Genomic DNA, 57,671 nt, shown 5'->3' on the forward strand with positions numbered 1-57,671 from the left:
CGAGCAAGAGCTTCTGGTGCGACCTGCTGGGCTTTCGGATCGCCTATCAGCGTCCCGAAGACCGCTTCATGTATATCGAGTTGCAGGGCGCACAGGTGATGCTGATGCAGCACAACGGCAACTGGGAGACCGCCCCCCTCGAACGGCCGTTCGGACGGGGGATCAATTTCCAGATCATCATTGATGACATCACGCCGTTGCTGGCCGCGCTTGAACAAGGGAACTGGCCGCTATTCGAAGAATGTCGCGAAGCCTGGTATCGGGTGGGCGAGCGGGCACGCGGCCAACGCCAGTTTCTGGTGCAGGATCCCGACGGCTACCTGCTGCGCTTCGCGCAGGAGCTGGAATTGAAATAGGCGGCCCGCGCGCGGTCTAGTCTCTCGCCATGAACGCCCACCCGAAAGCCCACTCCGTGCAGCTCATCATCTTCGATTTCGACGGCACGCTGGTCGACAGCCGGGCCCTGATCCTCGAATGCCATCGCATCGTGTTCGCGGACTTCGGGCTGCCGGTGCCTAGCGCGCAGGACAGCTTGGCGCTGATCGGCCGCTCCCTGGAGCTCGTGCTCGCCGAGCTCGCCGGCGACGGCGCTCCAATCATGAGCATGGTGCAGGCCTATGGCCGGGTGCTGCCGCAACTACGCGGCGATGCCGCCTTTGCCGAGCGGCCGTTCGATGGAATCGGCGAGTTGCTGGGCGCCCTGAGCTGCAGGCCCGGCACCGTGCTTGCGATAGCGACCGGACATACCTCAAAGGCCGTCGTGCCGGCGCTCGAAATGCTCGGCTGGCGCGATCGGTTCAGCACCATTCAGGCGGCAGACAAGGCACCGTCGAAGCCGCATCCCGGCATGTTGCTGCAGGCGCTGGCTGAGACCGGCGTCGCGGCTGATGATGCCGTCTTCATCGGCGACACCAGCTTCGACATGCTGATGGCAAAGGCTGCAGGCGTCCCCGGCATCGGCGTCACCTGGGGCTATCACACCGCGGAGCAACTCGCCGCGGCCGGTGCAAGCCGTGTCGTGACCACGGTCGCCGAACTACGGCGCTGCCTCGACGACGCACTGTAGCACCAGCCTCCAGCGCCCAGTCTCCTCAATCAGGCAGGTTGGTAAACTTCGGCCGCCAGACGCCCAGGATGACGTTCACGGTGGCGACGCCGAGCGTGACCCAGATGGCGCCCTGCTCGGTGCCGAAGTTGGGCGCAAGCGTCGCCGGATCGATCTGGCCGGCGACGGCGCGCGCGGCCTCCTCGGCGGCTTCCTGCATCGGTCCCTGCACGGCGGCAAAGCCCCATTCGAAGACGAGGATGCCGGAAGCGAGCTTGGCGAGCGCCCAGCCGGCGCTGTGCAGCGCGCGGTTGATCGCGATCGCCAGCAGGCCGGCGACCAGGGTCAGGCCGAGCGAGGGGAAGAACACGTAGCGCACGATGGCGCCCATCGCCGCGCGCATCTCGGCATAGTGCGCAAGCGACACCGACGGCTGCGGGATGAGGCCGAGCAGCACGACGAGGCAGGCCATCGCGCCCATCATGCCGATCGCGCCCATCGTGTGCAGAAACTTCATCAACCGTCGCATGGCATTCCCCCGGCGTCGTGAAGATGAGATCTGGTCCGGCAGGGATTGCGGCCCCAGCCAAGTCAGGCCGCGCTGCATGCGCAGGCTGCCGTCACCATTCATCCCTACGATCAGGATCGGCGACCGGATCATGCATCGGGACGGGAGCCTGTCTACCAGTGCCGCGTACCCGGCCCGCCCTTGAACGGTCCGACGACACGAGAGGTGATCCAGCCGCCGTAGAAATCGCCCTGTTGCGCGGCAACGCGCTCGTCGCCGACGAAGCAGGCCTCGACCCGCGAGGCATAGAACGCCAGATGGCCCGCGATCGGTGCGAATGGCGCCGTCGGCTGCTCGTAGCTCCAGGCGGCCTGCTCGGACACGCGGCCGCCGACCTCCAGCGTCCAGTAGCCGGCGACGCCCTTGAACTCGCAGAACGACCGGCCGGGCGCGCGCCGCAGCCACTGCATCGCGACATGCTGCGGCGGGATGTAGTAGACCGGAGGATGGCTGGTCTCGAGCACGCGATGGCCATCCTGCGTGTCGGCGATGGTGACGCCGGCAAATGCGACGCGCAGCCGCGCCGTGCAGCGCTCCAGCCGCGGCGGCCGTGGATAGTCCCACACCGATTCCTGGCCCGGCCCCGGCACGATGCGTTGCATGTCGCTTCTCCGTTGTGGCGCCACCGACCGCGCCTAGCGCCCGGCCAGCGCAAGGCAACGGCCGAACGGCGACAAGGGATCACCGGAGACGGATGGGGAGCGGCGGCCGTCGTTCCGGCTTCACGAAGGTGAGGCCGCCGGCGGAGCGGGCTGAGGCTCCTGCACAGCGGTGGTGCCGGTGCCCTGCCCGATGCGGAACAGTTGGATGTAGCTGCCGAGATAGAGCGGCGTGAGTCCGGCGACCGGCTGCTCAGGGACTGGCGGGTCGAGCAGCAGGACAGCATCGAAGTTCGACCGCCAGCCGGCCAGATAGCGCGCGAGCGGCAACACGTCGGCGGGCGGCGTGTCAGGTTGCAGCCAGCGCCACGCGGCGGGCTCGGCCAGCGGCTGCGCAAGACGAGCGAAAGAGGGACGGACCGTGATGGGCTGCTGGTTCGGATGGGCGAACATCAGCGGCCAGAACGCCCGCCGCTCGATCACGAGCAGCGCCGCCATATGGGAATCGACGTAGCGGAATCCGGGCAGGATCCGCTCGCGCCGGCTGGAGACGGGCTGCTCGTGGCCATGCGCGGCGATGACGCGCGCGCCGGGCTGCACATGCGCGATCGCCGCGCGCAGTTCGGCGAGGTCCACCCTGTGATCGATCCATGCCGATGCGATATCCGCGGTCCGAATCAACATCAGCCCCGAGAGGACGATGCCGACGAGCACCGCCTTCCTGCCGGACACGACCGGCTGCAAGCCGGCGAACAGCAGCAGGCCGCACATCGCGGCAAAGCGCATGTCGATCAACGTTCCTCCCAGCGCCGTCCACGGCGCGGCGACGAAGGCGACGAACAGCGCCGCCAGCGCCAGCGGAACGCCCGGCGCGACGACGAGCTGGCGCCGGACGAGGACCAACACAGACATCACCACGACCGTCGTGATGATCGTCAGCTCGGCGCTGGTTGTCAGGAACGGCGTCATGATGCGCCACAGCTTCGGCGGTCCGTCCCAGTCGCCGAGTTGCAATCCACCCTCGCCCAGCGGACAGAGCCCATAGAGCAGCACGGCCGGGCTGAGCGTGACTCCGAGCGCACAGGCAGCGACAGCGAACTCCCGCGCCAGGACCGGCGACCGGCGCAGCCGCCACAGCCGGTCGGCCTCTCCGGCGCCGATCAGGACCGCGAAGAACAGCAGGCCGAAGATGTGGCAGAGGAAGGCGGCCGCCGCGGCGATGGCGCCCCAGGCGATCGCGGGCAGCCAGCCGCCCCGACGGCGCAGCGCCACCCAGCCGGCGGCGCCGCCGAGGGCCAGGCCGAGCGAGAGCTGGAAATTCATGAAGCCGAGCAGGAAGACGCCGTCATAGGCGACGATGCCGGCCGCCAGCGGCCACAACGACAGCCGGCCGAACACCGCGCGGTGATAGGTGATGACGCCGACGAGCGGCGCGAACAGGCTGAGCGCGAGCAGGATGCGGCCGCCGACATGAACGTCGGTGACGCGCAGCAGCGCGACGCCGATCACGTCCATGCCGAGATTGGGCAGGATGCGCCAATTCGGCGCGTATATCTGCGACAGCACGGGATCGTCGGGATGCGCCAGCACGAACAGCCGCGCGAGGTGGTTGGGATAGTCGAGCACCGGCGGGACATCGACCAGCAGGAACGGCACCGCGAGCACGATGGCGAGCACCAGCGCCAACAGAATCCAGCGCCAGGACAGGTCGCCGGCGCTGGAGGCGGACACCGGATGATGGGGAGCTGATCGGAGGTCTGAATGCACGAGGAGCCCGGCCGGCACGATGGCGCCGGTCGCCGACGAGCACGATGGCAAATGCATTGAGGTACCCCATTCCGCCCGGGATACTTCGATACCATCCGACCAAAGACTGCAAGATGCCCTGAAACAACCTTCTGGTTGTGCCTAATGCCCCGTTACTTTACGGGGATTCCGCAAAGCTGGCGGCTCAAGCGATCGCCTGAAGATAACGCCGCACCGAGCGATCGAACGCCGCCTTCGCATCGTCGGCGATATTCTTCTGCCACCAGGCGCCGTAGATGCGATCGAAGGCCAGCGGCGCGACCGCATCGGCGATGCGGCGCACGGCGGCCGCGCCGAGCGGGATGTAGTTCGGATAGGAGTACATGAAGCTGACGTGGCGGCGATCCATCGCCACCATCGCGATGTCACCGGTCAACAGCGCGCCCTTGCCACCGGCACCTTTGCGCCAATGCAGGATGGTGGCGCCGGCAAAATGCCCGCCGGTCCGCAGCAGCACGACGTCATCCGAGATGGCGAGGCGATCGCCCGTCCATGGCACGATCGCCGGATGCGGCCGGGTGACGAAGGCGCGGTCGTCGCCATGGAGATAGACCGGCGCGTTGCCGAACGCGGCGCTCCAATCGGCGACCGCGCCATAGTAGTGCGGATGCGACACCGCGATGGCCTTCAGGCCGCCCAATGAGCGGACGCGGGAGATGGCCGCATCGGTCGCCAAGGGAATGCAGTCCCACATCACGCAGCCGTCCGGCTCGGGAACGAGCAGCGCGCGCTGGCCGATCGCAAAGCTCGGGTCCAGAGCGAGGCCGGTCAGCCCGTCATCCTCGCGCCAGATGACCTGATGCCGGCCAGCAAGGTCGTCGCGGCTGAGGAAGCTCTGTCCCTTCCAATTCACATATTGCCGCTCGTCCTCGCAGACGACGCAATGGCCGGGCGGCGCCTTCGTATCGGGAAACTGCGCGCCGCATTGAAAGCAGGTCCAGAGAGGCATGGATCACCGGTCGTCGAGATGGGATTGCGGAGGATAGCACGCGGACCATCCCGGAACACCGTCGCGCGCGGCTTCGTGATTGCCTAGTGTCGCCGGACGCCCGACAGGAGTTCTCGACATGCCGACCACGCTGCGCCGCGCCTACGTGGAGCCCGGACGATGTCGGCGCGCTCGAGACCGGAATCGCGCAAGGCGCGATCGATCCCGCCGGCATCGTCGCCATTCTCGGCAAGACCGAGGGCAATGGCTGCGTCAACGACTTCACCCGCGCCTTCGCCGTGCGCTCGCTGGAGACGCTGCTCGGCCGCTATCTCGCAGCCGACGCCGTGCGGCAGATCGCGATGGTGATGTCGGGCGGCACCGAGGGCGCGCTGTCGCCGCACATGATCGTGTTCGAGGCACGCGACGGGGATGACGCCGCGGCGCCGCGCGCTTTCCCGGCATCGCTGGCGCTGGGGCGCGCGCGCACGCCGGCGCTGCCGGGCGAGCATCTCGGCCGCATGCCGCAGGTCGAGCTCGTGGCCGCCGGCGTGCGCGCGGCAATGACCGACGCCGGTATCAGCGATCCTTCCGACGTCCATTATGTGCAGGTGAAATGCCCGCTGCTGACGATGGAGCGCATCGAGGCGGTCGAGGCCCGGGGACAGCGCACCGCCGTGCGCGATACGCTGAAATCGATGGGCTTCTCGCGCGGCGCCTCGGCGCTGGGTGTCGCGATCGCGCTCGGCGAGCTCGCCGCCGCCGATGTCTCCGACGCGACGATCTGCGCCGACGTCTCGCGCTACAGCGCGCGCGCGGCCACCTCGGGCGGCGTCGAGCTGCTCGACCACGAGATCATGGTGGCCGGCATGTCGGCCACGTGGAGCGGGCCGCTCGCGATCGATCATGCCGTCATGGGCGATGCCATCGACATCGAGCCGGCCCGGCAGGCGCTCGCCCGGCTCGGCCTGAACGTGCCGGGCCAGGTGGCGGCGGCCGATCGCAGCCGCATCGCCGCGGTGCTCGCGAAGGCGGAGGCGGCGCAGAGCGGCCGGCTGCGCGGCCAGCGGCATACCATGCTGGATGACAGCGACGTCTCCTCGACCCGCCATGCCCGCGCCTTCGTCGGCGGCGCGCTGGCCGGGCTGTTCGGCTTCACCGACCTGTTCGTCTCAGGCGGCGCCGAGCATCAGGGTCCCGACGGCGGCGGGCCGGTCGCGATCATCGCCGAGCGCCGCTGATCTCACGGTCGAGACCGCTGCAGATGCCGGCCCCCGCATGAAGGTCTACGCTCGGAACCTCACCAACCGCTCCATTCCGACACCTGCCACCGCGGCAACGTCCCGTTCACCCAGATCGCTCCGGGCGCCGCGTTCTACCTGATCACCACGGCGAAGTTCCGAGCCGCACACGCGCCCCGATCAGGCAACAGATTTGCCAGATTCCCGCCGCATCTCGCGACGCGGCGGGGAGCAGCTCGAACCGAAGATCGACCGAAGTGATCGTCAAGCGAACGATCCACCTCGCGAGACGACGTGAAAGACCACCAATTCTCTCATCAGCAATTGAATGACGGAGATCGGTTCAACCAGGAGGTTTCAACTGTTGCTACGGGGCGACAGTCTGCAAACAACTCTTATTCTCAGAAATGGATGGAAACTTTTCGCATTCCGGCCACCGGCGGAACCAGCTTTGGGCCGCTTTCCCCCGCTTCTTGACTTGCATTCGCAACAAGCGCGCGCCGGTTGCGGGCGTTGAAACGAACCCAAGTCAAAGTTTTGCGTAACGAATGGGGTGGTCGAGTATGGGTAAGGCAGTCTTTCCAAGGAGCTTGCGAGGGGCAAGCGGACACGAGTGGGATCCATCTCCCGAGATTTCCGGTGTGAAAGTCTCGGCAGTCGCGAGCCTGATCGCGGTTGCCTCGTTCTCCGGTGCCGAAGCCCAACAGGCGCCGCTGCCGTCCGTCACCGTCGAAGCCCCGGTGGCGCGCCCCAAGCCGGCCGCCTCGCGCCCGACCGCGGACCAGGTCCGCGCCCGCGACGCGATGCGCCGCGCCGCCCGCCAGCAACAACAGCAACAGGCCGCGGCGCCGAAGAGCAATCTGCCGCCCGACCGCAACCCCTATTCCAGCCCCGCCTCCGACTACAAGGGCGAGCGGCTGCAGGCCTCCGGCAAGTTTCCGGAGAAGCTGCTCAACACGCCGAAGACCGTCACCGTCCTGAGCAAGGAGATCCTGGCGGACAAGAACTCCACCAGCCTCAAATCCGCGGTGCTCTCCACCGCCGGCGTGACGCTCGGCACCGGCGAAGGCGGCAACGCGTTCGGCGACCGCTTCTTCATCCGCGGCTTCGACGCCCGCAACGACGTCTTCATCGACGGCGTGCGTGACGCCGGCGTCTCCGTGCGTGAGAACTTCTTCACCGAGCAGGTCGAGATCCTGCGCGGCCCGGCGTCGTCCTTCGCCGGCCGCGGCACCACCGGCGGCGCGATCAACATCGTGACCAAGCAGGCCACGACCGAGAACAGCTTCTACAACATGGACACCACGCTCGGCACCGACAGGACCAAGCGCGTGGTGATCGACGTCAACCAGAAGATCACGCCGACCTTCGCTGCCCGCGTCGGCGGCCTGTTCCAGGATGCCGGCGTGGCCGGCCGCGACTACGTCACCGACAACCGCAACGGCGGCTTCGTCGCCACCAAGTGGACGCCGCTGGACACCGTGACCCTGTCCGCCAACTACATCCACAACGAGGTGACCGGCCGTCCGGACTTCGGCGTGCCCTACTATCGGCCGAGCACGCTCACCGCCGGCGCGCCATTCCCCGAGGTCGGCTCGCCGCGCAACGCCTGGTATGGCTTCGTCAACCGCGACTTCTCGCGTGTCGGACAGGACATCGGTACGTTCAATGCCGAGGTGAAGGTCACTCCAGACCTGACTATCTCCGACAAGATCCGGGTGTCGCGCTCGACCCTGAACTACATCGGCACGCTGCCGGAAGGCCCGACGCTCACCAACCCGCTGTCGAATTCGACGATCCGGGCCAATCCGCAGAGCCGCTTCCAGCAGACCGACGTGCTCGCCAACCAGCTCGAGGCGACCTACAAGTTCGATACCGGCAACTTCAGGCACACCGTGCTCGCGGGGCTCGAAGTCTCGCAGGAAAAGGCGCGCATCAACAGCTACACCGGGTTGACATCCGAGCAGCAGGGCCTGGCGTTCGCGGGCAGCGGCTCGCTCTCGGGCGTGAGCGTGTTCAACCCGCAGTTCACCAACCTACCGTTCGGCATTCCGTCGCTGGGACAATTCCCGACGAACGTGAAGATCGACTCGGCGAGCGTCTACGCGCTCGACAGCGTCAACTACCGCGATCTCGTCATCCTCAACGGCGGCGTGCGCTACGACAAATACGACGTCCGGGTCGACGGCTTCGGCACCGTCAACGGCGTCGCCAACACGCCGGGTTCGACGGCGGCCTCCAGCGGCATGCCGAACTTCAACGTCGGCATGACCTTGAAGCCGGTGCCCTACGCCAGCTTCTATGCGGCCTACGCCACCTCGTCGAATCCGGTCGGCGCGGAGTTCGACGGCCTCAGCCCGCAATATGGCGGCCTGTCGGCGGTCACCAATGGCGGCGCCAACCAGATCTTCGGGCCCGAGAAGAACACCTCGATCGAGATCGGCACCAAGTGGGAGCTGCTCGACGGTCGCCTGCTGGTCACCGGAGCGCTGTTCCAGACCGAGAAGGAGAACGCCCGCGAGTCACGCAACATCACCAGCGCCGCGCAGGCCACCGCGGACTGCCCGTATCCGGCAGGCACCATCGGCTCCGTGCCGTGTCTCTCGGCCGGTGCCGCCTACCGCATCCGCGGCATCGACCTGCAGGCGGGCGGCAAGCTGACCGACAAATGGAGCATCTTCGGCGGCATCGTGCTGATGCAGTCCGAGGTGACGAAGTCGAACATCCCGCCAGCCAACACCGCGCTGTTCACCAGCAATGTCGGCCTGCAGCTCGCCAACACCGCGCACCAGTCGTTCAGCCTGCTGACGAAGTACCAGATCAACGACACCTGGGAGATCGGCGGCCAGGCGGTGTACCGCTCGAAGATCTTCGGCGGCACCTGGCTGGCGGCGAACCAGGGCACGGAGCTGCCGAGCTACTGGCGCTTCGATGCGTTCGCGGAAGCCAAGCTCGACAAGAACTGGACGGCGAAGCTGTTTGTTGCCAACATCTTCGACAAGCTCTACTATGACGCTCTCTATCAGAGTGCCACCCCGTTCGTGCTCGTCGGTCCGGGACGAAGCGCGTCGATCGTCCTGTCCGGGCGTTTCTGATCGCACACCCAAACCTGGGCATACATCAAGTGATGAGTTCATGCTGATCTGTGTCCCCGGAGTTCTGAGCAAAGACGATGTGGCGGACTTCCGCCACATCATGGACGACAGCGACTGGGAGGACGGTCGCTCGACGGCCGGCGCCCAGTCGGCCATGGTCAAGCGCAACGAGCAGTTGCCGCCCGACAGCGAGGTGGCGCGCAAGCTCGGCCACCGCATCATTTCGGCGATGACCGCCAATCCGCGCTTTCTCGCCGCAGCCATCCCGCAGCAGATCTTCCCGCCGCTGTTCAACCGCTACAGCGCGGAGTCGGGCCACCATTTCGGCATCCACGTCGACAACGCGGTCCGCGGCGACAAGCTCACCGGCCTGCGCATTCGCACCGACCTTTCGGTCACGCTGTTTCTGTCCGAGCCGGAGGATTACGACGGCGGCGAGCTGGTGATCGAGGATCTGTACGGCTCGCACGAGGTCAAGCTGCCGGCCGGCGACCTCGTGCTGTATCCCGCCTCGAGCCTGCATATGGTCACCCCGGTGACGCGCGGCGTCCGCGTCGCCTCGTTCTTCTGGCTGCAGAGCATGATCCGCGATCCCCTCGCGCGCAGCATGATCTTCGATCTCGACACGACGATCCAGGGATTGTCGCAGCGGATGGGACGCGACGATCCGGAGATGGTGCGGCTGACCGGCCTCTATCACAACCTGATCCGCTACTGGGCCGAGAACTAGACGACCGTTTTCAACGTTCCAGCCCTATTGATGCAGATATGTAGACCCTCACTGTCATCGTCCGCGAACGCGGACGATCTGGTACGCCGTGACATCTCGGTTCATCATCTTCGCGGATTGCTGGATGCACCGCCTTCGCGGAGCATGACAGCGGTCGAGATGGCAAGCGATAGACCCGGCATCGACCGCTGCTTCCAAGGAAACGCGCGTCTCAATATCCGCCTTCGGTCGCCATGCTCACGTTGTTTTCGATCGTCTACGAGCCGGGTTGCACACATGCAGCCCGGCTCATTCGTTCGGACGATGACCACATCGCTGCGGAGCCGTTCTCAGCCTTCGCGATGGACCACCGTCCAATCTCACAAGCGGCCGCCTGTCTCTTCCTTGAGCTGTCACACGTCCTTGACTGCCGGCAGACCGCCGCTTGCGAGCAGCACGATCTTGCTACGCCGGCAAGCGTGTGCGATTCGCGAACTTCAGCCACCGCTCGCGGCTTGACCAGATCGCGCGGGGCCCGTTTTTTCAAACAAACCTGATTCCACCGCACCCTGATTCGGATCTCGACGCCTTCGAGCCCTTTCCGGCGGCATCACGTCTCGAAGAACGCGCGTGATGCCCTCGCGCCCACCGAACGGGACCATCACGCCGGCGCCGACTAATTAGAATTGATGGAAGACCGAACGGCGGCATTTGCGTGACAGGCAGCCGCGTTGGCGGAACCGTGCACGGCTCGTCGCGCCCCAGGTCAGGACTTTCAGGGAGTTATGACGCGATGGGCAGCATCGCGAGCTCTTACGCAGATCACACGATTCGATTTTTCATCTGGCATCGCACTTACCGGAGTGACTGCCGACATTGATGTTCCCGCTTTGAGTCAACGCGCCGTCTCAAAACAGCCGGGTTACGACTAGAAGCATTACAGAGAAGATAACTACCAAGGGGTACGCAGCAACATGTTCAGGATCGTTCTTCATGTAGGAGCGGTGATCGCAGCCGTTTCGGCCGGCGCCATGGCGCATGCCGAGCAGCCGGCCACGTCGCCGAGACCTGGCCAGGCTGCCACCGCCCCGCAGACCACAGCACCGAGTCCGACGACTCCGACCGGCGCGAAATCCGTTCAGGCTCCGACGACGGCGGCCGCCACGCAGGCGCCTGCAGCTGCGCTCGCCAACGCCGCCAGTGCGCCGGCTCCCGTCGCGCACGCAGCTCAAGCTCAGGGCGGGGCTCCGAAGCCGATGACCGTCGGACAGGCGCAGACAGCCCCCGCCGTTGCCCAGCCCGCGCCCACGGCGCAGGCGGCCGCGCCTTCGCCGGCTCCGGCCGCGACCACGCCGCAAGCTGGTGCAACGAACCAGGCACCGGCCGCCGCAACGAACGACACCCAACCGTCGACCGCGACCGAAGCCGTCACGGACACGGCAGCGGGCGACAAGGCGAAGGACCAGGCAGAGAAGCCGGCCCAGGGCGCGGCACAAGGCGGTGCGCAAGCGGCATCACACGTGCCGCATGATCTGTCGCCATGGTCGATGTTCCTAGCCGCCGACATTCTCGTGAAGTCGGTCATGATGGGGCTCGCGCTCGCCTCGCTTGCGACCTGGACCGTCTTCATCGCCAAGACCATCGAGTTCTCCATCCTGCGCCGGAAGCTGAGCGGCGCGCTGCGCAAGGTCGACGACGTACGCTGGCTGTCGGAAGCCAAGCTCGCGCTGGGATCACGCCAGAACGTGCTGACGGCTCTGATCGACGCCGCCATGCACGAGATCAGAATGTCGTCCGAACTGCCGTCTCACGGCGTCAACGAGCGCGCCGCGTCGAGCTTCTCCGAGATCGTACGTGCCGAGGGCCGGCGTTGCCGGACCGGCATGGGCCTGCTCGCCACGATCGGCTCGATCTCGCCCTTCGTCGGCCTGTTCGGCACGGTCTGGGGCATCATGAACAGCTTCATCGGCATCTCGAAGTCGCAGACCACGAACCTCGCCGTCGTCGCGCCCGGCATCGCCGAAGCGCTTCTCGCAACCGCCATCGGCCTCGTCGCCGCGATCCCGGCCGTGATCATCTACAATCACTTCACACGGGTGACGAAGGGCTACATGGAGCTCGTGAACCGGTCCTCCGGCGCCACCGCCCGGATGTTGTCGCGCGATCTGGATCGCGGCCAGAGCCACCACAGCAGCCATCACGGCGAGCGCTTCGAGCCGATCCACGTCCACTCTGCGCCTCCGATGGCGCTGGCGGCGGAGTAGCTCCATGGCCGTCTCTCTCTCGGAAGGCGATGGCGACGATGATCTCGGCGAGACGAGCGACATCAACGTCACGCCCTTCATCGACGTGATCCTGGTGCTGCTGATCATCTTCATGGTGGCGGCGCCGCTGTCGACGGTCGACGTGCCGGTCGATCTCCCGACATCGACGGCCACGCCGCAGAAGAAGCCGGACAAGCCGATCTATGTCAGCATCAAGCCGGATCTGACGCTGTTCGTCGGCGAGGAGCCGGTGAAACGGGCGAGCCTGGTGAGCACGCTCGAGCACATCCCCGAGGCGGCGAAGGACAAGTTCATCTTCCTGCGCGCCGACCGGGGCGTGGCGTATGGAGATCTGATGGACGTGATGGAGCTGCTGCGGACCGGCGGCTATCCGAAGATCAAGCTCGTGACTGTCGAAGGCGTCTCACAGGCCGCCGCCCAGGCTGCACATTGAAACCAGTGAAACGACGGAACTGAAGAATGGTCGAACACAAGTATCAGGGAGCGTCGCGCCGCTTGTGGATCTCAGCCGCGATCGGCGCCCTCATGCTGCACGGTGGCGGCGCCGCGCTCGCGGTCGTCCATCTCAGCGGCAATGACGCGGACGGCGGTCTCGGCGCGGCCGGCGCCGAATTCGCGCTCGAGATCGCCTCGCCCCAGGTCGAGGACAACGATCTTCCGCCGGGTCCCGACAGCGACGCGGCCGAAGCTGCGCCGGAGCAGATGCAGCAGACCGCCGAAGTCAAGGAGTCCGACGCCGTCAAGGACAAGCCGACCGAGACAGAGGAGGAGGCCGATCGGGTCGTCACGCAGAACGATCCCAAGAAGCCGGAGAAGGAGGAACAGCAGCAGGCAACCCAGCAGGCCGAGGCGTCGGTCGCATCTGCTGCGCAGGAAGAATCGGCCCGCAAGGCGCTGGACGAGGCCGCGCCGCCGGCCGAGACAGCCAAGGCCCCCAATCCGGGAATGGGCAAGGACAAGCAGAAGCTGACCAACGATTGGGGCCGAAAGATCAGCGCCTATTTCGAGCTGCACAAGCGCTATCCGGAAGGCAAGAAGCACAATGGCACGGTCAAGGTGGCGCTGGTGCTGAGCCGGGCCGGCAAGGTGGTGTCTGCGTCCGTCATGCAGTCGTCCGGCGACTCGATGTTCGACGATGCCGCGCTGGCGATGATCCGCCGCTCCGACCCTGTGCCTGCGCCGCCGTCCGGACTGACGGACGATCAGTTCAGCTTCAGCCTCGACGTGAACTTCAACCAGAAGAAGTAGACCGTGCGTCGTTCGACGCGTGTATCTTGAAGACTTGGCAGCGTTCGCAATGGCGCGAGCGCTGCTTTTTGCGTCTGCTGGGCCTAGGTCGCGCGGACGAAGGAACGCGAGACCTTTCCGTATCCGGCCGGAATTCCCGCGAGACGACCTTTTCCAAAGTCTCCTCTCATATTCGGAGATGGGTATCCTCGCTGTCATCGTCCGAGGCGGACGATCCAGTACGCCGTGACGTTTCGGTTCGGCATCTGCCGCCACGGAAGTACTGGATGCCCCGCTTTCGCGAGGCACGACAGCGTTGGAGACTGCGGGGGGCTCAGCCCACCACGCGTGCCGATTGGATGGAAACGTTCGTCTAGTACTGTACCCGCGCGCCGACCTGCACCACGGTCGCCGACAGATTGTTTTCGCGGAAGTTGGAGCGCGTCTCCTCGCGCCGGACGCTGGCCCTGAGCTGCAGCAGGCGTGAGAACTTGTAGAGCATGCCGAGCTCGACCAGATAGCGGTTGTCGACCCGCGTCGTACCGGTGAACGCGTCCTCGCCATAGCCGGCGAGGAACGTGCCGACGAGCCAGGGCTCGAACTGATGCTCGATGCCGACGGTGACGTCGCGCTTGAGCACGCCGGAAATGCCGGGCTCGGTGATCTCCACCACCTGCGACTTGGCCCCCAGCGCGATCGCCGTCTCCTTGGCGAACTGCCATGTCAGATTGGCGTCGGCAATGAGACCGTTGACCGGCTTGAGCATCGGATCCTGATAGCGGCGCGTCAGATAGCCGACGGCGACGTCGCCTGTCAGCTTGTCGGCGTAGTTGAAGGTCACGCCGGCCTCGACCGCCGTCCCGGTGGAGTCGCGGCGGAAGCCTTCGGCATCGACCGCGATGTCGTGAACGCGGCGATCGACGGCGACGTCGACGAAGGGACGGATCTCCGGCGTCAGATTGTAGGTGATGCGGCTCTGCGAGCCGTATTGGACGAAGTTGCGATCGGCATTGCTGACGATCTGGCCGTCGACGAGCGGCGCGTTCTGGAACGCGACGCGGTCGATGGCGGCCTTGGTCGAGACCTCGACCTCCTCGAACCGCTTGGTGACGCCCGCCGAGCCGCCGACGGTGGAGGCGAGCGGAATCCTGGCGAACCGGCCGGCGAAGCGCGGCGTGCCGGGATCATCGGCATCGACGGCAACGTGGCCCTCGCCGTTGAGCGCAAACGTATCGGTGATGTCGTAGCGCCCATTCACCTTGGCGTCGACGGTAGGCCTGCTGAGCTGCCGGAGCTTCGCATAGTCGATGTAGCCGACGCGCACATCGGCGTTGAGCAGATGCCGCTCGAACTGAGAGCGCACGAGCAGGACCGGCGCAACGCTGACGAAGGCCGAGCCCTTGCCTTGCGGCACACGGCCGGGATTGCTGTCGAAGCCTGAGGACATTTCGAACGCAGGCTTCAGGATGAAGTTTCCCACCGTGATGCCCTTGGGCTCATAGGGGTCTTCCGCCATCATCGGCGGCTGCGGCTGCTCCTGCGGCTTCTGCCCCTTGTTCACCGGCGGCAGCCGCATCTTGGGCTTGTCCGCCAGAACGGGCGGAATCGGCTGCGCATCCTGTCGCGGAATCGGCGGCAGGTTGCGCGGCAGCACGCCACGCGTGGCCGGCGGCGGACTGACGGCGAACGCCAGCGCGTCCAGGCAGCGATTGGGCACGTTCGTGACCGACAGCCGGCCCGGCGTCGACAGGCAGCCGCCGACCAGGAGGCCGGCGGACGGTGCACCGAAAAAGCCGTTTCGAACCGGAGCCAGACGCGGCGCCGGCTCGCGGCGCGCGGCCTGCGGGAGCGCGCCCGCGCCCGCATCGATCGGAGACCGCGGCCGCGGCGGTGGAGCCTCGTCCACCTGCGTGGCCGCCTTCGGCTCCGGCTCGACCCCGCCCGGCGAAACGATCACCTGCGGAATGACCAGCGGTCCATTGCTGTTCGCCGGCCTCACCGGCTGGCGGCGGCGATTGGGTACGACCACCACCGGTCCGGCGTCGGTGGTCCCCGGATCTGCATAGGCCCTGACCTGGCTCCCCGGCGTGACGGTCTGACCGTAGGACGGCGCGACTCCGAACAGCGTCACGAGCAGCACGGTGATCGCAACCGTCTCCTCCTGGCACCGTGAGACGTCGCGACCGATGCCACGTCTGGAAGCGACCGTCTCTCGTGCTGCCCGTTCCAAAGAGCCTCGTCTCCGTCGAGTTCGGCAACCTGCGAAGCGCGGCGCCCGCGGCGTGACGCATCCCGGCATCACGGCGTCGAAGGTCGGATCACTCGATGATCAGCGCGCCCTTGTTGCCCTGATGGAAGTCGTCGAAGAATTCGTAGCGTCCCGGCTTCTGCGCCTTGACCTTCACGACGCCTTCCATGTTGGGCTTGATCACCGTCTCGAACTCCAGGGGCTCGCTCTCGAACTCGACCGGCGCGCCATCCAGATTCTTGACCTTGAACACGATCGGCGTGTTGGCCGGCGCCTTCATCTCCGCCGGCTGAAACTTGTTGTCCTTGACCGATATCTCGATGGTCGTCTCAGCCGCCCCTGCCGGCAGCGCGAACGCCGCGATCAACAGCACGGCGGCTCCTGCTGCCTGTACCTTCCCAAAGAGATTCATGCTGTATGTCCCTGTCCCGAATTCACCCGAATGTGCCGAACGTCTTCCAGCGCTCGCCTGTTTCGACGAGTCTTCGACACTTCATAGAACGACTATAAAGTCCCGAATGCGGCAATTTGCCGTGTCGAAATTTGACAACATCTGTGTGTGCGACAAAGCGCGCGAATTTATTAGTTGTACGGCGTCAAGTCGCCGCGCAAACGCGCGGGCTCGAGCATCGCCGATGCACAGCGCCGAATGACAACGACGAAAATCAGCGGTCACTGCGGTCGGTAGCAGCACAATCGCCTTAGTTCGCATCTGTGCTGATATGAGACACGACAGGTCATGCAGCGCCGTCGCGCGCCGCGAACCACACGAGACTCACGATCGACCGCCTACGCTGCGCACAGCACATGCATGATCCTCATGCGCCCGCTCATCGAGACGAGTGCGAGCGAGATGCACGAAGGGACACGCTCGTGCTGGTCTCACGCGGCATGGACCGCAATATGCGTGTGCGCCCATCCAGCTCGAGCCGTGCGCGGACAAGCCTTGCGCGCACTAGAAATGAAATCAGGCGCGGGCCTGCACGCACATATCGCCGGCGAGCGCACACGACCGATGCCCGCCGTCTCACCTGCCGACCCCCAGCCGCCTGTCGTGAATGCTGAGGGATCGCGGCATACGCGCAGGCTTCGCGGTGCCGGGGGCCGGATTCACGCGCAGGGGCGGCAGATCGGGTACAACGGATACGTGCTCCTCGTCCGCCATCGGCTCGGGCTCCGGGCTCTGGCGTGCGACGCTGCGCGCCACCGCAGGCGCGGCGCGCATGATGCCAGGCACGCGCTTGCGTCCCGTCACCATCGCGCGCATCAAATTCTCCCGCTGCAGCACGCTCATCCACACCGTGCCGAGCACATGCACGGCGATCAGGGCGATGATGGCATTGGACGACAGCGCATGCGCCTGCTCGATCCAGCCGACGCCGAAGAACCGGATCGAGACCTGCATGACGCCGCTGATGGTCGAGACGATCAGAAGCGCAAGCATCACGACCAGCATCGCGGCCCCTGCCGGGTTCAGGCCCAGATAGCGTCCCGTCTCTCCGCGCAACATGCCCACGATGTACTGAGGCGCCGCCCGCAGCTTGAGGCTGATCCGCGCAAACAGCGAATGACGGCTGCCGATCAGTCCCCAGATCAGCCTGAAGGCGAGAAGACCGATGACGGCATAGCCCGCCAGGCGATGCAGGCGATCGAACGTGTTGGGCGTGACGCAGGCGACGAGCACGAAGGCCGCGAGCGACCAGTGCCAGACGCGCAGCGGAAAATCCCAGACCACTACGGTCCCCGAACCCGAGTTCGCCGGCGTCTCGGAGAAGACGCTCCGCTGTGCCTGGCCTGCGTCACGCATGACCATCAGATCACTTCGCCTTGGTGTGCTTCAGCGCGAGGTCTTCGGGGCTGTAGAACAGCTCATAGAGCTTACCGCCCTTAACGCCGTAGACCTCGTAGCAGGTGCCCTCGATCTTGGTCTGTCGAACCTCGTAGCCCGCGGCCTTCGCCTTTGCCTCGGCCTCGGCGGTGGTCTTCCACGACGCCTTGTCGAGCTTGGTGCAATCCTTGTAGCCGTCGGCGAGCGCTGCGGAGCCCGACGCCAGACCCGCCGCCAAGACCACGCCCATCAGCTTGATGACCTTCATAATCAAATCCCTCCTCGAAGACTGCGCCATCGGCGCCAACAGCGCTCGATGCGCAGGCTACAAAGGGGAGGAGATTTCAACGAAACTTGGACATCATCAGCCGCGGCGGATGGCCTCGATCACGCAGGCGCGGCTCGAAACGTTCCGCATCCGGCCGCAATGTCGCTGAGATGCGAACTCACATGCGGTCCCGTCAGGATTGAACCGTGTCGGCAGGCTGCTGATCTTTTCAGGACTCGACAACGCGCGCGGTTCCCCGCGCATTGCAACTGATATTGATTCGCAGGGATGTAGCAGCATCATCGCGAGGCGCATGCGCTTTGCTCCCGCACAAGGCGTGGCCGGCGCTGTGTGCGGGACCACACTCCTGCCCGATTGCCGCTGTGACCATGGTGAGGCGAGAAAGGAACCGACAGCTACAAGGCTGCGACCTTAAGCCTCAGAATTTTTTTTTGAGCGTCGCCATCGTTCGCACGACCGGATCGAGATCGATGGTGGATGATGACGATGCGGCTGCTTGCGCACGCATCGTCCGGCCGTCAAACGCACATCCGTGCGGACAACGGCGCAGCCATCCTGATCCTGGGCGCGGGCGATGCCCTTGCCGACACGGACTGCCGACCAGGATGGCGAGTCGCTGCAGGAAAACGACGTGTCAGATGCCTCGGCAACGACGTCCCCTTTTGCGTCGGGATCTGCCATGGACGCGCGCCAGGACGAGCGGCCATTTGCCGGGTGAGGTGCGCTTGCGCCGCCCAGTGCGGCGCATGCCTCGCGAGCCCTGGCGCGGATTTCGACATGCGTCATTCCATCGCTGCGGCAGGGGCAGGATGATGATGGATCGTCCTTGCCGCCATCGCGCGACAAGCGCCGCCCTCAGCGATGGATCCTCGAGGAGCGAGCGAGCTTGCGTCCCACGGTCGCGCGCAAGGCGACGCGCATCACGCGCCCGGCCGTCGGGAATGGAAGGCTCGTCACTTCGTTCCGGAGAAGACGCGGCTGATGAAGTCGGAGCTCTCGGGCGACTTCGTCATCTCCGGCGACGGCTCGGGCTGGGCCGGCGGCTCGGTTGGTACGGATCGGATCTGCGGTCGGCTTCGGACGGTGACGCTGCGCGTCGCGCGCGCCTCCTGCTCGCCTCCGTTCGGCTTGCTCACCGTGATCATGATCTTCTCGGAGATCACGGGCGGATCGAAGTTGAGATGCCTGGTGTCGCCCAGCACGAGCTGCAGCGTGTGCTTGCCGGGCGACAATTCGATCCGCGCCTCCGTCTCCCCCGCTGCGTAATGAACGTGTTTCTTGTCGCGCGGAATCTCCTCGCCGGCCTGCATCGTCTCGTCGACGTCGACCAGAAGATGATGATGGCCACTGCCGGCGAAATCGTCGCCCGCATGGGTAACGCCCATGTTGCGCAGTCCGAAGCGAGCGATGAAGGGCCCGGTCACCGTCTCCCCGTCCGCAGGAGAGATGAAATAGACGCGGGCATCCTTCGCAGCCTTCGTCCCCTTGGCCGGCGCCAATGACGGCGCGAGCACGAGCGATGCGGTCAGGATGAGGCAGAGTCGCGCAGACCTCGGCAGCATGCAAATCCCCTATGGTGAGAGCGCGATGCGGAAACCCAGGGTCGGATGCCGGATGCGGCCGTCATAGCGGTCGCGGCTGCCGGCCCGCGCATCGGCGGCGCCGTTCTTCCACGATCCCGAGCGGATGACACGGGCATAGCTACCTTCCTCGAGCCAGGCCGATCCATCCGCCGGCGCGCCCTTGTAGTTCTTGTGCCAGCTGTCGGCGACCCACTGGCCGACGCCGCCGCCCATGTCGAACAGGCCGTAAGGATTGGCCTGGACGCTGCCGATCTTCGGCGGCTGGTCGGTCTCGGCGTCGCCCGTGCCGTTGCAGCCCTTGCAACTGGCCATGCCGGGGCGCATGCGATCGCCCCACCAATAGCGGGTGCGCTGGCCGCCGCGCGCGGCATATTCCCACTCGGCCTCGGTCGGCAGCCGGAACGACTTGCCGGTCGCCTTCGACAGCCAGGCGAGATAGGCCTGCGTGTCGTCGTAGCTCAGGTTGGTGACCGGACGATCATCCGCACCGGCCGCGATGTCGGCGCAGCTTGCCGCGGCGACACACTGCTTCCACTCGCCGATCGTCACGGGATGCTTGCCGAGCGAGAACGGTCGCACGCTGACCTGATGCGCCGGCTGCTCGGACTCGTCGTCGCCGCCCATCGCAAAACTGCCACCGGCGATCGCAACCAGCTCAGGCAAGCGTAGCTTCGGCCCGGCTTCCGGCGCCGGCGCGGGCCGCGGAATGGCTGCCGCGTCGGATGATCGCGCCAGCGTCGCCTCGAGTGCCGGAGCATCCTGGCGCGGCGCGATGAAGGCGCTGGACGGCGATCGCGCGGCGTCCTGGCGCGCGCCGGCGGCTTCCAGCAGGATCCGGCGCGGCGGAGGCAGCGGCGCGGCGGACTGCGCCTCCTGCTGCGAGCTCGACGATCCGGCCGACCCAGGCGGCGCCTGAATCAGCAGCCTGATCTCGCGTAGCGGCAACAGCACGCCGCCGAGGAAGACGATGCCGAGGACCACGACGCCGAGCGCTCCGCGGATCAGCTTCTTGCGCGCACCTGCCGCCGGTGCGAACACGGCCTTCAGCCGGCCGCCCTCACCCGCCTCCTCCTGATCACCGTCGCTGCCGTCGTCCCATCTGTCTGGAAGGGACGCCGCCGGCGCGGGTGACGGGCGCACCGGAGAGACTGGTGCAGGTTCTCGTCGAGCCGCACTCTCCGGCTCTGCGATCTCCCATTCGGCATCGAGCGACTGCTCGAGCGCGCCGCACATCATCAGCAACAGCCCGCCTTCGCTCTTGCCGGTCCAGCGCTCCTGCACCTCGGGACACTCGACCTGATCCTCGACGCGCAGGAAGCTCGGCGGACGCATCGGGCTGAGCGAGACCTGCACCGTGCGGCCGCAGCGCCGGCAGGCCACCGCGCGGGAATCCTCCGGCAGCGCATCCTCGGCGAGCTTGGGAGCCCGCAGCCATTGCAACGCTGAACTCTCGCTCATGCTGTCCTCGCTCGTGATGCCCGCCAACCCCGTCACTGACCCCAGCTGGCGAACACGTCCTTGAACACGCGGTCGCCGTCGGATCCCTTCTCGATCGACAGCAGCGCCCGGTTGCCGCCCTCGTAGACGATCGGAATGTCGAACCACTGCTTGCCCTTGAGAAGCATCAGGTTGCGCTTGGTATCGACCTCGTTGGCCGACAGCGCGACCATGAAGTATTTCGGTGTCACCCGGGCGGTCTGGGTCACCAGCGCCGTCCCGCGCTCGGCCTCCTCGCCCTTGAGGCCGATGCCCCTCAGGCTGGTCAGGCCGCTGACCGACTGATCCGGCCAGTCGAACTTGAGCTCCATGATGTGACTCGCCGGCATCTCCATGTCGGCGTTCCGCCGCAGCGAGATCGTGGCCTTGGTGCCGTTCTCGATCTCGATCTCACCCTTGATCGCCGGCGCCGTATCGAGTCGCGGCCCCTTGGTCTGCTCGATCGACCAGGTGACCTTGCCAGGATAACGCTTGCCCTTCGGATCCTGCGGATCCTCATGATAGAGGAACGCCTGCGCCGGCGTGCTGACCGGCACGCTCATGCCGACCGTGGCATGCTCCTCGGCCGCGGCGACAACCACCGGCTTGGCCTCAACCACCGGCTTGGCCTCGGGCGTGATCCGCTCTGCACTGACCTTATGGGCGCCCGGTTCGCTCGGCAGAGCCGACGCTGCCGTCGCACCGCTCAGGGACAGCTGGATCCATTCCGACGCGCGCTCCCAGGACACCGCCGCACCGACGACTGCCAGCAATCCGGCCGCGGCAAACGCCATCACCCGCCGGCTCGGCCGACGGCGGTGTGGTGCCGCGGCGTTCTCCGTCGCCTTGAACGCCATCGCGACGAGGGAGGGATGAATCTTGATCTCGGTCGCCGGCGCTGCAGAAGTCGCAGCAGAGGCTGTAGCCGCAGCAGCGGCAGCGGGCTCAGTGGTGGCAGAAGCCGCTGCCGCAGCGGGTGTCGCAACGACGGCAGGCTTCACGGGCTCTGCCGGCGCGGCGCCCGTGGACTCCGCCTCGATCTCCGCTGTGACCACCTTTTTTTCGGCAGGGCGCTGCGGCACCGCAGCCCGATCGGCGACGATGACCGGCGCTTCAGTGACGGCGGCCGCGCTCGGCTGGGTCGGCTCGACCGTGGCCGGCTGCGCGACGGTCGGCAGCTCAGGCGGAGCCGCAGTCACAACCGGCGCCACGATGTCCGCGGCCGGCTGGCGCGGCGGACGCCGGCGCAGCACGCGAATCTCCGGCGCGGGCTTGGGCGCAGCCACGCGGCTCTCGGCACGCTGCGCTATCGCGGGCGCGCCGGCGGCAGCCGTGACGATGTCCGTCCCCGAGCGGCGAGCCATCGACAGATATTTCGCGACGGTGGCGATCTCCTCTTCGAGCGAGTGCGTCGTGAAGACCTGCCGTGGCTGCGGCCGCTGCTTCGGCGCGGGCGCTGCCGCGCGGGCCGGCCGCGGCAGCTCGGCGGCTGGTGCATCGGCCGGTCTGGACGTATCGGCGGGCAGCAGCGAAGCTGTGACCGAGGCTGCCTCGACGCCGGCAGGGCGCGCGCGCAGCTCGATCATGCGATCGGGAAACAGGATCGCGGCGAGATCGCGCAGCGAGGCACCCGGCATCAGCAGCCGCCGCAGCGCTGGTGGAACGCGGCGCAGCGTGTTCGTCTCGGTGCGTTTGACAACAGGATCGTTGCGGCCGGCTTCGACCAAGGCTCCGTCGTCGTGACGCTCGTCGCTGATCAGAACCTTGCGGGCCCGCAGCATCGCCGTCAGTTCGCGCAGATCGGAGCGCGAGGCGTGGTCGACGACCAGAAGATCGAAGGTGCCGATCCGGGCCGGCAGCAACTCGGCGACACGCCAGGCCGGCATCACGTGACAGGGAATCTCCTCGAGCCAGCCGTCGAGAGACCTGCGCGCAGCAAGCCGAAGTCGGCGTGCGGTCGGACCGGAGCAGGCCGACGCCATCTTCTGCATCGAGTCCCTGAACCGCCTCACCGCTTGCCTGACGGCGACGCCCGCATTCTGCGCGATGCCCAGCGACATGCGGGCGCCGATCACCGCTTCGAACAGGGCCAGCGACCGCGTCTCCAGCCGCGCGCGCTGAGCCGCGAGGTCATGCAGCAGCTGCCGCTCCTCCGGACTTTCGATCCGCATCAGCACGGCCCAATTCCAGGCCGCCACCCATTCCGCGAGCGTCGCCGCATCCTTCGCCTCGCCCGCGCCCGGCGCGGACCGCAGCCGCTGTGCCAGACTCGGCGCGCCCGCTGCAGTCACCATCCGGCAGGCGGTCCTGACGAGTTCGTAGTCCGGGCTGGCCTCGCGGATCTTCTCCATGGTCGCGAGAATGCCTGTCCACCGCGTTTCGAGCTCCTGCGGCTCCGTCTCGGCGTCACCGACCCGCGACAGCACGTTCTCCTGAACGGAGACAGCGAGTTCTCCCGCCCGGGCGAACAATTCGCCGAGGCGAGCGAGTTCGATCAGCGGTCCCGATACGCGCGTCATGACGGTCCGAATCGCCGCGCCGAACGCGGCCAGCCGCTGTGCATCGGCCAGCATCGCCCTGACGTCGCCGTCCGGCACCGACAGCTTGGAGCAGGCATCGGCCACGCTGCGGACGGCGAGCGCGGCCGTCACGATGGCGGCCTCGACGCTCTTGACGATGTGCTCGAGGTCATCGAACGCCCGCGCCGATTCCAATTGAAGCGCGGGTGCACCGATCTGCGTTGCGATCGACGTCCAGCGCGCGCGCAACGCATGCAGGTCGTGGCGCCACAGCAGGAAGCGCCCGACATATTGCCAGTCCGCCGGCTTCGACGGCGAGGCACCGTCCACCGTGATCGCTTCGACGGCGGCCTTCAGCGCGCGGCGCGAGGGCGAGAACCGCGCGAACGGCTTCTCGCCGGCCGCAAGCCGCTCGACCACGCGGATCGCGTCCTTCCTGGTGAACGCCTCGACCGGCGCCTGCACCTGGCGCCTCGCGAATTCGGCACTCCGCGACAGCTGGAACGACGCATCACGCGCCCACCCCACGACCTTGTCGAGACCTGCGGGAGCGTCAGCCTTTGCGGCGCCGAGCGGCGACAGCCGTGCAAGCCAGGTCTCCTCGGCAATGGCGCGATGGCCAGCCACCAGCGCATCGAGATCGGCCGCCAGGCGGTTGGTTGCGTCGAGCCCGAAGGTCGCGATGGCGTCGAGCGCGAGATCCTCGTCGCGGCCAGCGTCCGACGTCAGGCCTGCCTGGTGCTGCAGCTCCGCGTGCAGACGCAGGATAGCGGCGGTGTCGGGAAGCGCCGCGAGCTCCGGCAACTCGACATCGATGTGCTTGAGATCAGCGGCAAGCCGCAGCCGCGCCTCGCGTGCCTTGTCGACCGCCGTCACGAGCGGGTCGGTGGCTGCGAGCAGGTGCTTCGGCCGGTCGGTGAACCAGGCATGCGCGTCCTGCTCGCCGACCAGCGCCTTGAACAAATCGAACGGCAGCTCCGGCAAGCCGCCGGCGAGCCGCAGGTTACGCCGGACGATCTCGGCGATCTCGTCGTCGAGCGATGCGATCTGCGTGCGCTTCGAGATGATGTCGCGTTCGAGCCGGCCGATCTGACCGACCTGATCGCGCAGATTTGGCGTGTCCAGGATCGATTGCAGCCGGCCCGCCAGGGCTTCGGCCTTCCTGAGCACGTCCTTGTCGGAGCCGGTCGAGCTGACGGTCAGCTCGCGAATGGCCGGCGGCAGCTTCTGATGCAGCAGCGAAAGTGCAGCCTCGTCCCTGGACACGACGAGGACGCGCGAGCCGAGCGCGAGGTGATGGCAGACGACGTTGACGAGCGCCGTGATCCGATCGTCGCGTTCGACAGACTGGACCATCAGGCCATCCGACCGCGACAGTTCGCGTACGACCTCGACATCCTCCGCGACAGCCGGCAGCGGGAAGAACAGATCGCCCTGCTCGACCGCAGCAGGCTTGGGCGCAGGCGCAAGGTCGATCGGGCCGCCGACGATGCCGGACAGGTGCCGGCGCGCATTGGCGTGGCCGCGTCCATCCGGCTGCGAGAGCAGCGCGCTCACGGCTCCCGACAGGCAGCACTCACTCTGCGGCGCATGCTCGATCGCCTTCTTGAGACGGTCGATGTCGCGCAGGGCGAGGCTCTCCGGCCGCCGCCGCGCGGATATGACCCAGCGTCCCGACGTGAGCGCGGCCTCCGAGGCCTCCATGGCCGGCGCATCGTCCGAAGACGCGAATTTGCGCGACGTCTTGTAACCGGATTGCGCGCCTGCGGCGCTCAGGATCTGATCGAGGCCGACCGGCGTGAACGGCGACAGCTCTGCGCGCTGCTCGAGCGCCTCGACCAGGCGATCCGGCTTGTCGCGCACGGCAAGCGCCACGTCCGGCGCCACGGCATCGAGCGCCCTCAAATTGACGGTTGCGCCGACGAAGCGCGGCCGGACCCTGACCTCGGCATCCGGACGCGCAATGATCTCGATCTCGACCGCGCGCTCGAACAGCGGCAACTCGAATTCGCGCCCGCCCTGCCGCCAAGATGACAGCGCGATGCCCCACATGACCTCGATCGCCTGATCGGCGCCGGCCGTGGCCGCCATGTCGCGCAGCCGCTGATGGATCGCCATGGTCCGGCGGCGCATGCGCTCGGTGTCGGCCCAGGCGGTCCATGGCCCGCTGATATAGCGCTCGATCCGCTGCACGAGGTCAGGACGCTGCTCCAGACGCAGCCGTCCGGTCCAGGCGCCCAGCGCCGGGGCGGGCGAAAAATCCTCGGGCCGTGCGTGGCGGGCGAAGGTGAGGCGGTTCTTCTCGATCTCATCGACCGTCACCACGATGCTCTCGTACGGCGATGGACGACGGTCGGGCTCGGACGACGGCTCGACCCAGATCTTGAGATCGTAGTCGATGGCGGGGGGCTGCGTCGCAGCAAGCGCCTCGACGGCGAGCCACACCGGGCCGTCAACATCGAAGGTATTGAGCACCACGCCCGGCAGACCCGCCAGCTCCTCCTGGTCGAGCGCGAAGCCATGATCGTCGGCGAATGGATGATCCGGCTGCCGCTCCGCCGGGGAGCCCTCGGCCCGAATGATCTCGGTCAGACTGCCGAGCACGTCCTGCAACGGCTCGACCACCGATCCCGTGCCGAGCGCTTCGCTCGTCGAGAACGCCCAGGCGTCGGTCGGCGACTGCGGCTCCAGGGCCGCCGCGCCGATAGCACCAAGCAGCCGCATGCCGTGATCGGCTGCACTGCTCTGCGCCTTGCGATCGCCCGCGCCGGCCTCGTTGGGCCGCACATTCACCAGCTGGCTCATCGCACAGATCCTTCTCTGAAGTCGGCCGCGACGTCGGCGGGAGCTCGGCGAGAGGCTGACCGACAAGGATGGCCCTGCGCGTGATCGCGGTGCGCCGGGCGATCGAAGGGTGGGTTCAGAGTGGACAAGCTTGCCTCGCTGCAACGTCGACGGAACTCCCGACTCGTTGCGGAGGGGTATGGCGAAGTGAGGTCACATCAATGACCCGACAGGTAGATGAATGTGACGATTCTCGCCCCTGTCGGGGAATCGGGAAAAAATCCCGGGTCATTCGATGAGGAAAATCGTGCCTAACAAGTTTGTTAGTCTGGGCTTTTTGTGTAGCGCGGCGCGCGTGGCCGGCAACAAGCTTGGGTTGCGGACGAATACGCTGGAATGTGTCTAAGAATACTTCTAACGCTCAAGAAGAAATATCCCGACGCATGCCGAACGCCCGATCTCCACGCCGCAGCGCGGCTGCGGTCCATGTTCGGCCACGAACCCGCCGCGCATGCGGCTCGCTTGCAAGGCAGGCGCCACAAGCATTGGCGACTGCGTGCATTGCGCTGCGCGCTCCCCTCCGCAAGTACCGGGCTCGCATCCGACGGAAACGGCGCTGGCAAGCGATAGCCGGACAGAGCCCGGGGAGTTGCCGGATCCGACGCGACCGTCCTGCAGCGAGCGCTGCTTGAAACACCCTCGAAGCTGAAGTAGCTGTTGTTGTAGAGACATCAACGTCATCCAGACGTTTCCCCGATCGATGGGGCCGGGACCGCATGGTGAGGCAACGGACGAGAGCTGCGGCCGCATGCGGTGCCGTGCTGTTCACGGTGGTTTCCCTGTCGTCGCGCGCGCAGGCGCAGTCTGACGGCGCGGCCGGCCGGGAGCCGGCGACGGTCAAGCTTTCCGCAACGCAACAAAAGCAGATCGGACTCCAGACCGCCGTCCTGGCGGCGGAATCCCATCCCGAACAGTTTCGCGCCTACGGCACGGTGCTGGACGTCGCCAGGTTGACCGACCTGACCAACAACTACGCCAATGCCCAGGCGCAGCTGCAGACGGCGCAAGCGAAACTCGACGTCGCAAGACTCGCATTCGAGCGCGCCCGCGACCTCGTGCAGTCGGCGGCGATGCCGCGCAAGGATGCCGAGGCGGCGGAGGGCACGTTCCGGACCGATCAAGCCAGCCTGGCTGCCGCCGAATCGCAAGTGAAGACCCTGATGGCGACGGCGCGGCAGGAATGGGGCGCGGTCATCGGAAAGGGCATCATCGAGCGTTCGCCGCAGGTCGTGCAATTGATCGAACGCGAGCAGCTGCTGGTGCAGGTCACGCTGCCGCCCGGCGTGACTCTGGCCGGGCCGCCGCGCGGCGCGCTAGCGCAGGCGCCCACCCGCAGCGCCAACATCGATCTCAGCTATTTGTCGGCTGCGCCGCGAACCGATCCGCGCATCCAAGGCGTGAGCTATTACTTCGTCGCCGCCGGCGACAGCGGGCTGCTGCCGGGGATGAACACCACCGCCTACGTGCCCTCGGGCAAGTCGTTCGACGGCGTCTTCGTCGAGGACACCGCGATCGTGCAATGGCAGGGCCGCTCGTGGGTCTATTTGCGCGCCGGTCCCGAGCTCTTCAAGCGCCACCCGATCCGCACCGACCAGCCGGTGTCCGACGACGACTATGTCGTGCAGGACATTCCGTCGGGCTCCGAGATCGTTCTGCGCGGCGCGCAGGTGCTGTTGTCGGAGGAGGCCAAGAGCGAGTTGCGCGGCGGCGGCGACGATGATTGACGGCGTTCGCGGCGCCGCAGCCGGCCCCCAGGCGGCGCTGATCTCGTTTGCCATCCGCTTCCGCGGCATCGTGCTGGGGGTGGCCTGCACCATTCTCGGCTACGGCATCTTCTCGCTAGGCAGCGCCAATTACGCGGTCTTTCCCGAATTCGCGCCGCCGCAGGTCTCGATCCAGACGGAGGCCCCCGGGCTCAGTCCGGAACAGGTCGAGGTGCTGGTCACGCAGCCGATCGAAATCGCGATCAACGGTCTCGCCGGCGTCGAGAGCATGAGGTCGTCGTCGATCCAGGGCCTGTCCGTCATTTCGGTTATCTTCCAGCCCGGCACCGAGGTGTTCCGGGCGCGGCAATTGGTGACCGAGCGACTCGCGGTTGTCGCCGGCAGCCTGCCACAGGGCGTGCGGGCGCCATCGATGACGCCGCTGGTGCCGGCGGCCGGCACCGTGCTGGCGATCGGGCTGACCTCCGATCAGCGCTCGCTGATGGATCTGCGCACCATCGCCGATTGGACCGTGAGCCGGCGGCTGCTGGCCGTCGCGGGCGTCGCGCAGGTCACGACCTATGGCCGGGACATCCGGTCGCTGCAGGTGCAGGTGCGATCCGACGATCTGGTCCGCTTCGGCGTCGGCATGAACGACGTCCTCGCGGCCGCGCGCAAGGCCACCGGCGTGCGCGGCGCCGGCTTCGTCGACACCGCCAATCAACGGGTCATCCTGCAGACGCAGGGCCAGTCGCTGACACCCGAGCAACTGGCGCGCACGGTCCTGCTGCACCAGGGCGGCGCCAGCGTGGTGCTCGGCGACGTCGCGACGGTCGTGAACGCGCCGGAGCCGCCGATCGGGGGCGCGCTGATCAACGGCCGGCCCGGCATCATGATGATGATCAGCCAGCAATTCGGCGCCAACACGCGCAACGTCGCGGCGCGCGTCGAGGCCGCGCTGCGGGAGCTGCGCCCGGCGCTCGACAGCGAGAAGGTCAGGCTGCACGCCGATCTGTTCCGTCCGGCGACCTTCATCGATGCGGCAACGGAGAACGTGCTGTTCGCCCTGCTGATCGGCGGCGCCCTGGTCATCATCGTGCTGTTCGTGTTCCTCTATGACTGGCGCACTTCCGTCATCAGTTGCACCGCGATCCCGCTGTCGCTGCTCTCGGCCGTGCTGGCCCTGCAGTGGATGGGACAGAGCCTGGACACGATGACCCTTGGCGGCCTCGCCATCGCGATCGGCGAGGTGGTCGATGATGCCGTGATCGGCGTCGAGAACGTGGTGCGCCGGCTGCGTGAGAACCGAGGCCTGCCGTCGCCGCGCAGCGAAGCGCGTGTCGTCTACGATGCCATGCTCGAGGTGCGCGGCGCGGTCGCCTATGCGACCTTCGCCGTGCTGCTGGTGTTCGTGCCGATCCTTGCGCTGCCGGGCCTCGCTGGCCGGCTGTTCGGTCCGCTCGGCATCGCCTACATCCTCGCCGTGGTGGCCTCGCTCGTCGTCGCGCTGACGGTCACACCGGCGCTGTCGATGCTGCTGCTGGCCGGCCGGAAGCCGCGCGAGGAACGCGAGCCGCCACTGGTGCGCTGGTCGCGCGGCTCCTACGAGACGCTGTTGCGGCGGCTCGGCCGGTTTCCCAAATCCGTCATGTTGACGGCCGTGCTGGTGACCGCCGGCGGCGCAAGCCTGGTTCCGTTCTTCGGCGGCACCTTCCTGCCCGACCTGAAGGAAGGTCACCTGATCCTCCACGTCTCGACGCTGCCGGGGACCTCACTCGACGAATCGCTGCGGCTGGGCACGCTGATCGCCGAGGCCCTGCAGGGCGTGCCGGAGGTCCGCAGCGTGGCGCAGCATGCCGGCCGCGCCGAAGCCGGCGTCGATACCGCGGGCACGCATTCGAGCGAGATCGAGGTCGACCTGAAGCCGGGGCTATCCGGCGAACAGCAGGAACTGGCGCAGCAGCGCATCCGCGCCGCGCTCGCCAATTTCGCCGGCATCAACCTGTCGATCAAGACCTACCTGACCGAGCGCATCGAGGAAACGCTGTCCGGCTTCAACGCCGCCGTGGTCATCAACGTGTTCGGCCCCGATCTCGACGATCTCGAGCGTGCGGCGCGCGACATCGCGCGCGAGCTCGGCGAGGTCTGGGGCGCGATCGACATCCAGCAGCAGTCGCCGCCCGGCATGCCGCAGGTCAACGTGACCCTGCGCCCGACCGATCTGCAATCCTGGGGCCTGGACGCGGTCGAGGTGCTGGAATTGATCCGCACCGCCTATCAGGGCGACGTGGTCGGCCAGGCCTATGAAGGCAACGTCGTCTTCAACGTCATCGTCAAGCTCGATCCCGATGCGACCGCACGCCCGACCGAGATCGGCAACATGCCGATCCGGACGCCGAGCGGCGCCTACATCCTCCTGAAGCAGGTCGCGGACGTCTACGGCACCGCGGGGCGCTACGTCGTGCTTCATCGCAATGGGCAGCGCGTTCAGACCGTCACCGCCAATGTGGCCGAGCGCGACCTCGAATCCTTCGTGGCCGCGGCCAAACGGAAGATCGCCAAGGAGGTCAAGCTGCCGCCGGGCGCGCATGTCGAGTTCACCGGCGCGGCCGAGGCGCAGGCCAAGTCGCGCCGCGACCTCTTGGTGAACTCGCTGCTGGCGACGATCGGCATCGTGCTGCTGCTGTCCTTCGTCACCGGGCACTGGCGCAACCTGGTGCTGGTGCTGATCAACCTGCCGTTCGCCTTCGTCGGCGGCGTCATCGCCGTCGCATTGACCGGCGGCGTGCTGTCGCTGGGCTCGATGGTGGGCTTCGTGACGCTGTTCGGGATCGCGCTGCGCAACTCGATCCTGATGATCTCGCATTACGAGCATCTGGTCGTCGTCGAAGGCCGCGCCTGGACTCTGGAGACCGCGATCGCCGGCGCCGCCGACCGCCTGGTGCCGATCCTGATGACCTCGCTGGTGACCGGCCTCGGCCTGCTGCCGCTCGCCCTCGGCGCCGGCGAGCCGGGCCGCGAGATCGAGGGACCGATGGCCGTGGTCATCCTGGGCGGACTCCTGACCTCGATGGCCCTTAACCTGCTGGTGCTGCCGACCCTGGCGCTGCGCTTCGGCCGGTTTGCGCGCGGCGTGCACGCCCGCGGAAATGTCGCGGCGAGCTGATCTTGGGCGTGAGACGTCCGCGACGTTCGCCGCACGTGGCTGCTCGACGCTTCACCGTGCGGGCCGGATGAAGGAGATTAAATTCCGACCCGTGTTGACGAGCTTGCCACTGGTCAACTGCAGACCTTCGCGACCGAATTCCCGGCGTCCGCATTCAGCTGATTCCGTTGAAAAAGTCGGCAGTAGTTTCGTCGTGAACGCCATCTGTTTCGAGGACGAATTGGCGCGTTGTGGTTCACGCGGGCGTCAGCGCGGGCATCGGGATCAGCTTGGCCATCTTACGAAGGTTCTGAGCGGCTGCAGCGAGGGTGAACTCGTCGCGTGCGCCGTTCGGCCCTCTTAGTCGCAGCCGATCTAGCTTGAGGATGCGCTTGAGATGCGCGAACAGCATCTCAATCTTCTTGCGGAGCCGGCGTGAAGTGCGGCCTTCCCATGAGCTTGCGATCTCGCGTGCCATGTCGCGAGCGCCCTCGTAGATCGAGCGCGGCACTTTTCGAGCCGGGGTGTTGGGGCAACACCTGCTTCTTAGAGAGCATGCTTGACAATCGCGCTTGCTCGCACGGTAGAGGACCGTCGTGTCGTTGTTCACCAGCGTCCCTGTAGTGGTGAGGGGGTTGCCAGCGGGGCAGCGATAGACGTCCCTGGTATGGTCGTAGGTGAAGGCCTCACGCGAGAAGGTCCCGTCGGTGCGGGCCGACTTGTCGAAGACGGTCACGTGCGGCTCGATCCCGTGCTCGTAGACCAGCCACCCGAGCATCTCAGCGGAGCCATAGGCGCTGTCGCCGAGAAGCCGGCTTGGATAAAGATCGAACCTTTCGATTGAACGCTCAATCATGCGCTTGGCGGCCAATACTTCTGCCTGGCGGATCGCCGTGGTCGCTTCGACATCGACGATGATCGCATTCTCGACGTCGACCAGATAGTTCGTCGAGTAGGCGAAGAAGGCTTGGCCGCCGTGCGCTCCCGTCCAGCGCGCCGCCGGGTCGGAGGGCGATACAAACTTGGGCGTGACCTCCGTCGCGGCACCGAACGCGGCATCATCAAGAACGGCAAGATACTCGTCGATCGCTCGACCCGCAGCCTCCGGCGGAAGCCTCTTATCGCCTTCGATTCCCTTCTGCCGATTGGCATCCGCCTTGATCAGGCTCGCGTCGACTGCGAACCCTTCGCCGCCGATCAGGCGCTCCCGGATGCAGCGGCGCAAGACGGTCTCGAACACGCGACGGAAGAGATCGCTCTCACGGAAGCGGCCGTGCCTGTTCTTCGAGAACGTCGAGTGATCGGGGACGCCTCCATCTAGACCCAGCCGGCAAAACCAGCGGTATGCCAGATTGAGATGGACTTCATCGCAGAGGCGCCGTTCCGATCGGATGCCGAAGCAATAGCCGATCAAGAGCATCCTGATCATCAGCTCCGGATCGATCGAGGGCCGCCCGATGTTGCTGTAGAACGGCGCCAGCTCCCGCCGTAAGTCCTCAAGGTCGACGAACCTATCGATCGACCGCACGAGGTGGTCGGCTGGGATGTGCCTTTCCAGCGAGAACTCATAGAACAACGCAGCCTGTTCGACTTGCCGATGCCCCATCATGACCTTCAGTCCTGCCCACTAGACAGACTGAATCACCGATATCTCTGCGTCGCAACTGCTGACTTTTTCAACGAAATCAGCCCATTACGGACACTGAGCAGAATCTTAACCTGCGGTAGCGAGGCGGGCTGTCGCGGGCCTCAGCACGGGCGGTAACGAAGGTCAGCTTCCCGGAAGCTTAGCAAACGCCTCGCGCAACTTCGGACCCGGCCCAACGGTGTATTTAGCGGGGTTTTTCGGATCCCGACGCTCGTCCGGGATGACGACGATCTCCATCATCTCGGGCAATTCCAGATTCTCGTTTGCCCACGTTACCAGCATGTCCTCTCCCAAGGTCAAGAGGTTATGGATAAATGCGTCGAAGTCGGCGCGAATCGAAGACGGCTCGGTCGCGTTCTTGCCATCCTTCACCCGGTGCCAGACTGGCTCGCTGAGCATCAGATCTGGATCGAGACGGAAGTTTTCAATCACAAGCCTGCCGCTGTAGCCGTCTGGATGCTCCACCGCGTTACGCATGGCGATTGCTTCTTCGACGAACGGCGCCGCTTCGACTAACATCTTCGTCCTGGCATCGTCCGGGCCGAAGGTCTCCTTCGCAAATTCGATCAGCGACTTCCCGCCCTTCCGCGCCTTCGAGAACTCGCTCGCCTCGGAGAATGAAGTGCCATAGAGCTTGTTTACCACGTAAAGCACGTCGCGAATGTAATTCTTCGCCTCGTATAGGAAGTTGTGGCAGTCCGCTTCCAGCCGGTCGATCTGCGGAACCTCGACCAGCGCGTTGGGTGTCGCAGGCGGCTTAAACTTTGCAGCCGCTTCCGCGAATGACTTCTTGAACGAGTCTTCGATTTCCCAGCATCGCAGCAATTTCTTCATCAGTGAGTTAAGATAGAGGCTGCCGACCTTGTCTTTGACCTCTTTTGTCACCTTGCACTTCTCCAGAATCTGCAGAGTCTGAAGCGATAGGCGTGCAACAATCGGGTTGTCGACGCCGTGGCTGGCAAATTTCTTAATCTCGAAGGACATGGCGACCTCTGGGAGCGCCATCCTAATACCTTGTAAGACTACCGGCGCAAGGCCGTAGCAGCCCGGGGCGATAGGGATGCAGTGCGGTTGGACGCCTCTCATGGCGCCTTTTGGCACCAATCCGACATACCGGGGCAGTGTGCCGATGTTCGTTGGTCGGGTAGACCGGAAGCGGCCCGCCGGCGATCGGAACGACGCGAACAGACCTTCCCGGACGCTAGCTATTTGAATGCGTCGATGTAGGCGGTCGCGTTGCCTGGATCTCGGACAGAGAGAAGGCAGAGCGCGTAGGTCTTCAATATCCAAGCTCGATCGGCCGTCGATGCTCCGTTGAGCTGCTTTTTCTCGGCCTTCCCGATAAGCTCGAGCAGCTTGTAAGCGACTTGCTCCTTGGTGTTGTCTTCCACGCGAACCGTTGCGGCATCAGTCATTTTGAGATCCCTTGATGTCTAGTACGCGCTCAACCTATACGTTTCGACCGCCGGCGTCGATCCGCTGAAGGTCATGAAGCAGACCCGCCACGCGAGGGTCGACGCCACTGAAGGGCTACGACGGGCGCGAGAACGATTTCGATGACCACGCTGGCGAGGAGTTTCTGTAATTGTGCGTCATCCGCGGTGGCCGCTTAAAGCTTGGAAACCAGCATGTTGATGCTTTTGAGAACATCCCTGCGATAGTCTTCTTTAACTTGGACTCGATGGCCGCCAATATCCTGTTTGCCAGCCGAGAGGCGCGAAAACGGACAGCCCTTAGCGAATGCGACGACGCCTGTGGTCTGGAAGTCTCGGATCTCGCACGTGCCGTCGCTGATCTTGCTAAAAGTGAAAAGCTCCGGGTGGATCTTCAGCAGTGCACCAATGTCTCGCTCGATTTCGGACAGCACAGCGGCGTAAGCGGAAGCAGGGCCCATATATTGCGTAATGCGATTCTTAGCGATGAGATGAACCTGGGGAAGCTTCCGTCCCGCTTTTGCCAGCTTCGTATTGAAGGCGTACGTCGTATAGATCTCGGACGGCAGCTTCAACCCGTACACGAGCGACAGCGCATTCTGAACCGCGCGACGGGAAGAGTCGTCAGCCATCACGGGCAATACGAGTCGATCCACTGATGCCAGCGCAATCTGCGTGTAGATCGAGAAGCTCGGATTGCAGTCCACGAAGATGGTGTCGTAATCGTCCTCGCATTTTGCAAGAAAATCATTCAACCAATCGACGACGGCAATCCAGGTATCGGTACCGGGAACCTGGGTGTTAGAGAGCGTGTTAATAGCATTCGATTGCAGCTCCAGTAGAGGGTCGCCGCAAACCAAAGCAATGTTGCTGGGAATCAGGGGATTAAAATCATCCGGGTCTGTGACGAAATCTTCGGGGTCGAAGACCGGCGGCGAGAACGGAGATGGCAGACGGAGCTGGAAGTAGCCGCCAAGGCTGCAACGAGGTACGAGGCCCTGGCGCTGCAGCAGCTTGTGTCCTCCCTTATTAGTAAGGCCGCCGAGAAAAAGTTCGGACAGATTGGCCTGTGGACAGGCGTCCACTACCAAAATACGTTTTTTTGGATTTTTCTCAGCGTAGCGGCAGATTGCCTGGAAAGCCAAGCTCGTCTTGCCAGTTCCGCCTTTGTTGTTCCAGAACGCGTAGCGCATCGCTGGCTCCATGGTATGTCAACGTCGGACATTATTACGTCCAAAACGGACTGTCAATCGTCTCCTATGGCCTGGTGCAGCCTGTTGCGGTTTCATGCGGTGTGCGGCCGTGTCGCCGACGAACAGATCACCGATGTCCGCTCATCGCCCTTCTCGGACCTTCCGGCCGCCGCCAAAGACGTCGGCCTGCTGGGCTTGAGCGGATATGCTTGTCGAGACTCGTGCGGGCCCGGAGCCAGGCGCGCACGACCGACAAGTCAACCTCTGATGCGATGCGCTCAAAATCTGATTTTACTCACCGCCTCAAGCACATCACCCTTGTCCAGTCCTCCCACGGAAAATATTCCACTTTCGTTTTTCAGAAAATCATGATTGACTATGCGCATCCCGTCCCGCCATGAGGGGCGCTTCGCGATCGTCACGAGACGTGGGTGCGGGATGCGGTGGGTGCATTGGATCGCAGCGCGAGCAATCGTGCGGACGAACGAGCCCGATGCGCCGGCGAAATCGTAGGGTCCTGGCCTCCCGGTGCTGAGGCCAAGCGGACGGTGACGATGATCCGTTCGTGACGGGGGCAAGACAGCCGGTCCCCGGGGAGAGGACGTATAAGCCGCCCAACCATCGCGCGGGGAATGCCGGGATGTCTCGGCTGAACCTGTGGTACCTGCCGCCTGCATTTTTTTCGCAGGCGGGCCATGGGGGCGGCCAGCTCCCGGCATTCCCTGCGCCCTCTTCGTCGATGAGGGCGAAACGACCCGCACAACTCGGACGCACGGAGCGCCGCGAGGCCGAATGCCTGCGTTCTAAGAAGCACTCATCGCAGATGTCGGCGCCCGCAGCGTCGAGGCGGTGGAGAGACGATGGACGTCCCGCATGACAGCGCGCACAAACGCCACGGCTGTCGACCATTGGCCCGGTGGACGTCCGCGCCGAATGGCCTCAGCCGTTCAGCCGGTCGATGTGCACCTTGCCGGCCTTCATCACCAGCGGAATGTGATCGCCCTGGCCGAGCAGGCACGAGACGTCGCGCAGCGGATTGCCCTCGACCACGAGCAGGTCGGCGAAGGCGCCGGGCGCGATGCGGCCGAGCTTGCCTTCCATGCCGAGCACCTCGGCGCCGATCACGGTCGCGCTGGCAATGACCTCGCGGGGCCCGAGGATCTCGGCGCGGATCCGGAATTCATCGCTCTGCAGGCGCTGGGAGGGTCCCAGGAGATCGCTGCCGAAGCCCATCTTGACGCCGGCGTCGCGGTAGATGCCGAGCGAGCGCAGGCCGGCATCGCGCACATCGGCGATCTTGGCGACGCTCTCCGGCGGCAGGCCATACTGCGCGCCTTCATTGGCGAGCGCCTCATAGGTGACGAGCGTCGGGATGACATAGACGCCCTTCTCGGCCATCAGGCGCGCGGTCGGAAGGTCGACCAGATTGCCATGCTCGATGGTGCGGACCCCGCAATGGACGGCGCGGGCGATGGCTTCCGCCGTGTAGGCATGCGCCAGGACGTAGGTCTGCCGCGCGCGAGCCTCGGCGACGATGGCGCGGATCTCGTCCTCCGAGTAGCCGAACGCGCCGACGGGATCGGTCGGCGAGGCCACGCCGCCGGACGCCATGATCTTGATCTGGTCGGCGCCCATCTGCAGCTCCTCGCGCACCGCCTTGCGCACCGCATCGACGCCATCGGCCACCCGGGCCAGCGCGCCGACGCGCACGCAGCAGGGACAAGGGGCGTTGTCGGAAAGGAAATCCGTCCGCGCCCGCATGTCGCCATGGCCGCCGGTCTGGCTGAGCGCCCGGCCGGACACGAACAGCCGCGGGCCCTCGGTGAGGCCGGTATCGACGGCCTGCTTCAGCGGATAGCCAGCGCCGCCGGCGTCACGCACCGTGGTAAATCCCCTCCGCAGCATGCCCTTGAGCAGCAGCGCCGAGCGCAGGGTCACCAGCACGTTCGGCATCTGCACTTGCTGGGCAAGATTGAGCTCGACCGCGATCGCATGGACGTGCAGGTCGATCAGCCCCGGCATCAGCGTCTTGCTTTGGAGATCGATGGTCTGGTCGACGCTGGTCTGCAGCGGCTTGTCGGACACTTCCTTGATCAGGTTGCCTTCGACCAGGACGTGCTGCCCCTCGAGCAGGTCGGGCTGCAGCGGGTCGAGCAGAGCGGCATTCTTGAACAGGATGGTCGGCATCAAGGTGTCCTCGATCGGAGCGAAGCGTGCGTCAGCGGGCGGAGCGGGCCGACGATGACGGTGTTCTCCCCTATCCTGTCCTGCGGGCTCGAGCCAGCTCGGGACGGAATACCTGTCTTCTCAGCCGATCGACATCAGGCTGGCATTGCCGCCGGCGGCCGCGGTGTTGGTGGAGAGACTGACTTCGGTGACCAGCCGGTCGAGATCGTAGCAGCCGTCGCTGGCGCGCGGCGTGACGAGCGGGACGATCGGTCCGGGGCGCGTGGCGAGGTCGCGACCGAGCGCGATCAATTCATCCGCCTCGCCGTCGGAAAGCACGGCCTGCAGATCGCGGAGAGCCCGCCAGCTGTCGACGATCCGCAGGCGGCCGCGCAGCCGGCTGGTGAGCGGTCCCAACACGGCACAAGCAGGGCTGGCGCGTTCGACGAACGCGTCGTTTCCGGTCATCAGAATGACGCCGATCTGGACCAGCAACGCCTGCTCGCTTCGCGCCAGTGCAGCGACGGCGCCGCGCGCGGTGATGCGATAGACGTTCTGTTCGCCGACGGGTCCTGGCAACTCGATCTCGAGGCCGGCCAGCACCTGGGGCCCATGCGCCTCGCACGCCAGCGCCGCCTCGGCGTGTCCGCTGGCGCGCAACCCGTCGAGGTAAGAGCGCAAGACCGCGTCAGACTGCGACGCCATGAGCCGCTGGCGCGGCGGCATCGCGAACAGCCGGCGCAGATACAGCGGACCGCCGGCCTTCGGCCCGGTCCCCGACAGGCCGGAGCCGCCGAATGGCTGCACGCCGACCACCGCACCGATCACGTTGCGGTTGACGTAGATGTTGCCGGCCGCGCTGTGGCTCGAGGCGCGGGCAATTGTCTCCGTGATCCGCGAATGGATACCGAAGGTCAGGCCATAACCGGTGAGGTTGATCGCGTCGACGAGGTCAACGAGCTGCTCGCGGCGGTAGCGCAGCACGTGGAGCACGGGGCCGAACACCTCGCGCTCGACATCGAAGATGTTGGCGATCTCGATGATGGTCGGCGCAACGAACGTGCCATGCGCCGCCTGCGGCGGCAGCGGCAGCCGCTCCACGGCATGGCCGCGCGCCTGCATCGTGGCGACATGCGCATCGAGCGTGTCGCGGGCCTCGCCGCTGATCACCGGGCCGACATCGACCGACAACGACGCGGGATTGCCGAGTTCGAGCTCGCGCAGCGCGCCGCGCAGCATCGACATGATGTGGTCGGCGACGTCCGCCTGCAGGCAGAGGATGCGCAGCGCCGAACAGCGCTGGCCAGCGGAGTCGAAGGCGGAAGCGATGACATCGCCGACAACCTGCTCGGCGAGCGCCGAGGAATCCACGATCAGCGCGTTTTGGCCGCCGGTCTCGGCGATCAGCGGCACGGGCTGTCCATGGACGGTGAGGCGCTCGGCAAGCTGTTTCTGGATCAGCCGCGCGACGTCGGTCGATCCCGTGAACATCACGCCCTGCACGCTGTGATCGCCGACCAGCGCCGCGCCGACGCGGCCGTCGCCCGGCAGCAATTGCAGGACATCCGCCGGCACGCCCGCCTCGTTGATGATGCGAACCGCTTGGGCGGCGATCAGCGGCGTCTCCTCGGCAGGTTTCGCCAGCACCGGATTGCCGGCCGCGAGTGCGGCAGCGATCTGGCCGGTGAAGATCGCGAGCGGAAAATTCCACGGGCTGATGCAGACCACGGGACCGAGCGGCCTGGGAATGTCGCCATCGGGCAGCGCTTCGATCTCGCTCGCATAATAGCGCAGGAAATCGACGGCTTCGCGCACCTCGCCGACGGCGTTCGCAAAGGTCTTGCCGGCCTCGCGGACGATCAAGCCGATGAGGACGAGGCGACGCGCCTCCATCGTCTCGGCCGCGGCGCGCAGGCATGCGGCGCGCGCGCGCGGGCTGGTCGCGGCCCAGGCCGGCGCGGCGTTCGCGGCACGCGACAGCGCCGCCTCGATCTCGGCAGGCGCTGCATCCCTGACCGCACCGACGACGTCACGGCGGTCGGCGGGATTGCGAATGCGGCGCGCGCCTTCGCTGGTCGTCGCTCCGGGCGCCGCAGCCGTCCAATCGAGGCTCGCGCTCGTGACCAGACCTTCGCCGAGACGCGCCAGCGCGCGCTGATCGGAGAGATCGAATCCGGCCGAGTTCACGCGGCCCGGGCCGAACAGCTCGGGCGGGCGCCTGATCTTGTCGTGCGGCGCGCCCGGGCGTTCCGACGCGCGAACGATGGCGACCGGGTCCGCGATCAGATCGTCGACGGAGACGGCGGGATCGGCGATGCGGTTGACGAAGGAGGTGTTGGCGCCGTTCTCCAGCAGCCGCCGCACCAGATAGGCCAGCAGCGTCTCGTGCGAACCGACCGGCGCGTAGATGCGGCACGGGCGGCCGAGCCGTGCGGGTCCGACAACTTCCTCGTAGAGCGGCTCGCCCATGCCGTGCAGGCACTGGAATTCATACTGGCCGCGCTCGTAGCTGGAGCCCGCCATCTCCACGATCGATGCCAGCGTCCCCGCATTATGCGTCGCGAACTGCGGGAACACGGCGTCGGGCGCGCCCAGCAGTTTGCGGGCGCAGGCGAGGTACGACACGTCGGTATGGTGCTTGCGCGTGAAGACCGGAAAGTCCTCCAGGCCATCGACCTGGGCGCGCTTGATCTCGCTGTCCCAATAGGCGCCCTTGACGAGGCGCACCATCAGCCGGCGCTGCGAGCGCCGCGCGAGGTCGATGAGCCAATCGACGACGAAGGCGCAGCGCTTCTGATAGGCCTGGATGACGAAGCCGATGCCGTTCCAGCCGGCGAGGTCCGGATCGAGGCAGAGCGCCTCGAGCAGATCGAGGGACAGGTCGAGACGGTCGGCTTCCTCGGCGTCGATGTTGAGGCCGATGTCGTATCGCCGCGCGAGCAGCACCAGCCGCTTCAGCCGCGGCAGCAACTCGTCCATGACGCGGCCGCGCTTGATGCGGACATAGCGCGGATGCAGCGCCGAGAGCTTGATCGAGATGCCCGGCCCGTCGTAGATGCCGGCACCGGCCGCATGCCGCCCGATCGCATGGATCGCCGCCTCGTAGGCGGCGAAGTAGCGCGCGGCGTCTTCCGCCGTCGTCGCGGCCTCCCCGAGCATGTCATAGGAGTAGCGGAAGCCCTGCGCTTCCCATGGACGGCCGTTCGACAGCGCCGCGTCGATGGTCTGACCGGCCACGAACTGTTCGCCCATCAGGCGCATGGCGAGCGTGACGCCCTTGCGGATGATCGGCTCGCCGCCGCGGGCGATCAGCCGTGTCAGCGCCGACACCAGGCTGTCCTCGCTGGCCGCGGCCGTCAGCGTGCCGGTGACGATGAGGCCCCAGGTCGCGGCGTTCACCAGCAGCGACGGGCTGTGCCCGATATGGGCGCGCCAATCGCCGGTCGCGATCTTGTCGCGGATCAGCGCATCGCGCGTCGCGGTGTCCGGAATCCGCAGCAGCGCCTCGGCCAGGCACATCAGCGCCACGCCCTCCTGGCTCGACAGTGAATATTCGTGGATCAGTCCCTCGACGCCGCCGGATTGCGCCTTGCCGCGCAGACGCAGGACCAGATCCCGCGCCAGACCGGCCGCTCGTGCCGACGATGCCTCCGGGAGCGCGGCGAGATCGAGCAGCGGCGCGATGCACTCCGGCTCGGCGCGGCGATAGGCCGAGGTGATCGCAGCGCGCAGCCCGCTCTGGCGCTGGACCTGGGTCGCGAACGCGGCGAACGGTCGTGGCGGCGACTGCGACATGACCCGTCTCCTCTGAAGCGATCCCCGTCACTCGCCATGGCTGCGCGGCGTTGGCGCACGTCGCGAGCGACGGATAGCGCTACCGCCCGATCAACTGATCGGCGTAGTAGCCGATGGTCTTGCGGTAGATCACCGCCCTGTTCCACTCGCGCATCGCCTCGAAATTGGCCGAGCCCTCGTCATAGGGCGCGCCCATCTTGAAGCCGTTGCTGTGCAGCAGGTTGGCGGTCGAGGCCAGCACGTCGGCGGTGGAGTGGCGCAGGTCGACGCGGCCGTCGCCGTCGAAATCGACGCCGTATTTGATGTAGGACGACGGCAGGAACTGGGTCTGGCCGATCTCGCCGGCGAAGGCGCCGACGAGGTCGCGCAAGGTGAGATCGCCGCGCTGCACGATCTTCAGCGCCGCCAGCAATTCGCCCTGGAACAGCTCGGTGCGCCGGCAGTCATGCGCCAAGGTCGCAAGCGTGCGGATCACCGGCAGCTTGCCCATGTCGCCCTTGCCGAAATCGGTCTCGAGTCCCCAGATCGCGACCAGGATCTGGCGCGGCACGCCATATTGCTGCTCGATGCGCGACAGCAGCGCGGCGTGCCGCTGCAGCATCGCGCGCCCGCCATTGATGCGGCCGGCGCCGACGCGGGTCGAGACGTACTGCTCGAAGCTCTTGTTGAAGGTGTAGCGCTGGCGGCGGTCGAAGGCGAGCACGGCCGGATCGAGCGTCACGCCCGACAGCGCCTGGCTGATCGTGCCGCCCGAGACGCCGGCGCTCTGCGCCTCCGCCGAGACGCCCGCGATGAAGGTATTGAAGTCGCCGCCGCAGCGCGCGGCGAAAGCGGGAGAGGCAAAGGAGAGGATCGCGACGGCAACAAGGAAGCGGACAACGGACATGAGGAGAAAGGTCCCTGCATGAGAGCATGATGACGGCAGTCCGGCGGCGGACGCCGTCACAATGCCTGATTTGGCGGTACCAGGCCAGCCGGCGGGCGATAGCCACCGAACCGCACCCCATCGTCATCTTTTTTTGAACGGTCGGCGCGCTCGTCGCCACTCATGCAGGGCGTGCCTCGTCCGACGTCGCGCCGTTTTCGCGCGCCGATCCAAGCGCGCGTTCTGAAAACCACGAGCGTTGGCACCACTTTTCGGGAGAGGTCCCCATGACGATGATGTTCCGGCTCGGCACACTGGCGCAGCTCACCTTGGTCGCGGCCCTGATGTGTCACGGCCTGGCGCCCGCGGCCGCTCAGCCGGGCGATGTGGCGGGCGCAAAGGATTACCCCGGGATCGGCCGCTTCGCCGGCAGCGTGATCACCGGCTATGTCACCAAGGATTTCGATGCGATGCGGCTGCAGGCGGCGCCGTTCAAGGCGGACAAGGCGACCGACGAGCGACGCCCGGAGGGGCGCGTCGTCAGAATCGCCTATCGCACCGCGCCGGGTCCCTCGATCCTCGAAGTGTCGCGCAATTTCGAAAACCAGCTCGCCAAGGCCGGCTTCGAGAAGCTCCTCGCCTGCGACACCGATGCCTGCGGCGGCATTCCCTTCACCGAGGCGATCGACCTGCTGCCGGTTCCGCAGATGTGGGCCGATGGCTTCGACTACCGCTATTTTGCCGGCCGCAAGGAGGCCGGCGGCCGCGAGACCTTTGCCAGCGTGCTGGTCAGCCAGAACAACCAGCAGATCTACGCCCAGCTCACCGTTGCCGAGCTCGGCGCGATGGAGAACAAGATGGTGAGCGTCGCCGAGATGGCGAAGGGCCTCGGCGACAAGGGCCACATCGCCCTCTACGGCATCTATTTCGACACCGACAAGGCGACGATGAAGCCGGAGAGCCGGCCGACGCTGGAGCAGATCGCGCAGTTGCTCGCCGGCCAGCCGCAGCTCAGCGTCTTCATCGTCGGCCATACCGACAACCAAGGCAGCTACGACTACAATCTCGATCTGTCACGGCGGCGCGCCGAGGCGGTCGCCGCCGAGCTTTCGCGCAGCTATCGCATCGCGCCAGCGCGGCTGCGCACCGCGGGCGTCGGCCTGCTCGCGCCGGTCGGCAGCAATGCCACCGATGCGGGCCGCACGCTGAACCGCCGCGTCGAACTGGTGGCGCCCTGAGGCGCTGCGCCGGCGCGGCCGCTTGATCCTCGTCAACACCGTGCCATCATGACGCCCTAAGCTCCGCGGCCGAAATGGAGATCGCCATGATCGGGATTACGCTGTCGACCGACCAGATCCGCTCGGCGCCGCCGGAGGTGCGGCGTTGGATCGAGCATCAGGTGCTGTCGGGTCTCGGGCTCGGCCCGGAGGCGCCGCTGACGCCTACCCTCCCCGCCCAGAGCGCGCATCTCGTCGCCTGCAGCGTCGAGGATGCGGCCAAGGTCCTAGCGCAGATCCAGAGCGCGCTGCCCGCGGTGAACGTATTCTTCGAGTTCGGCCGGCCGGGCATCGCGATGGGCCAGCCGCCGATCATGATGTTCCGCCTGATCGACATCCTGCATCACACGCGGCTGCAGAACATCGGCCAGGTGATGGCCTCGCTGGAGATGATCAACAAGGCGCTGGTCGAGGTGAGGCACGATCCCTCGGTGCGCTTCTGCGGCTTCGACAATGAAGGCCACTGCCTGATCGCACCGGAGACGCAACGCGCGATCGCCAGCGTCTGGCAGAGCGTGATCGCCAGGCAGCACGGGGTGGCCGAGGGCGAGGCGGCGTGAGGCCGCGGCTCCGGTTTCAATGAGGCGTCATCCGGAGCGCGCGGGGGCCCGGAATGACGGAGCGAGATGTGCCGCGGGCGCCTCGTGCGCGCGAGGTCCGCGGACAAGAGAGGGCCGCCGGGACACTCCCGCCTCCTGTCCCAAAACGGCGCGCCGCACGCGGCGCAGCCATGCCCGCCCCGAGCGGCTCCGGCCTTGAGCCGGTCGCGGACGGTGCTACGATATCGTTGTCGTTCACGATCCCTCGGGAGATCGCCGATGCAGCACAATCAACGCCAGCGCCGATTGCTCCAGATCCCTCTGTTCCGCCTGCTCGCGATCAACCTCGCGCTCGGCCTCGGCATGGCCGTGGTGCTGGTCGGCGGATTGCTGCTGCTCGATCCCTGGGGCCTGCGTCACCTGATCTTCGCCGACCACTCGCCCGTCGTCGCCATCGGTCTCTTGCTCGGCTCGTTCTTCGTCACCTTCGGCTCGACCGCGATGGGCACCGCGATCATGGCGCTCGGCCGCAGTGATGATGACGACGGCCCGCACGGCGGCACGCGGGTGCATGCGCGGGTGAAGGTGCGGAGGCGATAGAGGCGAGCTGTTACCACGCGCTCGGTGCGCTCCCCTCCCCCTTGCGGGGAGGGGTCGGGGGTGGGGGTCTCCGGGCACTGAACTCAGTGAGGCGCGCTCGACAATACGAGTCCGGAGGCGCTCAACTCGATTGGCATCATCCGTGAAGATGCTCGGCGAGATCAGTGCGTCTCAGCTCAAGCGGGCCTCGTGGACCCCCACCCCCGACCCCTCCCCGCAAGGGGGAGGAGAGTCGACCGCGCCAGCGGCCGAAGCCTTGGCTCAAGCGGCAGCTCTCGCTCACCAATGCCCCTTCCGTTTGTTCCAGGCGAACAGCACATCGGCAAACCGGTCATAGCCGAACCGCGTCAGCGGCCGCACCAGGCGGTTGCCGAACAGGGTCGCCAGCCAGCCCTCGCCCGGCGTCAGCGCCCACAGCAGGAGCGCCACGTCGGCGCCGGTGATCAACTCGCCGTCCTCGTCGGTCGCGTGCAGGCGGCGGCGGACGGCGTCGACATCGGCGCCGAATGCGGCCAGCGCGTCGGGCTGCTCGTTGATGTCCTTGAACGCGACCCGCCCCGACTTGACCAGCGCCAGCAGCTTGTTGCGCTGCCAGTCGATGCCGGCGTCACAGACCGGGCAGCGCGTGTTGTACCAGATGGTGAGTTGGGGCATCGACATGGGCTGCATTCGCGGCGGGGTGAGACGTCCACGATGAACGCACTTTCATCCGGCAAAATCGAGGTGTTTCGGGACCCCGCCGGCCGGTCCGTGATCGCTCCGGCCGCCCTGCCGATTCGGCGAAAACCATATGACGAAAAAGTCAAAATCGGGCAGCGGATAAGCATTTTCTGGCATTGACCGGACCGGTCCCGCCGCCGTAAAGCGCCATCCATGGCGAAAAAACCCGGCTCCAATCCCAAAGGCGAATTCGCCTTCTTCAACGTGACCTACGAGGACGGCTCGCAGCGCTCCAACCGGCGCGTCCCGGCCGAGCTGCTCGGCGGCCTCGACGGCGACGAGCCCGCGCGCGGCTTCATCATGGAGCAGGACCGCGAGATCGCCGAAAAGTCCGGCCGCCCGCCGCTTCAGATCAAGTCGCTCGAGCGGGTTGGGGCGAAGAAGAAGTAGGCCGGCCGAGCCGCCCTAGGATGGGCAAAGCGACCGCCGCCAGGCAGCCGCGTGTCCACGATCAACTGCGTACCACGAACGACGTCATCATGGGTTACGCGTCATGGCCGGGCTTGTTTCGGCCATCGACGTCGTTGACGTCGCAATGACGTGGATGCGCGGGCCTTCGCCGCGACGAAGCGGCTTCGGCCGCGCAGGCGGGACAAGCCCGCGCGTGACGCGGAGATATCTCGACCCACATCCGACCGTCACGCCGCCTCTCGCTCGGCTCGACGGCGGCCGACCTCACCGCCCTGCCCTGCTCCATCGCCCTCGGCCGGTTGATCAGGCTGACCAGCGTGTAGCTGATGATCAGCAGCAGAAACCACGAGCCGAGCTTGGCCGGCGACACCATGGCCCAGCCATGGGCCTGCTGCGGATAGAGCCAGACCCGGGTGAAGGTGCCGACGTTCTCCGACAGCCAGATGAACAGCGACACCAGGACCAGCCCGAGCAGCAGCGGCATCGCGCGGTGCACGCGCCAGACCTTGAAGTGGACCGTGGCCGGCGCGAACAGCAGCGCGGCCCAGCCGAACAGCACGAGCCTGACATCGAGCCCGTAATGGTCAATGAAGAAGTTGAGATAGATCGCCGCGCTCAGGCCGATCAGCCGGCGCCGTGAGGGGTGGCCGGTGAAGCGGAAGTCGAACAGCCGCCAGACGCGGCAGAGATAGCTGCCGATGCAGGAATACATGAAGCCGGAGAACAGCGGTACGCCGCCGAGCTTGATGAGGCTTGGCTCGGGATAGATCCACGAGCCGGTCGCGGTCTTGAACAGCTCCATCGCGGTGCCGACGAGGTGATAGATCAGGATGATCTTCGCCTCCTCGAATGTCTCCAGACGCGCAGCGAGCAATGCGGCTTGGACGCCGAGCATGCAGAGGAAGAGAAAATCGTAGCGCGCGAGCGGCGCGTTCGCCGGATAGAACCGCCACTTCAGCAGCATCAGCGCCACCGCGATGCCGCCGAACAGGCAGGCCCAAGCCTGCTTCACGCCGAAGCGGAGGAATTCGTAGAGGGCTGCAGTCCAGGGCTGCTGCGCCGCCCGCGCGGCGAGACGCGCCTCGGCGGCGATGAAGGGGCGCAGCGGCGCCCAGATCGCGGCGGCGCTGTCGTGCGCTGCGGCCGATGAGAACTCGTCGTCATGCATGGGATAGGCGTCCGGTGAGGCGCCAATTCCTAGCAGCCGATCGCCCAACGCCGTCTGCGCAAAGTTCGGCCTCTTGCAGCAAGGACACGGACATTTGCGGACAAGAGGTCGTGTCGGCTAACCCGGACACCTCAGCGCCGCCCCTCGTCATTGCGAGCGAAGCAATCCAGAATCGTACGCGCAGCTCTGGATTGCTTCGCTTCGCTCGCAATGACGGACAACCGGAGCATGCAACACGAACTACGCAGGCACCGCGTCCAGCGATGATTGGATGCGCATGCTCACTCCCCTTGAGACTGCAAAAAGAGCATCAGCTCTTCGTAGCCGCCCTCTACACTCTCGTCGCCGCGGAAGCGGCTGAATTCGAGATGGCCATCTTCGAACACATCGATCTCGAGCCGCTCGCCTACCAACGTCACCGACAGGCGGATCGTATCGGGGCGCGTTCGTTCAATGAAGAAGTGAAGGCCGAGTTTGTCGAGCAGGCGCATGCTCGCGAACAGAGTCGAGGACATCGGAAGCTCTTCTTTCGTGCGCTGGAACCATGAGCAGAACAAACAAAAAGACGGGCCTTTCGGCCCGCCGTTGATGTCTCGATGGATTGCCGGGTCAAGCCCGGCAATGACGACCAATCGGTGGCCGAATTAGTTATCCAAGAAGCTCCGCAGCTTCCGCGACCGGCTCGGATGCTTCAGCTTCCGCAGCGCCTTTGCCTCGATCTGACGAATGCGCTCTCTGGTCACCGAGAACTGCTGGCCGACTTCTTCCAGCGTGTGGTCGGTGTTCATGCCGATGCCGAAGCGCATGCGCAGCACACGCTCTTCGCGCGGGGTGAGCGAGGCGAGCACGCGGGTCGTCGTCTCGCGCAGGTTGGACTGGATGGCGGCGTCGATCGGCAGGATCGCGTTCTTGTCCTCGATGAAATCGCCGAGATGAGAGTCCTCCTCGTCACCCACGGGGGTTTCGAGCGAGAGCGGCTCCTTCGCGATCTTGAGGACCTTGCGCACCTTCTCCAAGGGCATGCCGAGCTTCTCGGCGAGCTCCTCGGGGGTCGGCTCGCGGCCGATCTCGTTCAGCATCTGGCGCGAGGTGCGGACGATCTTGTTGATCGTCTCGATCATGTGCACGGGGATGCGGATGGTGCGGGCCTGGTCGGCGATCGAGCGGGTGATCGCCTGCCGGATCCACCAGGTGGCGTAGGTCGAGAACTTGTAGCCGCGGCGGTACTCGAACTTGTCGACCGCCTTCATCAGGCCGATGTTGCCTTCCTGGATCAGGTCGAGGAACTGCAGGCCGCGGTTGGTGTACTTCTTGGCGATCGAGATCACCAGACGGAGGTTGGCTTCCACCATCTCCTTCTTGGCCTGACGGGCCTCGCGCTCGCCCTTCTGCACCGAGTGCACGATCTTGCGGAACTCGCCGATCTCGAGACCGGTGAGCGCGGCCATCGCCTGCACCTCCTGGCGCAGGTCCTTGATGCGGTCCTTCTCGTAGTGGACGAAGTTCTTCCAGCCCTTGGCGGAGAGCTTGGAGACGCGGTTGAGCCAGCGCGGATCGAGCTCCGAGCCCTGGTAGTTGCGCAGGAAGTCCTCGCGCGCGACGCCGTGGGAGTCGGCCAGGCGCATCAGCCGGCTCTCGAACGAGACCAGCTTCTTGTTGATGTCGTAGAGCTGCTCGACGAGGCTGTCGATGCGGGCCTGGTTGAGGCGCAGCGACTTCACCTCGACGATGATCTCGTCCTTGAGCTTCTTGTACTTGCGCTCCTGCGAGGGCGACAGCGACTCGCTCTGCAGCTGGTTGGCGATGTCCTGCTCCTGCAGGCGGCGCAGCTTCTTGTACTCGGACGCGATCTTGTCGAAGGTCTCGACCACCTTCGGCTTCAGCTCGGCCTCGATGGCGGCGAGCGACATCTGGTTCTCGAACTCGTCGTCGTCCATGTCGGCTTCGGCCGCCGCCTCGCCGGGATCCTTCTCCTCGGCGGGCGCGCCGTTCGGCACGGCGCGGAACGGGGTCGGCTGCTGCGGGGCGGCCGGCGGCGCGACCGCGGCCTGGACCTCGCCGCCCTCGGCCGCAGCGCCCTCGCCATTCACCGGCGCGGCGATCTGCGGATTCATGCCGCCCTTGGCCTCAGGGCCGGCATAGGTGGCTTCGAGATCGATGATGTCGCGAAGGAAGATCTTGCCTTCGTTGAGCTCGTCGCGCCAGATGATGATGGCCTGGAACGTCAGCGGGCTTTCGCAGAGGCCCGCGATCATCGCCTCGCGGCCGGCCTCGATGCGCTTGGCGATGGCGATTTCACCCTCGCGCGACAGCAGCTCGACGGTGCCCATCTCGCGCAGATACATGCGCACGGGATCGTCGGTGCGCTCGCCGGGCTCCGACTTCTTGACCTCGGTGACGGCCTTCTGGGTGATCTCGACGAGCTCGTTGTCGGTCTCGTCCTCGCCGTCGTCCTTCTCGTCGGACTCGTCGGCCTCCTCGGCCTCGGTCACGTTGATGCCCATGTCGGAGAGCATCGACATGATGTCTTCGATCTGTTCCGGCGAGGTAGTGTCGGAAGGCAGGACCTCGTTGAGCTGATCAAAGGTCACGAAGCCGCGCTTCTTGGCCTGCTTGATCATCTTCTTGACGGCGGCGTCCGACAGGTCGAGCAACGGCGACGGCGCATCGGCGGCGTCCTTCTCGGGAGCGTCCGCGGCCTTGTCGTCCTTTTCCTTGTCCTTCACCTGCAGCGTCTTTGCCTTCGTGGCCATTCATTGCTCCCGAAACGCGCCCGCTCCGCCCGTGGCATCGTAGCCCTTGGCATCGCGGCGCCCGCCTGCTCTACTCAAACTGTTCTCGACGCGGAAAGGGCGGCGCACTTTTAACGTCGCCACCCCCTGAAGCCCGTCGCTCGTTTCGTCCTACGCTGGTGTCGTCCCGTTTTCGGACCGGCGCGCGTTTCTTGCAAAAGCGATACCGGTTTTGCAATCGAATCCGGCGCCCGACATGCAGGCGCGGTGTCCGACAGCGAAACCAACCCATCTGCCGCAGAAAATGCCCCGGACCTCTTAAACTTCGATTAACCCTGTTTTTGCAGCCAAACCATGGATTTGGCGAGTCTTTTCGCGCGGACCTGATACCGCGCGGGCGGACCGGGCCGAAATGTGCTCAACTGGCGACAGGGCGCCGGGCGTCCCGTCTACACGTTGCGGTTGGTGCGTCCGGACAGTTCCCCGAAGCCTTCGATCAGCGCTTCGGTGCCGTCCATCTCGGCCATCCTGGCCTTCACGTCCCTCAACCAGCCCATGTTCGGCTCGCTCGGCTCCTCGCCCAGCGCCAGCTCGGCATCCTTCAATTCCCTAAGTAAGGAGTGCCATTGCCGATGCAAGGCAACCAGCTGATGCCAGGTCGCAAGAACGTCATCGCGCGCCGCGCCCGATTTGGTCGCCCACACTGCCGCCGTCGTGATCGCGCGCTCAACCCGTTGAAGAAGCTCGGAAAAGCCTGCCTTCTCCAGATCGGCCCGCATCTTCTCGGCCTGTTCGTCCGGATCCGGCGAATGGTGATGGTCGTGGGCGAAGGCGGCGATGATGGCGGCGCGGAGCTTGTGCGCCTCGGGATGGGCCAGTTCCAGCGCGGCGACCTCCTCCAGGTGGTCGTGCAGGAGCCAGGGGTGGTTGATCAGGCACTGCAGGATCAGGGCCTCCCGGCGCGAGATCGCCGAGCGCTGGCCGCGCATGATCGGGCTCATGGCGAGCTGCGGGCTGGCCGCCTGGTAGGGGCCGCGGGCCATGGCCTGGCCTGTGGATGGCGGTCCGCCGCGGCGACCGCCTCCTGTGGATAACCGCCCAGGCTGTCCGGAACCGGGACTGCGGGGAGCAAAACGCCGTCCTGATTCGGCACCGAAGCCGCGGCCAAACCCCCGGCCGCCGTCCGGGGCGAACGCCCGGTACAGCCGGTCGCCGAGATCCTGCTTGTAGTAGCGCCGTACCACCTCGTCGGCGATGCCGCCGGTGAGCTGGCCGATCCGCGCCTCCAGCGCGGCACGGCGCTCCGGGGTGTTGAAGCTGCCGCCCTCGATCTCGCGCGACCAGATCACCTCGGCGAGGGGTTTTGCGATTTTGAGCACCTCCTCGACCGCGCCGCGACCGCCGGAGCGGACGAGGTCGTCGGGATCCTGTCCCTCGGGCAAGAGCGCGAAGCGCAGGCTCTTGCCAGGCTTGAGATGCGGCAAAGCAAGGTCTGCGGCCCGATAGGCCGCCTTCTGGCCGGCGCGGTCGCCATCGAAACACAGGATCGGCTCGTCGACCATCTTCCAGATCAGCGAAAGCTGGCTCTCGGTCAGCGCGGTGCCGAGCGGCGCCACGGCGCCGGCAAAGCCGGCCGCGACCAGCGCAATGACGTCGACATAGCCCTCGACCACGATCATCGGCGCGCCGTTATGGGCGGCCTGACGGGCGCTGGCGAGATTGTAGAGGTTGTCGCCCTTGTGGAAGAGCGGCGTCTCCGGCGAGTTCAGGTATTTCGCCGGCACGTCCTTCTGCAGCGCGCGACCGCCGAAGGCGATGACGCGTCCGCGGAGATCGGTGATCGGGAACATCACGCGGTCGCGGAAGCGATCATACGGCACGGGAATGTCGTCGCCACCGACCAGCAATCCCGCCTCGACCATGTCGGCCACCGGGATGCCCTGGGCGCCGAGATATTCCTTCAAGCCGAACCGATCCGGCGGCGCGTAGCCAAGCCGGAATTGGAGCTGCGTCTGCGGCAGGATCGCGCGATCGGCAAGATAGCCGCGGGCGCGCGCGCCATGACGGGACGCCAGCGTGTCAGAAAAGAACTTCGCCGCCAGCTCCATCACGTCGTACAGCGTCTTGCGCTGCCGCTCCTGGCGCGCCGCATCGGGCGTGACCGCGGGCAGCGCCAGGCCGGCGATTCCCGCGAGCCGCTCCACGGCTTCGGGGAAGCTGCAGCCCTCGGTCTCCATCACGAAGTCGAAGATGTTGCCGTGCTTGCCGGACGAGAAGTCGTGATAAAAACCCTTCTGGTCGTTGACGTAGAAGGACGGCGTCTTCTCCTGCTGGAACGGCGACAGCCCCTTCCACTCCCGCCCGGCCTTCTTGAGCTTCACGCGCTTGCCGACGACGTCCGAGACCGGAAGCCGGGCGCGCAGCTCATCGAGAAATTCCGGCGTGAAGCGGGCCATGAGCGGGCTGGTGGTCCTGTGGTGGTGGCCTAGGCATATAGGCACCCGTGTACGAAATGTGAACTTCCTCCGGCTTGTCCGGGCTATTCACAGGCACGGCCCTCTCCTCTCGTCATTCCGGGGCGCCCGCAGGGCGAGCCCGGAATCCATAACCACGACCAGTCGTGAGGCGGGACGGCCGCGCCACTGCCTGTCCTCGCACCGTTTGTGGTTATGGATTCCGGGCCCATCGCTGCGCGATGTCCCGGAATGACGGCGCGGAGAGACTTAGGGCGCCAAAAACCGTCCCGAGGCGATGCGGGCGACCTCGTCCACGGGCCAGTTGTACACGTAGGTCCAGGCCTCGCGGGCCGCGCCGTCGGCCAGCGTCACGGCGAGGCACCGGCGCAGATATTCGGTCGGCGCGGCGAAGCCTTCGCCGCAGGCCTCGTACATGTCGAACTCGCGCAGCATCGGCTCGGGCTGGTGCAGCCGGAACAGTTCGCCATGGACGAGATCGGCCGCGTCATCGGACGGCACCAGGCCGGGATAATGCTGGATGCGGTACAGCCGGCCGCGGCAGCTTGCCTCGGCGACGAAATCGGCATTGGCCGACAACAGCCGCGCCATCGGATGGTCGAAGCCGCGCATCAGCGTGCCGTAGACGAACAGGAGATCGGTGGTCATGGCCCGTCTATAGCGGCGATCGCCGATGATGCGAAGCGGCGGCCGGCCGCGCCTTTCTCTGCTCAGGCGGCCGCGATCTCATCGCTGACGACGTGGAATTTGGTCAGGGTCATCAGGCCGAACGAGGTCGACAGCGCGACGTCGGCGGCGTCCCGTCCGGTCGCCATCAGGATGCGACCGATGCGCGGCACGTTGTGGCGGGCATCGAACGTGTACCACCGGCCCGAGAGATAGACCTCGAACCAGCCCGAGAAATCCATCGGGACCGGGTCCGGCGGCACGCCGATGTCGCCGAGATAACCGGTGCAATAGCGTGCCGGAATGCCCATGCAGCGGCAGAAGGTCAGCGCGAGGTGGGCGAAGTCGCGGCAGACGCCGGTGCGCTGCTGATAGACGTCGTGCGCCGACTTCATGGCGTGGGCGTGCTCATAGCCGAACGTGACGTGGCCGTGCACGAAGTCGCAGATCGCCTGCACGCGCGCCCATCCCGCCGGCGCGCTGCCGAACAGCGACCACGCGACCTCGGCCAGCTTGTCGGTCTCGCAATAGCGGCTCGGCATCAGATACAGCAGAAGCTCATCGGGCAGCTGCTCGATCGACAACTGCTGGGCGCCGGGATCGATCGCGTCCGGCCGCCCGCTGTCGCGGACGATGGCGCTGCCGTGGAAGGTGACCCCGCCGGCCGGCGCCACCAGCCGTCCACAGAGATTGCCGAAGCTGTCGTTGTAGAATTTGATCGGCACCTTGGGCTCGGTCGTGATCGTCTCGGTGCCGACGATGTCGGGAAAGCGCGACGGATGGATCGACAGCATGATCACCATCGGCGTTGCCGCCGGAGCCGCATAGGCGATCTCAAATCCAACCTTGATCAGCATGAAGGCTCCTTCGCCCCGTTCGGGCGGCACGATGCGCCAGCCTCATCCAGCCCGGACCGTAGGCCCATTGCGAACTTCTGTCTTGTGAATGATCGCCAGAATCAGCATCGTTTGGGCGACCATCATGATGTCCGCCGGCCCAATCCTCATCCGTCTGCCCAATCCGAGATCGGTCTGCCGCTTCATGAAGCAACGAGAGGCAGCATGACCGTGTCCGGCACGAGCAACACTCATCGACTCCTTCAGCCAGACGAAGTTCCACCCGTGCTCGAGCGCAACGCCGATGGGGCGTCGGCCTTGTTCTTCACGTGCGATCACTATGGCCGCCTGCTGCCGCGCGCACTCGGCGATCTCGGCCTGCCCGAAAGCGAACTGGAGCGGCACATCGCCTGGGACATCGGCATCGCCGGCGTCGCGGAGGCCGTATCGCGGGCGCTCGATGCGCATCTGATCGCGCAGCGCTATTCGCGGCTGGTGATCGACTGCAACCGCTCGCCGAAGGCGCCGAACGCGATTCCGATGATCAGCGAGCGCACCACGATCCCCGGCAATGAGGGCCTGACGCATGAGGACGCCGAGCTCCGGCGCCGCGCGATCTTCGATCCCTATCACGACCGCATCACCGAAGTGCTCGATGCGCGCAAGGCCGCGGGGCGGCCGACCATCCTCGTCTCGCTGCACAGCTTCACGCCGGTCTATGCGGGCATCGCGCGGCCCTGGCACATTGGCACGCTGTATCAGCACGACCGTGTGCTGCCGCCGCTGCTGTTGAGGGCGCTGCGGGCCGAGCCCGATCTCGTGGTGGGCGACAATCAGCCCTATGCGGTCGGCGACGGCACCGACTACACCATCCCCGTGCATGGCGAGGCGCGCGGGCTGATCAATTCCGGCATCGAGATTCGTCAGAACGAAATCGCCGAGCCCGAGGGCCAGCAGCGCTGGGCCGAGCGGCTGATCCGCATTCTCGGCGAGATCGAGGTCGAGCTGCGCAGCAAGGGTCTCGCGTAGCCCGCTACTCCGTCATGTCGGAGGCGTCGTGATGGGCGAGCAGGCCCGCGAGCCGCCACAGCGCCGTGCGCAGATCGTCATGGCTCGGCAGGCCGAGCGCGAGCCGCACCGCGTTCGGTGAATGGCCGTGCGCCACCGCAAACGCGCTCGCCGGCGTGATCGCGATGCCGGCGCGCGCGGCCGCGGCGGTCAAGGCTTCGGCGCGCCAGCCCTCCGGCAGATGCAGCCAGACATGGTAGGAGCGCGGATCGGCCTCGATGTGATGGCCGGCGAGGCACTCGGCGACGATCGCCTGCCGCACCAGCGCATCGGCCCGCTTGCGCCTGGTGATCTCGGCCGCCGTGCCGTCGGCGAGCAGCCCCATGCCGGCGGCCAGCGCCAGCGACGTCACCGACCAGGCCCCGGTGCGCACCGTGGCGGCGAATTTTTCGCGCATGCTTCCCGGCACGTAGAGAAAACCGACCGCAATCCCCGGCGCGAGCCGCTTGGCAAGGCTGTCGACCACGACGACACGCTCCTCGGCCTGCGTCGCCAGCGAGACCTGATCGCTGAGGAAGCCGTAGACGAGGTCCTCGATGATCATCAGCTCGTGCTTGCGCACCAGACGCACGATCTCCTCGCGCCTCGCCTCGCTCATCGTCAGGCCGAGCGGATTCTGCATCACCGGCTGGATGTAGATCGCGTTGAGCGCGCTCGCGCGGTGCGCCTTGGTCAGGGCATCCGGGCGGATGCCCTCGCCGTCCATCGCGAGCGGCACCAGGGTCACGCCCAGCCGCGCCGCGATGCCCTTGATCATCGGATAGGTGACGGCCTCGACGCCGAGCCGGCCACCGACCGGCACCAGCGCCGAGATCGCCGCAGCCAGCGACTGTCGACCACTGCCGGCGAAGACGAAGTTCTCCGCGCGCGGGCGCCAGCGCTCGCCGGCGAAGAAGGCCGCGGCGGTGCGCCCGGCCTCGGCCAGCCGCCGCTGCGTGATCGGCGCCAGCACCGGCGCCAGCTTCTCCGGCCGCTGCCATGCGGCAAGCGACTTCGCGATCAGGGCCGCCTGATCCGGCAGGGTCGGGAAATTGAACTCGAGATCGATGCGGCCATCGAACGGCTCCAGCCGCAGCGAGGGTGGTACCGGTACCGCCTCTCCCGCGACGAAGGTGCCGCGCCCGACCTCGCCCACGACCAGACCCCTGCGCAATAATTCGGCATAGACGCGCGCTGCCGTGGATGCGGCAATTCCCCGTTCATAGGCGAACTGACGCTGCGGCGGCAGCCGGTCGCCCGCCTTCAGCCTGCCGTTGGCGATGTCCTCGGCAATGTCGTCCACCAGGGTCGTATACGAAGCATTCATGCTATATTGCACCGAGAGCAATGTTTCGATTGCACCGAGATATGTACTGCGCGATTGCTCTTCGAACAACGCAATTGAAGAGCGATAGGTGACTCATGGCATATTCCCTGGCGCAGCGTTGGGCAACTCCGCAGGTTGCCCACGGAAAGAGCAATTTGCTCCAGGTCCCGCAACTCTGGCTGCGGCGCCTGTTCTGGCGGTCCGAACTGGCGATGCTCGATCGCGAGCAGATGCGCGACTGCGGCCTTGATCCCGTGGTCGTGCAGGAAGAGGCCAACAAGCCGTTCTGGCGCGACTGACGCCGACATCGAGGAGGGCACCGCAATGCTCGCGCTTCCGTTCCATCAAGTCGACGTGTTCTCCAAGGTCGCCTTCAAAGGCAACCCGCTCGCCGTGATCGCCGAGGCCGACGGCCTCGACGATGCCGCGATGCAGGCGATCGCCAACTGGACCAATCTGTCCGAGACGACCTTCCTGTCACGCGCTCAGAATCCGGGCGCTGATTATCGCGTGCGCATCTTCACCCCGCAGCGCGAACTGCCTTTTGCGGGCCATCCGACGCTCGGCTCATGCCACGTATGGCTCGCGCTCGGCGGCCGGCCGAAGGGCGAGCATGTGGTGCAGGAATGCGGCGCGGGCCTCGTGCGCATCAAGCGTGACGGAGACCGCCTCGCCTTCGCCGCCCCGCCCCTCCGCCGCTCCGGCGCCGTCGATGCCGAGCTGACGAGCAAGATCGCGGCAGCGCTCGGCATCCCAACGAGCACGATGCGCGCCGTGCAGTGGATCGACAACGGCCCGGGCTGGATCGGCGTGCTGATCGACTCCCGCCGCGCGCTGCTCGACATCCGCTACAATCCGGCGGCGCTGCCGCAACAGCCGATCGGCGTGGTTGCGCCATGGGATCGGGCGCAAGATGGCACAGATGCCGACTACGAGGTCCGCGGCTTCATGTGGGGCGGCGGCGAGGACCCGGTGACGGGCAGCCTCAATGCAAGTTTGGCGCAATGGCTGATCGGAGCGGGAATTGCTCCGAAGCAATACGTCGCCTCCCAGGGCACCGTGCTGGGCCGCGCCGGCCGCGTCCATGTCGCGCAGGACGGCGACACGATCTGGATCGGCGGCGACGTCGCGCCTGTGGTGAAGGGGACGATCAGCCTGTAACGCGCGTCAGCAGACGGCGATGCGGCCGCGGGGCCGAACGCGTGCTCACCGTGCCCGGGTCAGCGCCAGCCACACGCCGCCGCCGATCATGAAGCCGCCGGAGATGCGCGACACCAGCCGCGTCCGCCTGGCCGAGAACAGTTTTCGCGCACGGCCCGCGAGCAGCGCATAGATCGCGTCGGTGAGACCCGCGATCACCATGAAGGTGACGCCGAGCAAACCGACCTGCGGCACGTGATCCCGGCTCATGTCCATGAACTGCGGCAGGAACGCGCCGAAGAACACCATCACCTTCGGGTTCGAGAGCAGCACCAGCAGCCCCTGCAGGAAAAAGCCGCCGCGCGGCGGCGGTGGCGGCGCCTCGCCCGCAGAGATCCCCTCGATCGGCGAGCGGATGAGCTGAATGCCGAGCCACACCAGATAGGCCGCACCGATCAGTCGTACCCATTCGAACCAATAGCCCATCGTGGCCATC

The 57,671-nt window shown here is 66.3% G+C and carries 43 protein-coding genes and 1 pseudogene (2 of these 44 running past the window's edge); 17 read left to right on the forward strand and 27 right to left on the reverse strand.

Translation table 11 applies throughout. From position 1 onward, the window contains the following. Together QX094_RS06325 and QX094_RS06330 are read left to right on the forward strand one after the other, a co-directional pair. Positions 1–356, forward strand: the 3' portion of a protein-coding gene (locus QX094_RS06325; protein ID WP_315753726.1) for a VOC family protein. It extends 79 nt beyond the left edge of the window; only the last 356 of its 435 coding nucleotides appear in the window; its start codon lies beyond the left edge, outside the window; it ends in the stop codon at positions 354–356. Between the two features lie 56 nt (positions 357–412). After that, the gene (locus QX094_RS06330) at positions 413–1,066 is read left to right on the forward strand and encodes an HAD-IA family hydrolase (protein WP_315753728.1); all 654 of its coding nucleotides are present in this window, start codon (positions 413–415) and stop codon (positions 1,064–1,066) included. 25 nt (positions 1,067–1,091) lie between these two features. Here the strand turns inward: QX094_RS06330 and QX094_RS06335 are convergent, their stop codons facing one another. The 4 genes from QX094_RS06335 to QX094_RS06350 form a co-directional block, all read right to left on the reverse strand. Next, the gene (locus tag QX094_RS06335; RefSeq protein ID WP_315753730.1) at positions 1,092–1,574 is read right to left on the reverse strand and encodes a hypothetical protein; all 483 of its coding nucleotides are present in this window, start codon (positions 1,572–1,574) and stop codon (positions 1,092–1,094) included. 152 nt (positions 1,575–1,726) lie between these two features. Continuing rightward, positions 1,727–2,215: a DUF427 domain-containing protein gene (locus QX094_RS06340; protein WP_315753732.1), complete on the reverse strand. Its 489-nt coding sequence runs from the start codon at positions 2,213–2,215 to the stop codon at positions 1,727–1,729. A 120-nt stretch (positions 2,216–2,335) separates the two neighbouring features. Beyond that, positions 2,336–4,036, reverse strand: a complete 1,701-nt coding sequence (locus QX094_RS06345) for a hypothetical protein (protein WP_315753734.1) — start codon at positions 4,034–4,036, stop codon at positions 2,336–2,338. 127 nt (positions 4,037–4,163) lie between these two features. Further along, positions 4,164–4,967, reverse strand: coding sequence for an MBL fold metallo-hydrolase (locus QX094_RS06350; RefSeq protein WP_315753736.1), 804 nt, complete (start codon positions 4,965–4,967; stop codon positions 4,164–4,166). 86 nt (positions 4,968–5,053) lie between these two features. Between QX094_RS06350 and QX094_RS06355 the strand changes: the two genes are divergently transcribed. From QX094_RS06355 to QX094_RS06380, 6 genes are all read left to right on the forward strand, one after another. Further along, complete coding sequence (locus tag QX094_RS06355; protein WP_316187679.1) at positions 5,054–6,187, forward strand: ring-opening amidohydrolase; 1,134 nt, start codon at positions 5,054–5,056, stop codon at positions 6,185–6,187. Positions 6,188–6,750: 563 nt separating this feature from the next. Next, positions 6,751–9,282, forward strand: a complete 2,532-nt coding sequence (locus tag QX094_RS06360; RefSeq protein ID WP_316186071.1) for a TonB-dependent receptor — start codon at positions 6,751–6,753, stop codon at positions 9,280–9,282. A gap of 40 nt (positions 9,283–9,322) precedes the next feature. Beyond that, positions 9,323–10,012, forward strand: coding sequence for a Fe2+-dependent dioxygenase (locus QX094_RS06365; RefSeq protein WP_315716500.1), 690 nt, complete (start codon positions 9,323–9,325; stop codon positions 10,010–10,012). 953 nt (positions 10,013–10,965) lie between these two features. Beyond that, on the forward strand, positions 10,966–12,255 hold the full coding sequence (gene exbB, locus QX094_RS06370; RefSeq protein WP_316186070.1) for a tonB-system energizer ExbB: 1,290 nt from the start codon (positions 10,966–10,968) through the stop codon (positions 12,253–12,255). 4 nt (positions 12,256–12,259) lie between these two features. After that, complete coding sequence (gene exbD / locus QX094_RS06375) at positions 12,260–12,709, forward strand: TonB system transport protein ExbD (RefSeq protein ID WP_316186069.1); 450 nt, start codon at positions 12,260–12,262, stop codon at positions 12,707–12,709. A gap of 26 nt (positions 12,710–12,735) precedes the next feature. Further along, positions 12,736–13,524 carry a TonB family protein gene (locus QX094_RS06380; protein WP_315753745.1) on the forward strand — a complete coding sequence of 263 codons (789 nt, stop codon included), beginning with the start codon at positions 12,736–12,738 and terminating at the stop codon, positions 13,522–13,524. 352 nt (positions 13,525–13,876) lie between these two features. On the opposite strand, the gene QX094_RS06385 is transcribed toward QX094_RS06380, so the two are convergent. The 7 genes from QX094_RS06385 to QX094_RS06415 all read right to left on the reverse strand — a co-directional run bounded on the left by QX094_RS06385 (position 13,877) and on the right by QX094_RS06415 (position 26,251). Next, complete coding sequence (locus tag QX094_RS06385) at positions 13,877–15,733, reverse strand: outer membrane beta-barrel protein (protein ID WP_316187680.1); 1,857 nt, start codon at positions 15,731–15,733, stop codon at positions 13,877–13,879. Between the two features lie 88 nt (positions 15,734–15,821). Next, a complete protein-coding gene (locus QX094_RS06390; RefSeq protein ID WP_315716494.1) occupies positions 15,822–16,163 on the reverse strand; it encodes a cupredoxin domain-containing protein in 342 nt (113 codons plus the stop codon). 615 nt (positions 16,164–16,778) lie between these two features. Beyond that, positions 16,779–17,558, reverse strand: a complete 780-nt coding sequence (locus QX094_RS06395; protein ID WP_316186068.1) for a cytochrome b/b6 domain-containing protein — start codon at positions 17,556–17,558, stop codon at positions 16,779–16,781. Between the two features lie 10 nt (positions 17,559–17,568). Beyond that, a complete protein-coding gene (locus QX094_RS06400) occupies positions 17,569–17,847 on the reverse strand; it encodes a PepSY domain-containing protein (protein WP_315716492.1) in 279 nt (92 codons plus the stop codon). Positions 17,848–18,821: 974 nt separating this feature from the next. Continuing rightward, positions 18,822–19,430: a DUF4399 domain-containing protein gene (locus tag QX094_RS06405; protein ID WP_315716490.1), complete on the reverse strand. Its 609-nt coding sequence runs from the start codon at positions 19,428–19,430 to the stop codon at positions 18,822–18,824. 9 nt (positions 19,431–19,439) lie between these two features. Continuing rightward, positions 19,440–20,909 (reverse strand): formylglycine-generating enzyme family protein, encoded by a 1,470-nt coding sequence (locus QX094_RS06410; protein WP_316186067.1) that lies wholly within the window; start codon positions 20,907–20,909, stop codon positions 19,440–19,442. 32 nt (positions 20,910–20,941) lie between these two features. Beyond that, the gene (locus QX094_RS06415; RefSeq protein ID WP_316186066.1) at positions 20,942–26,251 is read right to left on the reverse strand and encodes an AAA family ATPase; all 5,310 of its coding nucleotides are present in this window, start codon (positions 26,249–26,251) and stop codon (positions 20,942–20,944) included. 755 nt (positions 26,252–27,006) lie between these two features. Here QX094_RS06415 and QX094_RS06420 point away from each other — a divergent pair. Both QX094_RS06420 and QX094_RS06425 read left to right on the forward strand, forming a co-directional pair. After that, on the forward strand, positions 27,007–28,014 hold the full coding sequence (locus QX094_RS06420; RefSeq protein ID WP_316186065.1) for an efflux RND transporter periplasmic adaptor subunit: 1,008 nt from the start codon (positions 27,007–27,009) through the stop codon (positions 28,012–28,014). Beyond that, positions 28,007–31,159, forward strand: a complete 3,153-nt coding sequence (locus tag QX094_RS06425; protein WP_316187681.1) for an efflux RND transporter permease subunit — start codon at positions 28,007–28,009, stop codon at positions 31,157–31,159. The genes QX094_RS06420 and QX094_RS06425 overlap by 8 nt, the downstream gene beginning before the upstream one ends. A 235-nt stretch (positions 31,160–31,394) precedes the next feature. Here the strand turns inward: QX094_RS06425 and QX094_RS06430 are convergent, their stop codons facing one another. The 7 genes from QX094_RS06430 to QX094_RS06460 all read right to left on the reverse strand — a co-directional run bounded on the left by QX094_RS06430 (position 31,395) and on the right by QX094_RS06460 (position 42,259). Then, positions 31,395–32,747 (reverse strand): IS1182 family transposase, encoded by a 1,353-nt coding sequence (locus QX094_RS06430; RefSeq protein WP_316167505.1) that lies wholly within the window; start codon positions 32,745–32,747, stop codon positions 31,395–31,397. Between the two features lie 162 nt (positions 32,748–32,909). Continuing rightward, a complete protein-coding gene (locus QX094_RS06435) occupies positions 32,910–33,770 on the reverse strand; it encodes a hypothetical protein (protein WP_316187682.1) in 861 nt (286 codons plus the stop codon). A 221-nt stretch (positions 33,771–33,991) separates the two neighbouring features. Beyond that, complete coding sequence (locus QX094_RS06440) at positions 33,992–34,201, reverse strand: hypothetical protein (RefSeq protein ID WP_316187683.1); 210 nt, start codon at positions 34,199–34,201, stop codon at positions 33,992–33,994. Positions 34,202–34,395: 194 nt separating this feature from the next. Next, on the reverse strand, positions 34,396–35,412 hold the full coding sequence (locus QX094_RS06445) for a ParA family protein (protein ID WP_316187684.1): 1,017 nt from the start codon (positions 35,410–35,412) through the stop codon (positions 34,396–34,398). A 939-nt stretch (positions 35,413–36,351) separates the two neighbouring features. Beyond that, the gene (locus QX094_RS06450) at positions 36,352–37,599 is read right to left on the reverse strand and encodes an amidohydrolase family protein (protein ID WP_316187685.1); all 1,248 of its coding nucleotides are present in this window, start codon (positions 37,597–37,599) and stop codon (positions 36,352–36,354) included. A 120-nt stretch (positions 37,600–37,719) separates the two neighbouring features. Further along, positions 37,720–41,373, reverse strand: a complete 3,654-nt coding sequence (gene putA / locus QX094_RS06455) for a trifunctional transcriptional regulator/proline dehydrogenase/L-glutamate gamma-semialdehyde dehydrogenase (protein WP_316187686.1) — start codon at positions 41,371–41,373, stop codon at positions 37,720–37,722. A gap of 79 nt (positions 41,374–41,452) precedes the next feature. After that, complete coding sequence (locus tag QX094_RS06460) at positions 41,453–42,259, reverse strand: lytic murein transglycosylase (protein WP_315758772.1); 807 nt, start codon at positions 42,257–42,259, stop codon at positions 41,453–41,455. Between the two features lie 272 nt (positions 42,260–42,531). Here QX094_RS06460 and QX094_RS06465 point away from each other — a divergent pair, with 272 nt between their 5' ends. From QX094_RS06465 to QX094_RS06475, 3 genes are all read left to right on the forward strand, one after another. Beyond that, positions 42,532–43,476 (forward strand): OmpA family protein, encoded by a 945-nt coding sequence (locus QX094_RS06465; RefSeq protein ID WP_316186100.1) that lies wholly within the window; start codon positions 42,532–42,534, stop codon positions 43,474–43,476. Positions 43,477–43,562: 86 nt separating this feature from the next. Then, positions 43,563–44,075 (forward strand): hypothetical protein, encoded by a 513-nt coding sequence (locus QX094_RS06470; protein WP_315716476.1) that lies wholly within the window; start codon positions 43,563–43,565, stop codon positions 44,073–44,075. 258 nt (positions 44,076–44,333) lie between these two features. Next, positions 44,334–44,654, forward strand: a complete 321-nt coding sequence (locus QX094_RS06475; protein ID WP_315826733.1) for a hypothetical protein — start codon at positions 44,334–44,336, stop codon at positions 44,652–44,654. Positions 44,655–44,933: 279 nt separating this feature from the next. Here the strand turns inward: QX094_RS06475 and QX094_RS06480 are convergent, their stop codons facing one another. Then, a complete protein-coding gene (locus QX094_RS06480) occupies positions 44,934–45,308 on the reverse strand; it encodes a thiol-disulfide oxidoreductase DCC family protein (RefSeq protein WP_316171546.1) in 375 nt (124 codons plus the stop codon). 219 nt (positions 45,309–45,527) lie between these two features. Here QX094_RS06480 and QX094_RS06485 point away from each other — a divergent pair, with 219 nt between their 5' ends. Continuing rightward, positions 45,528–45,764 (forward strand): hypothetical protein, encoded by a 237-nt coding sequence (locus QX094_RS06485; RefSeq protein WP_315716474.1) that lies wholly within the window; start codon positions 45,528–45,530, stop codon positions 45,762–45,764. 292 nt (positions 45,765–46,056) lie between these two features. Here the strand turns inward: QX094_RS06485 and QX094_RS06490 are convergent. From QX094_RS06490 to QX094_RS06515, 6 genes and pseudogenes are all read right to left on the reverse strand, one after another. Then, a pseudogene (locus QX094_RS06490) lies at positions 46,057–46,953 on the reverse strand (DUF817 domain-containing protein); the annotation flags it as partial. Between the two features lie 281 nt (positions 46,954–47,234). After that, on the reverse strand, positions 47,235–47,585 hold the full coding sequence (locus QX094_RS06495) for a hypothetical protein (protein ID WP_315754583.1): 351 nt from the start codon (positions 47,583–47,585) through the stop codon (positions 47,235–47,237). 12 nt (positions 47,586–47,597) lie between these two features. Beyond that, complete coding sequence (gene rpoD / locus QX094_RS06500; RefSeq protein WP_316186058.1) at positions 47,598–49,706, reverse strand: RNA polymerase sigma factor RpoD; 2,109 nt, start codon at positions 49,704–49,706, stop codon at positions 47,598–47,600. 428 nt (positions 49,707–50,134) lie between these two features. Then, positions 50,135–52,141, reverse strand: coding sequence for a DNA primase (gene dnaG / locus QX094_RS06505; protein WP_315754586.1), 2,007 nt, complete (start codon positions 52,139–52,141; stop codon positions 50,135–50,137). Positions 52,142–52,408: 267 nt separating this feature from the next. Continuing rightward, a complete protein-coding gene (locus QX094_RS06510; protein ID WP_315717494.1) occupies positions 52,409–52,807 on the reverse strand; it encodes a gamma-glutamylcyclotransferase family protein in 399 nt (132 codons plus the stop codon). 62 nt (positions 52,808–52,869) lie between these two features. After that, positions 52,870–53,682 (reverse strand): transglutaminase family protein, encoded by an 813-nt coding sequence (locus QX094_RS06515; protein WP_315717495.1) that lies wholly within the window; start codon positions 53,680–53,682, stop codon positions 52,870–52,872. Between the two features lie 204 nt (positions 53,683–53,886). On the opposite strand from QX094_RS06515, the gene QX094_RS06520 reads away from it, so the two are divergent. Continuing rightward, positions 53,887–54,690, forward strand: coding sequence for an N-formylglutamate amidohydrolase (locus tag QX094_RS06520; protein ID WP_315717496.1), 804 nt, complete (start codon positions 53,887–53,889; stop codon positions 54,688–54,690). Between the two features lie 4 nt (positions 54,691–54,694). On the opposite strand, the gene QX094_RS06525 is transcribed toward QX094_RS06520, so the two are convergent. Continuing rightward, positions 54,695–56,104 (reverse strand): PLP-dependent aminotransferase family protein, encoded by a 1,410-nt coding sequence (locus tag QX094_RS06525; RefSeq protein WP_315717498.1) that lies wholly within the window; start codon positions 56,102–56,104, stop codon positions 54,695–54,697. Positions 56,105–56,190: 86 nt separating this feature from the next. Here QX094_RS06525 and QX094_RS06530 point away from each other — a divergent pair, with 86 nt between their 5' ends. Together QX094_RS06530 and QX094_RS06535 are read left to right on the forward strand one after the other, a co-directional pair. Continuing rightward, entirely contained in the window at positions 56,191–56,334 is a 144-nt protein-coding gene (locus QX094_RS06530; protein ID WP_315717499.1) for a hypothetical protein, read from the forward strand. 25 nt (positions 56,335–56,359) lie between these two features. Then, positions 56,360–57,196, forward strand: coding sequence for a PhzF family phenazine biosynthesis protein (locus QX094_RS06535; protein WP_315769529.1), 837 nt, complete (start codon positions 56,360–56,362; stop codon positions 57,194–57,196). 45 nt (positions 57,197–57,241) lie between these two features. Here the strand turns inward: QX094_RS06535 and QX094_RS06540 are convergent, their stop codons facing one another. Continuing rightward, positions 57,242–57,671: the 3' portion of a LysE family translocator gene (locus tag QX094_RS06540; RefSeq protein ID WP_315717501.1), read on the reverse strand. The gene runs 191 nt beyond the window's last position; 430 of the gene's 621 nt are visible here — the last part of the coding sequence; its start codon lies beyond the right edge, outside the window — the gene reads right to left on this strand; the stop codon is at positions 57,242–57,244.

The organism is Bradyrhizobium sp. SZCCHNS1050 (genome assembly GCF_032484785.1).
Lineage (GTDB): Bacteria > Pseudomonadota > Alphaproteobacteria > Rhizobiales > Xanthobacteraceae > Bradyrhizobium.

What these genes read in the sequence shown, in the direction of transcription:
- putA (WP_316187686.1), bottom strand. Translation starts at nt 41,373, where the DNA reads ATGTCGCAGTCGCCGCCACGACCGTTCGCCGCGTTCGCGACCCAGGTC.
- QX094_RS06335 (WP_315753730.1), bottom strand. Translation starts at nt 1,574, where the DNA reads ATGCGACGGTTGATGAAGTTTCTGCACACGATGGGCGCGATCGGCATG.
- dnaG (WP_315754586.1), bottom strand. Translation starts at nt 52,141, where the DNA reads ATGGCCCGCTTCACGCCGGAATTTCTCGATGAGCTGCGCGCCCGGCTT.
- QX094_RS06365 (WP_315716500.1), top strand. Translation starts at nt 9,323, where the DNA reads ATGCTGATCTGTGTCCCCGGAGTTCTGAGCAAAGACGATGTGGCGGAC.
- QX094_RS06485 (WP_315716474.1), top strand. Translation starts at nt 45,528, where the DNA reads ATGGCGAAAAAACCCGGCTCCAATCCCAAAGGCGAATTCGCCTTCTTC.
- QX094_RS06430 (WP_316167505.1), bottom strand. Translation starts at nt 32,747, where the DNA reads ATGATGGGGCATCGGCAAGTCGAACAGGCTGCGTTGTTCTATGAGTTC.
- QX094_RS06460 (WP_315758772.1), bottom strand. Translation starts at nt 42,259, where the DNA reads ATGTCCGTTGTCCGCTTCCTTGTTGCCGTCGCGATCCTCTCCTTTGCC.
- QX094_RS06510 (WP_315717494.1), bottom strand. Translation starts at nt 52,807, where the DNA reads ATGACCACCGATCTCCTGTTCGTCTACGGCACGCTGATGCGCGGCTTC.
- QX094_RS06400 (WP_315716492.1), bottom strand. Translation starts at nt 17,847, where the DNA reads ATGAAGGTCATCAAGCTGATGGGCGTGGTCTTGGCGGCGGGTCTGGCG.
- QX094_RS06475 (WP_315826733.1), top strand. Translation starts at nt 44,334, where the DNA reads ATGCAGCACAATCAACGCCAGCGCCGATTGCTCCAGATCCCTCTGTTC.
- QX094_RS06515 (WP_315717495.1), bottom strand. Translation starts at nt 53,682, where the DNA reads ATGCTGATCAAGGTTGGATTTGAGATCGCCTATGCGGCTCCGGCGGCA.
- QX094_RS06390 (WP_315716494.1), bottom strand. Translation starts at nt 16,163, where the DNA reads ATGAATCTCTTTGGGAAGGTACAGGCAGCAGGAGCCGCCGTGCTGTTG.
- QX094_RS06420 (WP_316186065.1), top strand. Translation starts at nt 27,007, where the DNA reads ATGGTGAGGCAACGGACGAGAGCTGCGGCCGCATGCGGTGCCGTGCTG.
- QX094_RS06360 (WP_316186071.1), top strand. Translation starts at nt 6,751, where the DNA reads ATGGGTAAGGCAGTCTTTCCAAGGAGCTTGCGAGGGGCAAGCGGACAC.
- QX094_RS06470 (WP_315716476.1), top strand. Translation starts at nt 43,563, where the DNA reads ATGATCGGGATTACGCTGTCGACCGACCAGATCCGCTCGGCGCCGCCG.
- QX094_RS06520 (WP_315717496.1), top strand. Translation starts at nt 53,887, where the DNA reads ATGACCGTGTCCGGCACGAGCAACACTCATCGACTCCTTCAGCCAGAC.
- QX094_RS06440 (WP_316187683.1), bottom strand. Translation starts at nt 34,201, where the DNA reads ATGACTGATGCCGCAACGGTTCGCGTGGAAGACAACACCAAGGAGCAA.
- QX094_RS06445 (WP_316187684.1), bottom strand. Translation starts at nt 35,412, where the DNA reads ATGCGCTACGCGTTCTGGAACAACAAAGGCGGAACTGGCAAGACGAGC.
- QX094_RS06480 (WP_316171546.1), bottom strand. Translation starts at nt 45,308, where the DNA reads ATGCCCCAACTCACCATCTGGTACAACACGCGCTGCCCGGTCTGTGAC.
- QX094_RS06535 (WP_315769529.1), top strand. Translation starts at nt 56,360, where the DNA reads ATGCTCGCGCTTCCGTTCCATCAAGTCGACGTGTTCTCCAAGGTCGCC.
- QX094_RS06340 (WP_315753732.1), bottom strand. Translation starts at nt 2,215, where the DNA reads ATGCAACGCATCGTGCCGGGGCCGGGCCAGGAATCGGTGTGGGACTAT.
- QX094_RS06380 (WP_315753745.1), top strand. Translation starts at nt 12,736, where the DNA reads ATGGTCGAACACAAGTATCAGGGAGCGTCGCGCCGCTTGTGGATCTCA.
- QX094_RS06465 (WP_316186100.1), top strand. Translation starts at nt 42,532, where the DNA reads ATGATGTTCCGGCTCGGCACACTGGCGCAGCTCACCTTGGTCGCGGCC.
- QX094_RS06410 (WP_316186067.1), bottom strand. Translation starts at nt 20,909, where the DNA reads ATGAGCGAGAGTTCAGCGTTGCAATGGCTGCGGGCTCCCAAGCTCGCC.
- QX094_RS06425 (WP_316187681.1), top strand. Translation starts at nt 28,007, where the DNA reads ATGATTGACGGCGTTCGCGGCGCCGCAGCCGGCCCCCAGGCGGCGCTG.
- QX094_RS06345 (WP_315753734.1), bottom strand. Translation starts at nt 4,036, where the DNA reads ATGCATTTGCCATCGTGCTCGTCGGCGACCGGCGCCATCGTGCCGGCC.
- exbB (WP_316186070.1), top strand. Translation starts at nt 10,966, where the DNA reads ATGTTCAGGATCGTTCTTCATGTAGGAGCGGTGATCGCAGCCGTTTCG.
- QX094_RS06435 (WP_316187682.1), bottom strand. Translation starts at nt 33,770, where the DNA reads ATGTCCTTCGAGATTAAGAAATTTGCCAGCCACGGCGTCGACAACCCG.
- QX094_RS06415 (WP_316186066.1), bottom strand. Translation starts at nt 26,251, where the DNA reads ATGAGCCAGCTGGTGAATGTGCGGCCCAACGAGGCCGGCGCGGGCGAT.
- QX094_RS06350 (WP_315753736.1), bottom strand. Translation starts at nt 4,967, where the DNA reads ATGCCTCTCTGGACCTGCTTTCAATGCGGCGCGCAGTTTCCCGATACG.
- rpoD (WP_316186058.1), bottom strand. Translation starts at nt 49,706, where the DNA reads ATGGCCACGAAGGCAAAGACGCTGCAGGTGAAGGACAAGGAAAAGGAC.
- exbD (WP_316186069.1), top strand. Translation starts at nt 12,260, where the DNA reads ATGGCCGTCTCTCTCTCGGAAGGCGATGGCGACGATGATCTCGGCGAG.
- QX094_RS06405 (WP_315716490.1), bottom strand. Translation starts at nt 19,430, where the DNA reads ATGCTGCCGAGGTCTGCGCGACTCTGCCTCATCCTGACCGCATCGCTC.
- QX094_RS06395 (WP_316186068.1), bottom strand. Translation starts at nt 17,558, where the DNA reads ATGCGTGACGCAGGCCAGGCACAGCGGAGCGTCTTCTCCGAGACGCCG.
- QX094_RS06450 (WP_316187685.1), bottom strand. Translation starts at nt 37,599, where the DNA reads ATGCCGACCATCCTGTTCAAGAATGCCGCTCTGCTCGACCCGCTGCAG.